Consider the following 57671-nt stretch of genomic DNA (forward strand, 5'->3'; position numbering starts at 1 on the left):
ACTTTACCCACGCAGCCGTTTTAAGATCCGTAATTACCCTAAGCGCATGATTTGATTCAGTTTCGCCTTTTTACGACAATTTTTATAATTTTTGAGCCCGCTCCCACGACGTTCGCTTTTTGCAACAAATACGCAACATCGGGTTTATATCGGCACATGCAATGCAGGCGTTTTTGTACGTTTTTTTCTACAAATAGGGCAAATTTGTCTTCGCTTGCCACACTATCTGACAATTATGCGGGCTGTCGATGTGTGATTTAGCCTAAAAACGACGATTTTTTCGGCTAACTCCACTTTTGAGTCCAGACGTTTTATGCAGACACGCCTGGAAAACACACCGTTCGGCTTTGAGTAAGCTCATTAGCAGACCATACACTGACCAATAAAGCACGTATCTCCGGATTTGACTGCCTTATGTAGGCGTCCGCTCACAGGACAATGTTCACCGGCGGCCAAAAGCTAACGGGGCACGACAATCCTGCGAGTGGGACTTGTCGTCGCTGGGTTCCTGCATATCTTATGTATATAGTCAGGTTCTTATCGGCGTCGTTATATTAACGTCCTTATATAGAGATCCTTAATATAGAGACATAACAGCCCCTATATATAGAAGCTATAGAACAACCGCCTGATTTTTTTAGTCCCTGAGTAGTCGTCCGAAATCAAGAGCGTATAAAAACAAGGGGTATATATAAGGGGCGTCACCAAACATTAGCCATAGCGCATCTTTCTACCGAGCAAACCGCACAAAAGCCTGTTCCAACGGCCGTCGCTCTGTATCGCTATATATAGGCATGCTCCTATCCAACGCTCTCTATATATAAGAGAAGCCAGCCAGATGTACTAGACAGGTCACACATAATGCATCTGCACGACACGCGGCCGTACCCTGCGACCGGGCGGCGAACCGGGCCCTGAATCTGCGTCTTGCTCCACAGCCCCGGTACCGACTTGTCACAAAACGCCTTCTGGCATCCGTCCCGTGTCACGTGCCTTGTCCCCCGCGGGCTATAATTACCCCCATGAATATTCGATTTCTGGAAACTTTCGTCTTGCTGGCTCAAATGCGCAATTTCCGTATGACAGCGGAACGTTTGCATACAACGCAGGCGGCCATCTCCAGTCGTATTGCTTCTTTGGAGCAGGAATTCGGCGTACGCCTGTTCGACCGTAACGCCCGCGATGTGTCGCTGACGCCCGACGGCAGCAAAGCCCTCGTTCATGCCGAACGCATGGTCAAGCTGTTGCGCGACATGAAGGACGACATGCTGGACAAGCATACCTATGCCGGCGTCATTCGCATCGGCGTGATTGAATCCATTGTGCACAGCTGGTTTCCCGAGTTTCTGGCCCGTCTGCATGAAAGCTATCCACGCCTGAGAATTGAAATTGCCAGTGACACCACCGTCCATTTGACCGAACAGCTCAATAAAGGGGGTCTGGATCTGGTATTGCAAGGCAACGCCATCCATGTTTCGCAGGTCGATGCCATTGCCCTGGGTCAATTACCCATGCGCTGGGTAGCCAGCCCAACACTGGAAATCGGCAATGACGTACTCAGCCTGGTAGATCTGGCCGCCTTTCCCATCGTCAGCTTTGCGCGTGAATCTGAACCCTACGCCGCCATCGAAAGAATGTTTGCTACGGCGGGAGACATATCCCTGCACCTTAACGGTATTTCTTCTGTGGCCACCATGATCAGACTGGTACGGGACGGTTTCGGCGTAGCGGCCCTGCCACCGGCAATTATCCAGCAGGAGTTGAATGCGCATACCTTACAGCTGCTGCGGGCAGATACGGTCTTGCCGCCGCTCGAATTGCAGGCCGCATTCCGTCACAACCAGGACAACCCGCTGGCCGAGACCATCGGCCTGATTGCCCAGGATGTTGCCGTCGCATTTGCCACGAATCGGGGCCAGAGCATCGCCTGTGCGCCGCTGTAAACCTGAAGGCCCATCACATCCTCACAGAACAGGCCCGAGGCATCCGCCTTGATCTGTCCAGCCTGCGTTCCAGGCCTAAGTATTTACCCTAGAGTCAGATTCTGCCCCCGAGCCAGATGATCATATTTTCGACGCTAAAAGCCTGGCCAAATACGATCATAACCATATGATATTTATCTATATTTTATGAATTCCGCGACGTCATGCCGGACAGCAATAAGATTTTGCAATCACTACTCCATATATTTTCTTGTTGGACAGTCAAAAACGCGCTACCTACACTGCCCACATATAAGACCTGACACAACTTAACGTTGCGCCACGTTGGCCGCAACAAGCAGTCTTATTCCCGGCCACGCCCCTGTACAGGGCATCATCCCCGGCCACATTCCACCCACCGCTGACCGGCTCTTGCGCCGGACAGCCCTATTCAACACGCAACTGTAGTTGGAAAACACGATGAATAACTCAAGCACTGCGACCAGCCCTAGCCTGGGCACCGACGCGAACGAACTGAAGGCAACCTATATCAAAATTGCCTGGCGATTGATCCCTTTTCTGGTCTTCCTATTCATTCTGGCCTGGCTGGACCGCGTTAACGTCGGTTTTGCCAAACTGCACATGCTGCAGGACCTGCAATTTAGCGAAGCCGTATACGGACTGGGCGCTGGGATCTTTTTTATCGGCTATTTTCTTTTCGAAGTGCCCAGCAATCTGCTGCTGGAAAAGATTGGCGCCCGCAAAACGCTGGCCCGCATCACCATTTTGTGGGGAGCCGCTTCCATCGCTATGGCGTATGTCACCACCCCCACGCAGTTCTATATCATGCGTTTTCTGCTTGGCGTATTTGAAGCCGGCTTCTTCCCGGGCGTGGTGCTTTATCTCACCTACTGGTTCCCGGCGGAATACCGGGCGCGCGTCAACGGACTGTTCATGACATCGTTCGCGCTCGCCGGTGTGATCGGCGGCCCGCTGGCCGGCCTGATTCTGAACGGCATGCAGGATGTGGGGCACCTGGCAAACTGGCAGTGGCTGTTTATTATTGAAGGTATTCCATCTGTCATTGCCGGGTTGTTCGTGCTGAAGTATCTGCCGGAAAAACCCGTGAACGCCAAATGGCTCACACCACAGGAACAACAGGCAGTAACGCGCGCCCTGGAGCTTGAAAACAGCCAGACAGGCAATAAGCATCTGTCTTTCAAAGACGCCTACCGCAATTCTGCAATCTGGCTCTGTGCCGCGGTTTATTTTTGCATTGTCAGCGGCAACGCCACCATTGCATTCTGGAGTCCATCCATCATCAAAGCGATCGGCATCAACAATGACCTGATGATTGGTGTGCTCTCAGCCCTGCCCTTCATTGCCGGAACAATCGCAATGGTCTGGAATGGCGCTCACTCGGACAAAACCGGCGAACGTCGCATGCATTGCGCCGTGGCAACATTGATCGCATGTCTGGGGCTGGTTGCCACCGGCATGCTATTGCACAATGCCCTGTTCGCGCTCATCGCCCTTACCATTGCCTCTGTCGGCATCCTGGCCGCCTTTCCTGTGTTCTGGTCCATTCCCGCAGCCTTTCTGGCCGGCACCGCCGCAGCAGGCGGTATTGCGCTGATCAACTCCATAGGCAACCTTGCCGGATTTGTAGCGCCATACATGATCGGCACCTTGAAAACCAGCACGGGCTCGCTGTCTTCCGGACTGTATTTTGTCGCAGCGCTGGAAATACTAGCCTCAATCCTGGTCATCCTTTTTGTCAAAAAGCGCTGATCCAGCGCCCCCATCATTTCACAGGCATGTGTGACACATCACGCATGCTTGTTCCCCCATCTGTTTATCAAGAGTATTGCCATGAAACTTGAATTCTCACTTGCCCAAGCCCCTTCAGCAACCGTTGTTGCAGATATTGATTCCCTGATCGTTGCTGGCTGGGCCGGACGCGACATCAAAGCCATCGAACACCATATAGAAGAGCTGGCCGCCCTTGGCGTGCCCCGCCCCAGCACAGTTCCGCTATATTACAGAGTAGCCAATAACCAGTTGACCCAGGCAAGCCACATTCAGGCGCTGGGAACCGAGTCGTCCGGCGAAGTTGAAGTCTTCGTGTTCACCGTGGATGGCACCATGTATGTCAGCCTGGCCTCAGACCATACTGATCGTAAACTGGAAGCCTATGGCGTGGCCGAATCCAAACAGGCTTGCGTCAAACCGGTAGCAACCTCCGCCTGGCGTTTTGACGAGGTGGTTGAACATTGGGACCAATTAGTCATCCGCTCCTGGATCGAGGAGGATGGCAACAAAGTACTGTATCAGGAAGGCACCCTGGACAGCCTGCGTCTGCCACAGGAATTGATCCAGGGCTATACAGGTAACCAGAACGTGCTACCGGAAGGACATGGCATGATCTGCGGCACGGTCGGCGCTATTGGCGGCATCCGTCCATCCAATACATTTGTGATGGAGCTGCACGATCCGGTCAAGAATCGCAGCCTGCAACACACCTACCGTGTTGAAACGCTACCTGTAGTGGCCTGACAATCCCGACTAGCCGCTTTCTATCCACTAATTTCGTTTGTCATTAATGGTTGTCCAATGAACTCTTCAGCTTTTCCCAGTCTGACCTGCCTGTCGCACGCGCTCGATGAAGGCTCAATCTCTTCGGTCCAACTGACGCAACAGGCCCTGGCGCGCGCAACCAGCGGCGAAGGCCCCAAGGTCTATACCCAGGTCTTTGATGAGCAAGCGCTGGCCGCAGCCGCGGCTGCCGATACACTGCGCCAGGCGGGCATGCGCCGCTCTGCAGTCGACGGTTTGCCCATATCGGTCAAGGATCTGTTTGATATCAAAGGCAAGCCTACACGGGCCGGCTCGGTCGTATTGAACGAGGCGTCCGCCGCCTCAGCCAATGCCACGGTGGTACAGCGGCTGATCAACGCCGGCGCTGTCATTATCGGCACAACCAATATGACGGAATTTGCCTACTCCGGCCTGGGTGTGAACCCTCATTACGGCACGCCCCGCAACCCGTGGGAACGCACAGTGGGCGAAGGACGCATTCCAGGCGGCTCGTCTTCCGGCGCCGCGGTATCGGTCACAGACGGGATGGCGGTAGCGGCCATCGGTTCAGATACCGGCGGCTCTGTGCGCATCCCTTCTGCCCTGTGCGGGCTGACCGGTTTCAAACCGACTGCACGTCGGGTGCCACAGCAAGGCGTATTGCCACTGTCCACGACCCTGGATTCCATCGGCCCACTGGCCGCCAGCGTAGCGTGTTGCGCCATATTGGATGCCCTTATGACAGGTGAAAATCACACACCGATTGCACCCAAACCCCTCAAGGGTCTGCGTCTGCTGTTTCCCAGCAACGCCGTGCTTGACGGCGCTGACGATCATGTCGCGACAAGCTTTGCACATGTGCTGTCACAACTGTCGGCTGCCGGCGCCATTATTGTAGAGCAAGCCGTACCGCCATTTGACCAGTTGCCCGGCATCAACGCTCAGGGCGGTTTCATTGCAGCCGAGGCCTGGGCATGGCATCGCCAGCTAATCGCGGACAAGGCCGACGCCTATGATCCACGCGTAGTCTCGCGCATGTTGCGTGGCAAGCAGATTAGCGCGGCCGATTATATCGACCTGCTGCACCGTCGCACGCAGTGGATACAGCAATTGCAAATGCAATTGGCGGACTACGATGCCATGATCATGCCTACCGTGCCGGTCATCGCACCCACGATTGCCGAGCTGCAGGATGAGGAGGTTTATCACAAAACCAATTTGCTGCTTCTGCGCAATCCTACCTTCATCAATTTCCTGGACGGTTGTGCGGTATCTTTACCCTGCCATGCACCAGGGACTGCGCCCGTGGGCGTTAGCATCGCAGCGGCCGGCGGGCAAGATCGCACGGTCCTGGCAATCGCCAAAGCGGTGGAAACTCTGTTGCAAAGCTAGGGTTGACAGGTCGGCAATAGCATCGCAAACTTTATGTATTGCCGACCGACAAAAATATGCAAGGTCATCCGGCACAGGAGCTGCGAACATGGACCACACTGCCCTTCCCGCTCGTACCGTTCGATGGAATAGCTGGGACAATACCGGCCTGGAGCATTTCTGTCTGCATATGAATGCCGACACGATCCAGGGTGAGGGCGTCGTGATCGGCGCAAGAGGCGGCGCACCCTACGGGCTGCACTACCGGGTCACGACTGACATGCAATGGCGCACCCGCGAAGTGTGGGTTCGGATGGCCAGCGGCGTTTATTTGCATGTTTTTTCCGACGGCCAGGGACACTGGACCGATGACAGGGGCAATGCGATGCCCAATCTGGACGGCTGCCAGGATGTCGATATTGCTGCCACGCCCTTTACCAATACCCTGCCGATACGGCGGCTCACCATGAACGAGGGACATACCGCCGAACTGACCATGGCCTATGTGCCCTTGCCGTCCCTGCTGATGTGCCCTGACGGGCAACGTTACACCCGTATTGCCGACCGACGTTATCTGTATGAAAGCCCTGGCCGCGATTTCTCTGCCGAGCTGGAGGTGGACGAGGATGGGCTTGTGATGAATTACCCGGGGTTGTTTCGCAGAATGTAGTCGAGCAATTGAGTGGCTCCGATTCCTTGGTCGCCGTAATTGGTCTGAACTAGCTTGCCCCGAGTCTTGCTGAATCAATGCGTGTCATGCTAGTTTCTTCTTTATCGCGGCAGTCGGAAATGGATGAAACACTGGCAACAGGGATTAAGTGAACATCTGCATGTTTATATTCCGGAACCTTGCTTAGGTCAAACGGCCTGACATAGTATTTGCCGTCAAGCTCAATGAACACTCGCAACCCTATACTCTCATCGGGCACCGAACTCTGCAGCACGCGGGGAAAAGATATCTTTTGTCCTCCCTCTGCACCCAATACCAAGCAAGGATTGCCGCTGGGGCTTTTGAGCTGAAAGGCAGCACGAGCTAGTTCCGCACCCACGGTCGGAATCATAGTCGTTAATCCGGTGACAAGGAAAGCCCCCACTACCAGCGACTTAAATGGCTGTCGGTAAAGTTTTGTATCGTAAAAGAAACATGCGAGGATTAGCTGAAGGAATAACACAAAAAGGACGACTGCAGCTAATGCGATCAATAAGCCAATTTGGTTGGCCCATAGCTGATCTGCCAGCGAAATGGCGAATGTATAAAGCACTGTCATAAGTATGACGTGCCCAAGCCCAACAACAGATATTTGACCATAGAATCCAGGCCTTATCTGTTTTGCTGAAATTCCAGCCGAGCAGCAGATAATTGTCAGCATACCGAACGAAACCAGAATTTGACTAAAAACCAACAGAGCTCCCCACCAGATACCGGTGTAATTGTTGTCTGCCACCCACCAAATGACTCCCCATAAAATCAGCGCATTCAGTACTCCGCACAGGATCCATAAACACGCAAGTGCCCTTCTACTACCTTTACGTGCCTCAGACTTGGCGACTTCAAATCTACCGATCAAAGGTACATTCTTCTCGTCTGGAGAAACGAAAAAAACAACCGTTGGCAAAAATACGATTATCGCCACAGCAAAAACACCCAATACGCAATAAGCCAAGATAACAGGGAAAACAGAAATCAATCCAGAAGATAACGAGTTGAGCGGAAGCTGGTATACCCGCGCATAGTTAGTAAACGCCATGACCGAACAAACCAACCCAAGCGCTGTCAATGGCCAGGCACAATCGTGCAATAATTTAAATTGCGCTATCAGTTGGCGAAAGAATACTTGGATTTGCTGCCCGAACAGCGCGTTACTCCGTTCCAAATCCGAAAGTTCGTTCATATCTTCGTTAGTCTGTTGACTCGTGCAATTTTCCATATTTAAAATCAACCTGAAGCCTTAATCTGATTGAATGCAGGCAGCGATCCGGCATTAGGGTTACTGATCCCTATAACTTACTATTGTCACATTACTCAGACGCGATCATGAGAACTTGCCACCCCAGGTTGGATCAATGGTGTAAGCCTTCATGAAATCGAATTCGTCCTCGTAATGAACAAGAGGTTTCACCGGCAACCATTCTTTGGGGACATAGGGGCTGTCGATATTGACTTCGTAGCCATTGCGCCAGGCCAATTTGGCAAGCACCACCGCCTCGGTGCTAATAATATCCGCAGTATATCCACTTTCGACATCCGCTCTGCTTCTCAAAAACCTCGGCTTTACAAATTCCGCAAGGGCATTTTCCATTCGCGCAACATCACCCGTCGCCAGTCCCAAGTAATACTGATAGGTATCCATAATCCACCTATTACGAGGTTTGGAGCGGGGATCTGCAATGTACCGTCGGCTACGTTCTTCCAATAAATCCCATTCACCCCGCATGGCAATGAAGAAATTTTTAATCTGATACTCATATGAGTGATGATCATTGATCCTGTCATTAATAAGTACGCTATCTAAATTTGAATACCAACTAATAATCCCATCATGATCCGACAATAATACAGGCAAACCGCCAAACACTCTGAAAAGAGTGTAAGAGCGATCTTCCCAATTGTTCCAATTTTCTAATGTATAGATGTAGTGGATTTTTGCTTGGTTAAAGAGCAAAGATCTCATTCCAGCAGGATCGTCTTCTACATAGAATTTATACATAGCATTGGCTAAAAAATATATTTCAAACTCCCACATGCGCCACCGCAGGACCCCGGTCCTTTTTTTAATTTCTTCTTCTTTAAGCATCACTCCTCAGTTGTAAAGCGGACTCTTTGCGTATTCCTTAATATGTTCCAAACGAGCAACGGCCTTCGCTGTGTTGGGTACGCCAGCGCCACATCCAGCGTGGCACGGCTCAGATATTCCCGATGGGTCAGCCCCAATTCCCAGCCTGCGGTGCGACGGCGCTGGATTTCGATTTCCGTACCATCAAGGTGGTTAGAGGAGCGCCGTTCCCACCCTTTGAAATAGGCCTGGGTTTTGCGACGGCTGTCTCGCCAAATCACTCGCGAAAGGGTCAAATCGGTGGTCCGACTGTCGCCGCTGTAGACGTAGGGCCTGATACTGCCGGCCACCAGTTGGCGATAACTGAACTGGTTTGTGTTGAAGGCGAGCTGCCAGTAACCCCAGGGAATAGAATAATGAAAGGCCGTACTGCCGGAGCGACGGCGGTGATTTTTCGTATTGCCCAGCGTACGACTATGGCTGACGTAAAAAATGTCGTTCAATGTGAAAATGTGGTCCGCTGCTACCGTCAAAGTCGTCTGGTACTTGCCGGTCGCTTTGTTGCCGGCATCATCAACCGAAGCGAACGCCCGCAATGGTCTGCTTTGGTTCCAGTTAATCAGCAATTCACTTTGTCCGGGCAACCGTCCCGGCCCAATACCGAAGTCCGCTTGCACCGTTGGCAGGCGTCGAAGGTTTTCCAAACCCTGCTCCAGATCTCGCAGATTCAGAATCGCGCCTTCTGTAACCGGTACCGCATTCCAGAAATGCGCTCTGATGTCCGACGTGTCTGAACGCCGGATCGCGCTGATGATGCCTGGCAGGACCGTCAGCGTCAGTTTGCCGCTGGATATATCCTGGGGCGTCACCAGCACACGCGTGGTGACATAGCCCTGCTCGATGAGCAGGTCCTGCAGGCGCATAGCCAAGGCCTGTACGCTTTGTGCCCCCAGGCAACGACCAATTGGCGATGCCAAACCGTGCTCACTGTCTTTTCCGCTAAGAATCCTGGCCAATGATGCAGCAAATTGATCGGACTGCCGGCCATCCAAATGTACTTTGCGAATCACAAAGCACGGCTTTTCATCGGAGACATAGTCGGGTTGGACGACGTGCCCAGGCACAGCAGCCCAATCGTTGAAAAGACCACTGGGCTGATCGGGTAGATTTTGCTCGCGCTCAATGCGCGCCTGATTGGCGCCTGCCTGTTGTTGCAGCACGGCATCCCGTTGCTCCAGGCTCAGGGCGTGTGCAGTTGAGACAAAAAAATTTGAAAGAATGCTCGTGCTGGCGACAACGCACAAAGCTTGTACAAGACGAATTCGTTTGACGACAAAGCACATGTTTCGGAACTAACGTTTGAGCGCTTGGACTTCCGAAACCTACCCGAAAACACGAATTTTGTAATTTACCTAGATCAAATGATCACCATTTAATAGTGAATGTGTCGTTAGTTTGCTGCCACCCCTCCAGCTCCTGGCGGATATTGCAGCTGGTTATGTCCGGTGAACATCGTCATCCGACCGGTATGCTTGAGCGTCACCTTGAAGGTCTCGCAGGATTTGGGCACGCTGATCGAGCGCATGCTGTCGCTCGATTCAAAGGTCAGTTTCTGACAGGCCGCGTCACCTCTGGCTATGGAAATTACACCAGGAGCGCGCCGCTTTCTTTGATTTTCCCCAGGGCAAAGCTGGATCTCATATCCACCACAGATGGGTGCTGCATAAGTACGTTCATGGCAAATGCAGAAAACGCGGCCAGGTCCTGCACTTGCACGCGCAGCAGGTAATCCATATCTCCCGACATAGAATGGCACTCGACCACTTCCGGCCAGAGCTGGACATCACGATTGAAATCCTGCATGGGGGCATGGCTGGAGCCACTGTGCTTGTTGAGCCGGATAGAGACAAATGCGATCAGGCCGCGCCCGATTCTGTCGGCGTCAACGCGCGCGGCGTATCCTTTGATATAGCCCTCTTCTTCCAGGCGCTTTACCCGGCGCAGACACGGGCTTGGAGAGAGCGCTATTTTATCGGCCAGGTCCTGGTTGCTTAACCGGCCATTTTTCTGCAGAAGGTTAAGAATTTGCCGGTCTGTTTTATCTAGTGTATTTAGTGACATAATCTTTCCTAAATAGAACGAAAAATGAAATAATAATGCAAGATATGTAAATATTGCAGCATTTTTTGCAATCGTCTGCCTCGCCTTTTTGCTTAGAATAGACGTTTTATCAGAACAAAAAACTTCAGGAGCAATGCTATGTCTACAACAACGTTTACGCCTTGGGAAAACCCGATGGGCACAAATGGCTTTGAATTTGTTGAATATACAGCACCCGACCCCGTTGCACTCGGAAAAGTATTTGAAACATTGGGTTTTAAAGCCATCGCCCGGCACCGCCATAAAGACGTGACGCTGTACCGTCAGGGTGAGATCAATTTTCTGATCAATGCCGAAAAAGACTCTTTTGCCCAGCGCTTTGCCCGCCTGCATGGCCCCTCCATCTGTGCCATTGCATTCCGGGTCGATGACGCGACCAAGGCATACCAGCGCGCGCTCGAGCTGGGCGCCTGGGGGTTTGACTCCGGCAGCGGTCCGATGGAACTGAATATCCCGGCCATCAAGGGTATTGGCGATTCACTGATCTATCTGGTAGACCGCTGGAAAGGCAAGAATGGTACGGGCGGTATCGGCGACATCAGTATTTATGATGTGGACTTTGTCGCCATCGACCCGTCTACTGCCGAAGAAGACTTGAACTACAAAGGTGCGGGGCTGGAAATCATTGACCACCTGACCCACAACGTACACAAGGGCCGCATGGACGAGTGGGCCGAGTTCTATGAGCGTCTGTTCAACTTTCGCGAAGTGCGCTACTTTGACATCGAAGGCAAGGTTACCGGGGTCAAGTCCAAGGCCATGACATCGCCTTGCGGCAAGATCCGCATCCCGATCAACGAGGAAGGAACGGAAGAAAAAGGGCAGATTCAGGAATATCTTGATATGTATCGCGGTGAAGGAATCCAGCATATCGCCCTGGGCACCAGCACCATTTATGACACGATCGAGAACCTGCACACCCGCGAGCTGCGTTTTCTGGATACCCCCGACACCTATTACGAACTGCTGAGCACCCGATTGCCTAATCACGGCGAAGATGTCGATCGCCTGAAGAAAAATCGCATTCTGCTCGATGGGGGACCAAACAACGACCTGCTGCTGCAAATCTTCACCGAAAACCAGATCGGCCCGATTTTCTTTGAGATCATTCAACGCAAGGGCAACGAAGGGTTTGGTGAAGGCAACTTCAAGGCGCTGTTCGAGTCCATAGAACTGGACCAGATGCGCCGCGGGGTTGTGCGCGCCGTTGATTAAGGTATCTTTGACTATAAATGGGTACCGTTGCCTAATGCACGGTACCCCTGTGTGGCTTATTGCTGCGCCGTTGCCGTCCGGCTGGCAAGCCTCAGCCCATTGCCTGAACCAGGAAAGTGCAAATACTTAGGCGTTTCTCGTGCTCGGGCACGTAGTCGGAAAGCAGTCTTAAAGCAAACGCGCGGCGTATCCGCGAAAACCAACGGACCGCTGCTTTCTGCCAACTTGCAGAATACCGCGGTTTTTATTTGCTCGAAGACCACGCTATGGCAGATTACTCCATGACAGATCGCATCCCGGCCCGATCACTTATCGCTCAAGACCTGCCATGATCAAATGTAATGCCCTAACTTTTGAGTTTGTCTGAATAACGTTTTTTGAATTTCTCCACTTTTGGTGAAATCACAAATGCGCAATAAGACTGGTTCGGATGCTGAATGAAATAATCGTCGTGGTAGCTTTCTGCCGGCCAGAATGGCGCAGCCGGCAGCGATTTGGTCACGATGGGGTCGGCAAAATCAGCCTGCCGGGCAGCCATAACCTGTGCTGCTGTTTGTTTCTGTTCGTCAGACTGCCAGAAAATGGCAGAAGCATACTGCGGGCCCACATCGTTACCCTGGCGATCGGGCGTGGTTGGGTCGTGTGTGTCAAAGAAAATGTCGAGCAGGTCCTGGTAACCGATGACGGCAGGATCAAATTCAATCCGCACCACCTCTATGTGGCCGGTGTTCTTGCCGCAGACCTGTTCGTAACTCGGGTTCTGCACATGCCCGCCGCAATAGCCCGATTGCACCGAAAGCACACCCTGCAATTGCTGGAACACTGCCTCTGAACACCAGAAGCAGCCGCTGCCCAATACCGCGATTTCAGTTTGATTTGTCAAAATATTCACCTTCAAAAGAACCCGTCCGCCAGGCCTGTGCCCTGCCGATACGGTGGCGGCCAATGCAGGACACATTTGTCCGACATTCACCCCGAGAAACGGTTAAACAGCCCGCAAGGACCTTTTCAACTGTCATAGCCCGTCTTGCATATCCGCTCCTGGAAGAATCTGTACATACCGCGTTCGCGCCCAGGCGGGGATCAATCACTATTTTGCCGGGCTGGCCAGCGACAGAATCCAGGTGGCCAGTGCGGTAGCCTCTTCTTCGGTTACCTGCGGCTGCGCCGGCATGGGCACAGCACCCCAGCGACCGCGCCCACCCTTGCGAATGCTGTTGGCCAGATAGTCGATCATGGGTTGCCCACCGGCCACATAGCGCTTTGCCACGGCCGCAAACGGCGGCCCGACACGGGTTTTGTCGACCTGGTGACAACCCATGCAGATATTGTCCTTTGCCAATTGCGGTCCGTCGGTCAACGTTTGCGCCCTGGCATAGTTTATGTTGAATGCAATAATTGCCAAGCAGGCGACAATCTGTTTTCCTGACACTACGGTAACCTTTTAAATTTTAACAATTAACTTGCGTTTATTTTACCCGACCACGCACAAAGCGTTGGCCGCGCCTTTATACTTTCCATTTCATTGTCGCATTTTGGTTCTTATGATCGCATATCCACAATTTAATCCGATTGCACTTGAAATCGGTCCGCTCAAAATCCATTGGTATGGCCTGATGTATGTGGCCGCGTTTGCCCTGCTCTGGATTCTCGGCAAGTATCGAATAAAAAAAGGAATGATACGACTGACGGTCTCCGAATTCGAAGATCTGATCTTCTACGGAGTCATGGGTGTGGTGGTGGGCGGACGCCTGGGTTATGTTCTGTTTTACCAGCCGGCCTATTATTTTTCCAATCCGCTGCATATCTTTTCTGTCTGGGATGGAGGCATGGCGTTTCATGGTGGACTGATTGGCGTGCTGGTCGTGCTGTACCTATATGCACGCAAAAAAGGCATGACATTTTTCGAGGTTGCAGATTTCATCGCCCCACTGGTACCGCTGGGTCTGGCCATGGGCCGCATCGGCAATTTCATTAACGGCGAACTGTGGGGGCGACCTTCGGATCTGCCCTGGGCAATGATATTTCCCCAAGGAGGGCCCATTGCCCGCCACCCTTCCCAGCTTTACGAAATGCTGGCCGAAGGGGTAGTCCTGTTTGCAGTCGTATGGATATTTTCTTCCAGGAAACGCTGGGTGGGGCAAACCAGCGGCGTATTCATGATCGGTTATGGCCTGGCCCGGTTCCTGGTGGAATACACGCGTGAACCGGACAGCTTCCTGGGTACGCTAAGCCTGGGGCTGTCCATGGGTCAGTGGCTGTCACTGCCCATGATCATAGTTGGTATCGCGATCTTTATTTGGGCAACAAAAAGATCGCTCCCTCCATCGACAGTGTGACTGTTTCCTTGCCGGCCTCGATTGCGGGACCGGCCTTGGCGGCACGCATTGCCATCATGCGCGGCTGGTAGCTTTCGGGCTGTCCGACATCACCCAGGCGCAATGACTTGATGCGATAGCCGCCAAATTCCAGTGCGGTCACTGCATCCTGGGCACGGGTTTTGAAGGCCTTCGTGGTCGCGGCAAGCAGGCGCTTTTCAATGGTCTCGCGTGCTTCACGCGACAGGGAAAACCGAATGCCGTCCAATGCCATATCCTCGTCAACATCGGCCGCAAACTGGCTGGCCTTTTCCATGTTTTTGGAAGTAATGAGCAATTCGCCGCGCGCAACCCAGATACCGCCGGCATCGTCTGCTTTGCTGTCATCCTTGGCATCGACTGTCCGGGTGCCGGCCGCGGCAGGCTCGACCGGTCGGTTATTGTCACGTTCAAACCACACCTGATAGGAACCGGTGCGAACTTCAAGGTCCTTGTCCGACTTGGCTTTATCACGAACCTTATTCATGGCTTCATTGACACTGCGCGACAGGTCGACCTGGTTTTCGCCACGCAACTCACGGGTCAGCGTCAGGGTGACGGTGTCCTGAGCCACCGTCTCGGATGCAGAGGCGCTCAGCGCCAGCGTCGGCTCTGTTGACTGTGCGGTGGCCGGGCTCGTGGCTGGCTGGGCACGTACCGCAGTAGCGGGTACAGCCACGGCGCCCAGTGTGAACATGGCGATCAAAGTGGCTTTGGACAAAAACGCGTGGGAAAACGTGCGCTGCATAGATGACTCCGAAAAAAAAACGAGCCATGACAGCTCGTTTTATAGGAATAATGGCCCCGCTTGTATCGTCTAGGCTGGCACCTCGAACCTTTCAGTTCAAAGTTGGTTACCTTCAACAGAGCGTCGGGTTCATCTGACTAGAGACGATCACACCAACTCTGTAATCCGGCGACCGTTGCCATAAGCATAGGTAAGAGATGTATAGCCAAGTCACGAATACAGCAGGGACAAACTGGTAGGTTTAACTGTACAGAAAAATCACTATAAGTTAAACCCTAAATACTTTAAAGTTTTTTCAGATCGTTAAGGCCGGAATCCAGCAATGTATTGAGTTCTTCTATTTTACTCTTGAATTGCCCATATTGCATGCCGCCGAAGCCTTCGTCGGCAGATTTAACGGAAAGCAGATCCGAAGCCATCTGAATGCAGGCCATCACGGCGACACGCTCGTTGCTGGCAGAGGTCATGCCGCCCGAGCCCTTGATTTTCAACATGAGCTGATCGGCCAGCCTGACTGCAGATAGCAGTTTTTGCTTTTCTTCAGGATTACATGCCAGGGAAAAATCGCGCCCCATAATAGAGACATCTATGCGTTCCATTAGTTTACTCCTTCTGACGCATTGCCGGGCAGATTGGCCAGTACGCGTTCCACTTTCTCACGGGCGGTTCTGGCACTTTCCTTCAGCGCATTGGCCTCGTTCTTGGCAGCAGCCAGTTGCTGCTTGACGCTTTGCAGTTCGGCTGTGGTGCCTTCAAGTGTCTGACGCAACTGAACGTTCTCGGCCTGGGCTTGTTCCCGGATACCATTGACTTCGGTCTCGTGATTGGCCAGACGTTCGCTGATAGACTTGAATTGGCCTTCCCGCTCTTGCAGCAGACTTTGCAGTTCTGCCCGTCCGCCTTCAGCCTGTTTAAGGCTGCTCGCCAGGGATTCCCGTTCGGAAGCAAGCTGTTTCGTAAGCTGAACCAGCTGCCCGATGCGGACAGCAACTTGATCTAAATCCTGAAGCATAGTGGTATCACGTTCTCAAAATATGCGGGCACGCTTACGATGCAGTGCACACGGATTTAATTAAATGAGATTGAATTTTACCTGTTCTGAGCCATATTTCCAAAAAATAGACACAAACAGGTACTATTTACGTTCTATTACCATTCACTTCCAATTCGTTCAGGTGCACTCATGGCTTCAATTACAGACAAACAGTATGACCCGATCCCGGCAAAAAAAGTCGCATTTATTGGTTTGGGGGTGATGGGCTTTCCGATGGCCGGGCATCTGGCCCGTGCAGGCCACGACGTCACCGTGTACAACCGTACCGCCAGCAAGAGCGCAGACTGGGTCAGCGAATTCGGCGGCAATAGCGCCCCTACCCCGGCCAAGGCCGCTGAAGGCGCTGAGATTGTCTTTTGCTGCGTAGGCAATGATAATGACCTGCGCAGTGTCACCACCGCTGCCGATGGCGCATTCCATGGCATGCAGCAAAACGCCGTTTTTGTCGACCACACCACGGCGTCGGCCGATGTCGCTCGCGAACTGGCGGCTGCCGCTCGTGAAGGTCAATTCAGCTTTATTGATGCACCGGTATCTGGCGGTCAGGCCGGCGCAGTCGGCGGCGTACTCACCGTGATGTGCGGTGGCGAGCCCGAGGTTTTTGAAAAAATCCAACCCGTAGCGGGTCATTTTGCGCGCGCGGTCACCCTATTGGGCGAACATGGCGCGGGCCAGCTGGCCAAGATGGTCAACCAGATTTGCATTGCCGGACTGGTGCAGGGGCTGTCCGAAGCCATTGCCTTCGGGCAGCGCGCCAATTTGGATATGAATGCGGTGCTGGATGTCATCGGCAAGGGCGCCGCCCAGAGTTGGCAAATGGAAAACCGTGGCAAAACCATGGTGCAGGGAAAATTCGACTTTGGTTTCGCCGTCGACTGGATGCGCAAGGATCTTGGGCTGGTGCTGGATGAGGCCAAACGCAACGGCGCGCTGCTGCCAGTCACTGCCGTGGTGGACCAATTCTATGCCGAAGTACAGCAAAATGGCGGCCAGCGCTGGGATACTTCCAGCCTGATCACCCGGCTGACACCGCGCAAATAGCACCACATAAATAATGGCGCGCCCGCCTGCCCTGATCGGCAGCATGGTCCTGATAAAGGGCCAGCGCAGCCTGCCTGTGTTGTTGTTATTTATACATTGGCGCGGCTTGCGCCCGATGACTGGCAAAACAGCAGCGCGCGCTGTGCCTGGTGTCGGGCCACCGCTAAACGTGCGGTCTTCAACTGAGTTGCACTGTCTTGCGTAACCTTGAATTTAGCCGGCAAAACTAACGGGTAGCGGTAGCTAACGAGTTACCGGTAGCGCCTTGACGCGATGCGCCTGCGTGTTGCCATCGGATGTATGCACACGGCCCTTGCGTGCGTGCCGCCCAGCCTGCTTTTGCGTCGGCCCCTGCGCTACGCGCTGGCCATGACCGGCTTCAAAATTGCGTTTGGCGCCAGGTTTGGCATTCGGGCGACCCGCCATTACAGGCTTACCCCCTTTGGGCAACTCGCCTTTGGCTGCGATGTCCACAGACATGTTGGCTCCCGCCCCATTGACGGCGTGACCGTTCTTGCTGCTGGCGGCGTCCTTTACGTGCGCGTTTTTGCGCGGCACTGAGCCTGTGCCGTTACGCTGACGCAAAAACCGCGATTCTCCGTGTCGACGAAACAGGATATCCGACAACTCCTTGAGTGCACGGTGATACACATCGCGTTTGAATTCAATGACCACATCCAGCGGTACCCAGTAGGTATGCCAGCGCCAGGCGTCAAATTCCGGATGATGCGTCGCCCGCAGGCTGACGTCGGCGTCCTTGCCCACCAGGCGCAACAGGAACCAGATCTGTTTCTGTCCCTTATAATGCCCGCGTGAGTCCCGTCTGACAAAGTTATCAGGTACGTTGTAGCGTAACCAGTCTCGTGTTCGACCTAATATTCGTACATGCTCGGGTTTAAGACCCACTTCCTCCTGAAGCTCTCGATACATGGCCTGAACAGGCGTTTCGCCATATTTGATACCACCTTGCGGAAACTGCCAGGAATGTTCTCGAATTCTTTTACCCCAAAAGACCTCATTCTTCTGGTTTACGAGGATAATACCAACATTAGGACGGTAGCCTTCGCGATCAAGCATGCGGCCACTCCCATTTTTAAATACAATTGTCTTTGATTATACGTATCAATTGAACCGGTAGCCATGTTAGCCTCAAAATTTCATCTAAATACTTTAAAAGAAGCCCCTGCAGAAGCAGAAATCATCAGTCATCAGCTTATGACACGTGCCGGCATGATCCGCAAGCACGCCGGTGGTATCTACACTTATATGCCGTTGGCCCTCAAAACCCTGCGCAAGGTTGAGAACATCGTGCGCGAAGAAATGAACCGTGCGGGCGCGATCGAGCTGCTCATGCCGGTGGTTCAGCCCGCCGAGCTCTGGATGGAATCCGGCCGCTGGGTGCAATATGGCGCCGAACTGCTACGCATCAAGGACCGTCACCAGCGCGATTTCGTGCTTCAGCCCACCTCCGAGGAAGTGGTCACCGACATCGCCCGCAATGAAATTCACAGCTGGCGCCAGCTGCCCGTCAATTTCTATCACATTCAGACCAAATTCCGCGACGAACGCCGTCCTCGCTTCGGTCTGATGCGCGGGCGCGAATTCACCATGAAAGACGCCTATTCGTTTGACCGCGACCCAGTGTCAGCCCAGGCCAGCTACGACGCCATGTACGATGCCTACGTGAAAATCTTTTCACGCCTGGGCCTCACATTCCGCGCCGTGGCTGCCGACACCGGTTCCATTGGCGGAGATCGCAGTCATGAATTCCAGGTAATCGCCGACACCGGCGAAGACCTGATCGTCTACAACCCTGACTCCCAATACGCCGCGAATATCGAACTGGCCGACGCCCCCTGCCTGCTCCCTTCGCGTGCGGCCCCTGCCGAAGCGTTGCGGGAAGTGCCCACGCCGAACGCCAGCAAATGCGAAATCGTGGCCGAACAGTTGAATGTCAGCCTGGAAAAAACGGTCAAGGCCGTGGTATTTATGACTACGCCCAAGGAAGGCGCTGGCCAGTTGTGGTTGCTGATGGTCCGCGGCGATCATGAAGTCAATGAAGTCAAAATCGGCAAGCTGCCTGCATTCAAGGAAGGCTACCGCATGGCGACCGAAGAGGAAATCATGGAGTACTTCGGTTCCAAGCCCGGATTTCTCGGCCCCGTCAAGCCCATCGGGCAAGTCCATCTGCTGGCCGACCGCACCGTTGCGAATATGGCCGATTTCATCTGCGGCGCCAATCGCGAAGACTATCATTACGCCGGCGTCAACTGGGGACGCGATCTGCCCGAGCCCGAAGTGGCCGACCTGCGTAATGTGGTCGAAGGCGATCCAGCCGCCGACGGCCCCGGCAAATTGGCCATCCAGCGCGGCATCGAAGTTGGCCATGTATTTTTCCTGGGCGACAAGTACTCGGAAAAACTCAAGGCCACATTCCTGAACGAACAGGGCAAGCCCGAGCCGCTGCAAATGGGCTGCTACGGTATCGGCATCAGCCGCATCATGGCCGCCGCCATTGAACAGAACCACGACGCCAAGGGCATTATATGGCCCCTGGCCATGGCGCCGTTCGAAGTAGTTATCTGCCCGATTGGCTGGAACAAAAGCGAGGCCGTCCAGCAACAGGCTCAGCAACTCTACGATACCCTGCGCCAGGACGGAATAGACGTTATTCTGGATGATCGCGACGTGCGACCTGGCGTCATGTTTTCTGAATGGGAACTGATAGGTGTTCCAATTCGTATCACAATTGGCGATCGTGGGCTGAAAGATGGTATTGTGGAATTACAATCGCGCAGTTGGCCAGAGGGGCAGAAGGTTCCTGTTGCAGAAATGTTAACAAGCATCAAATCCCTTTATAACGAGCTGAAAAACACGTTATGATTTCGTGATTTTCTTGGATTTTTACACTTTCCGGTTGTGTTGCAAGGTCTGATTTGTTGGAAAATTCTTTTCATTTTCCCGTTCGCGTTTATTACGAAGATACCGACGCGGGTGGTGTGGTGTTTTATGCCAATTACCTTAAGTTCTTCGAACGCGCCCGCACCGAGTGGCTTCGCCATCTTGGGGTCAGCCAGACCGCGCTAGCAGGCAACGACAGGTTGATATTCATCGTTGTCAATACGCAGTTGCGCTATCGGTCGCCGGCGCGTCTGGATGACCTGCTGGCCATCGACAGCCGGATTACCAAAATGGGCGCCGCGTCCGTCCATTTTGAACAAGTAGCAGAACGCGATGGCATCCGACTGGTGGAAAGCCAGATTCAGGTATGCTGTGTAAATGCGGACACATTTCGTCCTGCTCCCATTCCAATGCCTATCCGACAACTATTTCCTTTCGTGCAGGACTAGATTTTATGCAACCTACCACCCCCGAAGAGATGTCGATTATCTCGCTGATCATCAACGCGAGCTTACCCGTACAGATCATCATGCTGATTCTGGTGATCATCTCGGTTCTATCATGGACCTATATCATCAGCAAGCGAATTGCGCTCAAACGCGCGCGCAATCAGACACGGGATTTTGAAGATTCGTTCTGGAAAGGCGGCGACCTGACCACCCTGCACCAATCCATCTCCCAGAACAGTGAGCAAGAAGGTCCGCTGGCCCGTATTTTTGAAGCCGGCATGGATGAATTCCTCAAGGCGCGCCGCAACGGCGTCAAGGAAGCCAATGCCCTGCTCGAGGGACCTAACCGGGCGATGCGCGCGACATATCAGCGCGAGCTCGATGCCATGGACTCCAATCTGAACTTTCTGGCCTCGGCCGGCTCGGTCAGCCCGTACATTGGTCTGCTGGGTACAGTCTGGGGGATCATGCATTCATTCATCGGTCTGGCCGGCACTGCCCAGGCGACGCTGGCAGCGGTTGCGCCCGGTATTGCCGAAGCCCTGATTGCCACGGCCATCGGCCTGTTTGCCGCAATTCCAGCGGTCCTCGCCTACAACCATTTTTCGAATGACATCGACAAAATGGCGAGCCGTTTCGACAGTTTTATTGACGAATTTCTGAATATTTTGCAACGCCAGGTTCGCTAATGGCCAGAATACAAAACCGCCGCAGTCGCGGTCGCCGCATGAAAAACGAGATGAACGTCGTGCCTTATATCGACGTGATGCTTGTGCTGCTGGTCATTTTCATGGTGACCGCTCCCATGATCACGCCCGGCCTCATCAACCTGCCCTCGGTCGGCCAGGCATCCGCCGTGCCGGCCACCCCGGTGGAAATTGAAATGTCCGAAAACGGCGAATTGAAAGTGCGTCAGCGCACCGCCGGCAAGAACTTTCAAACAATCGACAAAGCTAATATTGTGGAAGAAGTCAAGGCACTGGTTGAGCCCGACAGCCCGGTCGTGATTGCTGCCGACGGCAAAGTGCCTTACGAAGAAGTCATGAAGGTTATGGACACGCTGCGCAGCAGCGGACTGACGCGCCTGGGCCTGCTGGTCAACCAGAAATCCACAGACGGTACAAAGTAAGCCGTTCCGCCCACTCTCATTGTCATCACATCTCAATTTAATGAAGCACTTCGATAATCCTAACGAATTTTATGATGACGGAGATAATCGCAAAGGCCTGATCGGCGCGATTATCCTTCATGCTTTGTTAGTGATCGCGCTGATCGCCGGACTGTTCCAGTCTACAGAAGCACCAACCGGCCCAGTACAGCTAGAGTTGTGGACAGAGGGCGAAAACCAGGTACTGCAACCACCGGCACAGACACGCACGCCGGACCCTGCCGAAGAAGACACACAGAACGAAGAAGAGGAAGCGGCCTCGCCACCACCACCACCCTCACGGGCCGCCGCGGCAGCCGCTGCGGCTGCCGCGGCGCAACAGGCGCGCGCCCAGCAATCACAACCGACAGCCAGCGATCAGGAAGATCCGGATATCGCGCTGGAAAAGAAACGCAAGGAAGAGGCCCAGAAAAAGGCCAAAGAATTAACCGAGGCCAAAGCCCGCGCCCAGGAAGAAGCCCGGGAAGCGGCCAAAGCCCAGGCAGAGGCCAAACGTAAGGCCGAACTGCAAGCCAAGGCCGATGCTCAAGCCAAGGCTGCCGCCCAGGCAAAAGCCCGTGAGCAAGCAAAGGCGAAGGCCGATGCCAAAGCCCGCGCCGAAGCCCAGGCACGCGAAGAAGCTCAAGCCAAAGAAAAAGCACAAGAAGAAGCATCTGCCAAGGCAAAAGAAGCGGCAGAGGCAAAAGCCAAAGCTGCCGAAAAGGCCAAGGCCAAAGCGGCTGCCGAAGCCAAGGCAAAGGCTGCTGCAAAAGCGAAGGCCGATGCCCGCAAAGCAGCACAGGCCAAGGCAAAAGCCGAATCCAAGGGCGATGCCCTGCGCGCGGCCATGCGTGGCGACGTCAGCAGCACCGCCGGTATTCGCGACGGCCAGAGTGACCGCAATCAGGTCGGCGGCGGGGGCGGCAATTCCGGCTACGCGCGACGCGTGCAACAGTGCGTGGAGCCACGTCTGCGATTTTCCGGCAATCAGCGCCTGAAGGTGACCTATCGCGTCGACTTCAATAGCAGTTTTACGCCAACCGGCGCCAAGATCCTGGTGCGCTCAGGCAATCCGGCATTCGACCGCGCGGTGCAGGCAGCACTCATGGCCTGCAAACCGTTTCCCAAACCCCCTAGCGGAGATTCCTACGTGACCGGCCCATATCGCTACACCCCGAATTGATACCAATTGGCTCAGCGGGAGCCGGTCGAAAAAGCGTGAAACAACATTTGCCCGCTCTGCCTCGGCAGAGCGGGCTTTATTGATACACTGTCGTTATTACATTCTGTAAGGAGACCGCAGTCATGACTGCCTCAATCAAAAAGGGAACGGCTGCCATTCCCGCCCGTGCTGTGCAGCGTTATTTCGGCATCTTGATGACCTGGGCACTCTTTGTTGCCGTCGTGTTTTATTCCGTTGCCCAGGCCCAGGTAAACGTAGAGCTGCGCGGCTCAGGCTCTGCCAATAAATTCCCTATCGTCGTCGCCAATTTCGAAGGCCCCAATGGTGCGCAAATTGCCAATATCATTCGAGCCGACCTGACCCGCTCGGGCCAGTTCGAAGTCAAAAGCACCGGTGACCTGACACTGGGCGCCAACAGCACACCTGATTGGGCGGCCATTTCCCAGGCTGGCGGCACGACCGTTGCCTACGGCACAGTTAACGGCAACAGCGTCGATTATCGCCTGGCCGATGCTGCCCAACAGGCTCAACTGGACGCCAAGAACATTTCAGAAGCACAAATGCGCCGTCTTGCCCACAGGGTAGCCGATGCCATTTACGAAAAAACAACAGGTGTACGTGGTATTTTTGCAACGCGCGTCGCCTACACCACCGGCCGTCAGCTGGTTGTCGCTGACGCCGACGGAGAGGGTCGCAAGGTCGTAGCAAGTTCGTCTTCGTCACTCATTTCTCCGGCATGGTCTCCCGATGGCACGCGTCTGGCCTATGTGAGTTTTGAAGGAGGCAAACCGATTGTGTACGTGCAGAACCTGAGCACAGGCGGACGCACAGTAGCAGCCAACTTCAAGGGCAACAACAGCGCCCCTGCGTGGTCTCCGAACGGTAGTCAGCTTGCCGTGGCACTTAGCCAAGGGGGCATTTCACAGATATATCTGGTCAGCGCAGGCGGCGGTTCAAGCCAGCAACGCCTGACCAAGTCGGCAGAAATTGACACCGAACCGTTCTTTTTCCCTAATGGTAGTGGCATCGTTTTCACCAGTGACCGCGGAGGTAGCGCACAGATCTATCGCACCGGTTTAAGAGGTGGCGCAGCCAGCCGTCTGACCTTCAGTGGATCACAAAATGTTTCGCCAAAAATTTCACCAGATGGTTCAAAACTGGTATATTCTAGCTTACGAGGTGGGTCATATGTTATTGCTATAAGTAGTCTTGGCTCTGGATCTGATCAGGTACTGACTTCTGGCGGCAATGATCTCTCTCCAAGTTTCGCACCTAACGGAATGCAAGTGCTCTACGCAGCAGGTGGCGGTCTAGGTATCGTCAATGCTGACGGTTCGTTCCAGGCCTCAATACCCTCGTCTGGCAATGTGACTGGTGCGGCTTGGGGGCCGTTTACAAAATAAGTTTATTTTTGACTTTGATAAAGGAAATTACCATGGGTTCTCGCATTGCAAAAACACTTGCCATTGCTAGTTTGGCTGCCACACTGGCAGCGTGTAGCTCTACTCCTGTAGACGGCACTGCTGGAGCTGGAACAGGCACTTCCAACGCCGTTATGGATCCATTCAACCCTAACAGCCCACTGGCACAGCAACGCTCTGTTTATTTTGCTTACGACAGCTACGTTGTTGAGCAACAATACCAGCCCGTTGTTCAAATGCACGCACAATACCTGGCAGCTAACGCTAACCAGCGTGTTCGCATCGAAGGTAACACCGATGCACGCGGCAGCGCCGAATACAACTTGGCACTGGGTCAGCGTCGCTCTGTAGCGGTTGCCAACCAGTTGACACAACAAGGTGTAAGCCCTAACCAGATCGAAGCGGTCAGCTTCGGTAAAGAGCGTCCAAAAGCAGAAGGTTCTACAGAAGAAGCCTATGCTGAAAACCGTCGCGCAGACATTAACTATCAGCGTTAATCCTGCTTTGTAGGTTAAGCTCACTGCGCCGCAAACGGTTATGCCGTTGCGGCGTTGCTGTTTTAACGGAGTCTATATGAAATTGAAGAAATCACATTCCCTGCTCATTGCCTCATCTGCCCTTGTACTCAGTCTGAGTGCCAATCAAGCATATGCGTTTGAAGACGAAGATGCTCGGCGTGCCATTCTTGACCTGCGCTCCCAGTTAAGACAAACCCAGCAAAACAACGTCGATCTGAGCAATAAAATCAACAATCTGCAACAACAGATCACACAACTGCGCGGCAGCATTGAAACTGCCAATCATCAGTCTCGCATGGCCCAGCAATCCAACCAGCAAGCAGACAATCCAGATGTACCGCCGTCACCACAAGTGGGTGACCCGAACGAGCAGCAAAGCTATGACAGCGCCCTTGATTTGTTCCGCCAGGGCAATTACGCGGAAGCCAGCACAGCGCTGAACCGCTTCGCCCAGCAATATCCGAACAGCCCACTGACGCCAAGCGCGCGCTTCTACGAAGGCAGCAGCCGCTACGCCAACAAGGACTTCAACGGTTCCATACAGGGACTGCAAGCCATGGTGGCGGCCTATCCCCGTGACCAGAAAGCCGGGGATGCATTGCTCGTGATTGCCGGCAGTCAGGTAGAATTGAATAACATTGCAGGCGCGAAAGCCACTCTGCAGCGCGTAGTAAACGAATACCCAAATACCCCTGCTGCCGATACAGCCCGGAACCGCCTGGAGTTGTTCCGTTAAGCTGGGGCCCTGATTCCGTTTTTTACCGAAAGGCATCCGGAAGTCGCAGGATGCTTTTTTTATTTGATGACGATGCAAAACGAATACCCGCAACATACGCTCACACTGGCCAATACCGCCATTGCCTACCAGGACGTTGGGCACGCCCCCACCTGTCTGTTGCTGGTCCATGGCTCGCTATGTGATTTTCGTTTCTGGCGCTGGCAACTGCCTGATCTGTCTGTTGCCCTGCGTGTCATTGCACCCAGCCTGCCGGGTTATCCGCCGGCATCTCCCATGCTTTCGGACGCTGGCGCACATTTTTCCATCGACCAGCATACGACGGATCTGTTTGCTCTAATGGACCATTTGGGCATTAATCACTTTGCCGTCCTGGGCCACTCCCGCGGCGCACGCGTTGCAGTTGAAATGGCTTGCCGACGCCCTGACCGCGTGACACACCTGCTGCTGGCTGATCCCGGGTTGGGTTCCGTACTGCCCGAAGATAGCATGCCCGCGCTGCCCTACCGCGACCTGGCGCTTGCTGCACATGAACGGGGTGACACGGATGCGGCGCTGGAAATCTTTATCGATGGCGTCAGCGGCGCCGGCACCTGGAAACGCATGGTGTCCTGGTTTAAGGCGATGACCCGGGAACAGGCCACCACCCTGCCGCTGATCATCCGCGAGCCGCTATACGAGCTGAACCCATCACGGATCAACGAATACGGCATTCCTGTGACACTGATAGGCGGCTCCGACAGCCCGGCCCCCTTCCCCGCCATTCTGGACGCGTTACAACAACAGTTCCGCCACGTGACGCGCCATACGTTGACGCCGGCATCGCACGGCCTGAACCTGGCCCTGCCTCATGCCTTCAACCAGATCATTCTTCAGGAACTCATTCCAGCAACGCCTGCCCCATAATCGCATGCAATCTCCTGCGCCCAAAATACGCCGCTCCCTCCAGCGAAAAACCAGACAGGCTTTGCGCCTGTCCAAAAAATCTTTACAGCTGATTCTGATGCTTTGCGGAGCAGCGCTCGTCGCGCTGATTTCCATTGGCTTTGCAATGATGGCTGATTACGCACTGGAGCAGAATCGCGAATGGACGCGCGCCTACCCCTATCTGATCTGGCTGGTCATGCCGCTGGCCTTCGTCTTTTTGCGCTGGTGTGTCATGCGCTTCGCCCCTTACTCGGCCGGCAGCGGCATTCCACAAGTCATCGCCAGCCTGTCGCTGCACCGCGACTCGCCAGGCAAACTGCGTCTGGTTTCGCTGGCGCAAGCGATCTGGAAAGTACCTCTCACCTTCCTGGGCTTGTTGGCAGGTGCATCCATTGGCCGCGAAGGTCCTTCCGTACAGATCGGCGCAGCAGCGATGCTGGCCTGGGGGCAATGCTGCCAGAAAATCGGCCTGCCTCTTAAGGGATTCAATACACGAGAGTGGATCGCCGCCGGCGCCGCCGGTGGACTGGCCGCCGCATTCAACGCACCGCTTTCCGGTGTCATTTTTGCCATCGAAGAGATCGGCAAAGGGCTGGACCTGCGCTGGCAACGGCTGATATTGCTGGGGGTACTGGCAGCGGGTTTTATCGTCGTTGCACTGACCGGCGACAACCCCTATTTTGGCACCTTTCATTCGTCGCCGCTGCACGAAAAAATGTTCCTCTGGGCATTGCTGTGCGCCGCTGTTTGCGGTGTCGCCGGCGGCATTTTTGCACGCCTGCTAAGCAAGGGGCTGGCCGGATGCGTGCCGTCAGCCTTGCGTCACCACGTACACAATCATCCGTTATGGGTGGCCGCGCTGATGGGCCTGGTCGTGGCGTTTCTGGGCTATCTGACTGCAGGCAGCGTGTTCGGCACCAGCTACGATGTAGCTAAAAATGCCCTGATGATGTTGCCGCAGGATTCAGAGCATTTCAGCATTGCCAAACTGCTGGCCACCGTGGCCTCATACTGGGCCGGCATTCCCGGCGGCATTTTTACACCGGCCCTGACGACCGGCGCTGGCATCGGCGTGGAGCTGGCCCATTCTGTCAACATGCAGGAGGCTCAAAGCGTATTTGTCCTGATTTGCATGGCGGCCTTTCTTGCTGCGTCTACGCAGTCGCCCGTCACCGCCTCGGTTATCGTAATGGAGATGTCGGGCAGCCAAGCCATGCTTTTCTGGATGCTGCTTGCCAGCCTGGTTGCCACCGTCATATCAAAGCAGATCTGTCCGCAGGCGTTTTATCATTATTCTGCCGGGCGCTTCCGGCAATTGGCGCTCAGCGAAGACGCGCGGCAACCCGCCGCGCCTGCCAGAACAGGTTACTGATCGCTGAAACTGCGTGCAGACGGCGACTTCAGCGTACACTGAACCGGTATTTTCTTGCCGGTACCCAGCTCGAAATTGACCGTGATCTGTTGTCCTGCCTTCAGGTCTGCCCTGGGCTTTTCCAGCATCGCATGATAGGAGCCAGGTTTGAAAGACAAGGATTGGCCTGGCTCGATGGTGACGTCCGGCACCATCGTCATGGCTGACATGCCGTTTTTCTCGGTCGTCTCGTGCAGCATGCTCATACCGAAAGCATCGGTTTGAATACCTTTGAGCACAACCGGTTCAGACTTGCCCTGGTTGTGCAATACAAAGAACCCGCCGGACGGTGCAACCTTGGGCAGCAGGCGGATCCAGCAATCTTCAACACGCAAATGATCAGAACCCTTTTCGGTGCTCGGTGCGCGCCCTGAGTTAACGTGCATCGCGTGGTTGCCATGGTGACTGCCATGGCTACCATGGCTACCACCTTCGTGATCGGCCAGGGCGGGTGTGCCAAACAAAGATGCGGTGGTTGCGCCCAGTACGACGCCAGCCAGAACTAATTTTTTCATCATTCTTCCAAACAATCAAATAAACGACCATATTACGACAGACAGAAACGCCGTGACTCGGGTCCGGCCACGCTAATTGCAACCTGCATGATTTAAATCAAATCGTCTGAATCAAGCCATATTGCCTGTCGCAATCACTTCTGCCGCTCGTCACCGATGATATCACTGTAGCGCGCAACATCCTGCTCATGCGCCTCATCGATGTCACGTTCCTGCAACGCCTGCGCATACCATTGCTGCATACCCGGCAAGGCCAGCATGTGCGCTACATAATCGACGGCAGCACCCTGCATTGGCAAATCATAGGTCTGGATTCGGAACATGACCGGCGCATACATGGCATCGACGGCAGTAAACGCCGCCCCGGCCAGAAACGGTCCGCCAAAGCGAGCCAAGCCTTGGTTAAACAGCGTATTGATTCGCTCAATGTCTGCCTGTAACTGGGCCGTCACGGTTTTCGGCCTGGCGCGCACCGCGCAGTTCATGGTGCAGCGTTCGCGTAAATGGGCAAATCCGGAATGCATTTCGCAGGAGGCAGCGCGCGCCCAGGCTCGCGCCGCACGATCGCCGGGCCAGACACCGGCATGTTCCTCGGCCAGGTACTCGGCAATAGCCAGGCTATCCCAGACAACCGTTTGGCCGTCCTGCAGCACCGGCACTTTTGCGCTGGGAGAAAACGCCAGAAATTTTTCTCGCTGCGCCTGAATATCGGCCTGGAACGGATGCATCTCTTCACGAAAGGCAATATCAAGCTGGCGCAGCAGAATCCACGGCCGCAGGGACCATGAAGAATAGTTTTTGTTGGCAATATGAAGGGTATACATGAAAATCAGACTCCCAGACTGAACAATGCGGGTGCACAGCCCACTGCGCCCCGCGCGATACGCACGGCGCCGGCACATCTATCTCGCTGGCGCCGTATACAAGCGGCTTGCACGCGCCCAATCAGAGCGTAATGGTCGCGCCCAGCGCCTTGATGAACTGGGCCATCCACGCCGGATGCGCAGGCCATGCGGGCGCGGTAATCAAATGCCCGTCTGTCACGGCGCTGTCTACGGCGATATCCTGATAGTGCCCGCCGGCCAGCGTCACTTCTGCGGCACATGCCGGATATGCAGAACACTTTTTACCTTTGATCACATCGGCGGCAGCCAGGATCTGGGCGCCGTGACAAACGGCTGCTATCGGTTTTTGCGCAGCATCGAACTCGCGTACGATTTCCAGCACGCGCGGCGTGTTACGCAGATATTCCGGGGCCCTGCCGCCAGGGATTACCAGGCCGACATAATCGCTGGTATCCACCTGGGAAAAATCATGGTTGATGGCAAAATTATGGCCTCGCTTTTCCGAGTATGTCTGGTCCCCTTCGAAATCGTGGATGGCCGTAGCTATTGTATCGCCGGCCTTTTTATCGGGGCAGACAGCATGCACTTCGTAGCCGACGCCCAACAGAAACTGAAACGGCACCATGGTTTCGTAGTCTTCGGCATAATCACCCACTAGCATCAGAATCTTCCTGGACATTGCAATACTCCTGGTTGTGTGAACGAGCATTCATCATAGCGTGTTCGATGTAAAAAATTATGATAATTTCATGAACAAACGGTATAAATTTCTATTCCATATTACTATTAGCTGACTCTTTTCATTGGCTTGCCAGCACTGCGCGGCGGCCTCATTTGCTTAGCACACTATTTATGAATTTTTCCTCGCTGTTTGGCTGGCTCCACGACAATCAGGCCCTGATGGCCATGCTGCACGATCACTGGAGCTGGGGCATCTGCCTGGTTGCCCTCATTCTGTTTCTGGAAACCGGTTTGGTCGTCATGCCGTTTCTGCCCGGTGATTCCCTGCTCTTTGCGGTCGGCGCCTTCATGGGCATCAGTGGCATCCCCCCATTCTGGTATATGGTCATGCTGTTTGCCGCCGCCGTGCTCGGCGACTATGTCAACTACACCATCGGTCGTTCACCCCTGGGACAAACCTTGATCCGCAAGGGCTGGGTCAAGCAAAGTCATATTGATAAAACCCATGCCTATTTTGAAAAATATGGCGGATCTACCATTACCCTGGCACGCTTTATCCCTATCGTGCGCACCATTGCGCCCTTTCTGGCCGGGCTCTCGGGCATGGACCGACGCCATTTTGCGTTCTATAACGTGCTAGGCGGGTTCCTGTGGATATTCCTGCTGGTGCTGGCTGGTTATTTCCTGGGCCGCATTACCTGGGTACAACAAAACCTGTCACTGTTTACCCTTGGCATCGTGATTATTTCCGTGCTGCCCATGGCCTGGCACATCTTCAAGCTGTGGAAGGAAAGCCGTCAGGACAAACAGGCCGGCAAATAGCCATGGAGCGCCGACGCCGCAGTTGCGTGGCGGCAGGCACCGTGCTGCAACCCGGATGATCACCGGTTGCGGGCCGGTGCCTTTTCTTTCATTACATTCCGTAATAAGATTCGAAGAAATGGTTGTTTTCCGATGTTTGAAAACCGGTCTATCTTCTTGCTTTGTGCTGTAACCCTAAACTGGAGTCTGCTATGTCTGCCCTTTTGAAAGCCTCACTTGCTACGCTCGCGATCGCTGCAACCATCCCTGGCCTCACCCATGCGGCAACGCTGGATAACGTCAAACAGCGCGGTGCTGTCGTGTGTGGCGCCACCACTGGCTTTGCCGGTTTTTCCGCTCCCGATGCCAAAGGCCAATGGCAGGGCCTGGACGTTGATCTGTGCAAAAGTATTGCCGCCGCCGTTTTTGGCGATGCCAGCAAGTTCAAGATCGTGCCGCTAAACTCCCAGCAGCGCTTTACCGCCTTGCAATCGGGCGAAGTCGATGTTCTTACCCGCAACACCACCGTCACGCAACAGCGCGATACGGCGCTGGGCCTGATTGCGGCGGGGGTCAATTTTTATGACGGACAGGGCTTTCTGGTGTCCAAGAAGCTTGGCGTAAAAAGCGCCAAGGAACTCAATGGCGCAACGATCTGCCTGCAAACCGGCACCTCAAATGAAAATACGCTGGCAGACTGGGCCCGCGCCAACAAAGTGGAATACAAACCGGTCGTGTTCGATCAGTTCAACGAGGTGGTCAATGCCTTTGCAACCAACCGTTGCGACGTATTCTCTACCGATGCCTCGGGCCTGGCGTCCATTCGCATTTCCAAACTGTCCTCGCCCGACGATTACGAAGTGCTGCCGGAAATCATTTCCAAAGAGCCGCTGGGACCCTTTGTGCGCCAGGGCGACGATGCCTGGCTCAATATCGTCAAATGGGTCTTTCAGGCCACCGTCAATGCCGAGGAACTGGGCGTGACCACGGCTAATGTCGATGAACAGCTCAAAAGCACCAACCCCAACATCCAGCGCCTGCTGGGCGCCACGCCAGGTGCAGGCAAAAACCTGGGACTGGATGAGAAATGGGCCTACAACATCATTAAACAGGTGGGCAACTACGGCGAGAGCTTTGAACGCAATGTCGGCCAGGGCAGCCCGCTAAAAATCAAGCGCGGCCTGAATGCCTTATGGACCGATGGCGGCCTGCAATACGGATTGCCTATTCGCTGATTGCGCCATTGGCAATCGCCAGTTTATCCAAAAGGGCCCGCCATAGACGCGGGCCTTGTCACAACCTGGGCCGCCGCACAACCCATGGCACCCACACCAGGCCGGCATCAACGCCTTATCCGCAGGACGATGGCTTGGACAGCCGCACCGACCGACCCGGGGTAATAACGCCAAATATCAGAAAAACACCCGATTGGATATTGAGAATCATTTACAATCACAGCTCTGATCTACTCTTGCCGGATACGCGATGATCCAGATTGAAAACGCTGGTTTTCAAACCTCTTCCAAAACCCTGCTGCATCCGCTCACGACCCAATTTGAACGGGGCAAGTTTTACGGCCTGATCGGCCACAATGGCTCAGGCAAGTCCACACTGCTCAAGCTGCTGGCGCGTGAACACCCCCCCTCACAGGGCGCTATCCAGCTGGACAATGCCCGTGTGGATACGCTGTCCAATCGCCAGTACGCGCGCAAGCTGGCCTATTTGCCGCAATATACGCCGGTCATCCCCGATATGAGCGCCCGCGAACTGGTCGAACTGGGACGCTATTCGTGGAATAGTATCTGGCGCAACAGCAACCCCGAGAACGAATCGGCAGTTGCGCGGGCCATCGCGCTGACCGATACCGAGTCCTTCATGCCGGCGCTGCTCGATTCCCTGTCGGGCGGCGAGCGCCAGCGTGTATGGATTGCCATGCTGCTTGCCCAGAATACGCCCTATATCCTGCTGGACGAACCGCTGGCGGCACTGGATCTTAAGCACCAGCTTGAAGTGATGCAATTGCTGCAACGGCTGGCCAATCAGGAAAACCAGTGCGTGATCGCGGTCATCCACGATATCAACCTGGCCACCCGTTATTGCGACCGCCTGCTGGCCCTGCGTGAGGGCAGGCTTATCTACGCCGAGCCGCCCGCTGCCCTGCTCGATCAGCAAAAGCTGCGGCATATCTACGATGTCGACCTGCAACTGATTGGCCATCCCGTGCATCCTGGCGTGCAACTGGCCTTCAATTGAGCCCGAGCATGATCATGCCCATTGTGTTTCACCGCTGCATGCTCATCTGCGCCTGCCTGATGGCAAATGCCGCAGCGGCTGCCCCGGCAGAAAGCCAGACGAACCCACCCAAGACGGCAACGCAACTTGCGTCTGCGCAGCCCGAGAGCCCAAAAGCGGCGCCACAACGCATTGCCGTACTGGACTGGACCATTGCAGAAACAATGGCCGCCATGGGTATTTTTCCCGCGGCAATCGCTGAAAAAAACAGCTATGAGGTCTGGAGTCGTTCGCCGGCCATGCCGGCGAGCACACTGGATCTGGGCATGCGGGCGCAGCCCAATCCTGACAGAATGATCCGGCTAGCGCCCGAGCTGATTCTGGCCTCGCAAGACTATGCCTTCGTCAAAGGTCTGCTGGAGCGAATCGGCCCCACGACACTGCTGGACGTCTACACGCCGGGTCAGGACATTTATGAAAACCTGAGCGAGCTGGCAACCCAGATCGGAGACATCACAGGTCATCCCGACAAGGCTGCCCACTACATAACCCAGGTAGATGACGAGCTTGATGGGATCAGCCACCAGCTTTTGCAACACCGTGGCCAGCCGGTGGCGGTCATTCAGTTCATAGATGCACGCAATGTCCGGGTGTATGGCAAGCCCAGCCTTTTTTCCACCGCACTGGAAAAAATCGGCATCAGCAATGCCTGGACAGCAGCAGTGAACCAGTGGGGCTTTCAAAGCGCAGACCTGACCGACCTGGCCGCTTTGCCCGAGGACACCACGATCTTTATCATCAAGCCCTACCCGGCCGACTTGCCCGGGAAGCTGCAGGAAAATATGATCTGGCAGGCATTGCCGGCAGTGCGCAAAAACCGCGTCATTCTTGCCGAGCCCATCTGGACACTGGGCGGCTTAAGTACCGTGCTGCGCTTTGCGCAGACAGTCCGGGACGGTCTGCTTGCGCAGGACGCCAATGCCGGCTCGAACGCGGCTTTCCGTTTCCCCGGATATAACAAATGAGATACACACTTTCTGCAAGAACACTCGCACTTGTCAGCAGCGCAATCGCCATTGCCCTGATGGCTGCAGTTATCATGCTCGCCGCGCCGGGTAGCAACGCGTGGTCAGAGGCGCCGATACAGCAACTGGTATTCTGGCATGGCATCCTGCCCAGAATTGCCATGGCGCTGCTTTGCGGCATCTGCCTGGGCCTGGGAGGCTTTATCCTGCAGCAGGTCACGCAGAACACCCTGGCCGCCCCCGATACACTGGCCATCAGCAGCGGCGCCCAGTTCGCGCTGTTGTTGGGCATGATGTACTTTCCGCAGGCGCAATTGTTCGACTCCACGCTGCTGGCCATGGCAGGCAGCGTGGTCAGCAGCGTGATCATCGTGCTCATTATCCGGCGAACCGGCACTGCCGGCAATACCCTGATTCTGATCGGGTTGATGCTCACGCTGCTGCTGACCACGCTAAGCAATATGTATCTGATCCTTAACCCGGACAGGCTCTATGGGCTCATCATCTGGGGTGCCGGTTCACTCAGTCAAGACTCCTGGCTGCCGACGCTGCGCACCGGTTGGCAAACCCTGTTGTGCCTGCCACTGTCCTGGTTTCTGCTGCCCTCGCTGCGCGCCTTTTCGCTGCAAGGTACGCTTGCCAAAAGCGTTGGCGTCAATGTCCGTCTGGTGCGCGTCACCGGCTTTGCGCTTGTCTCGTTTCTGATTGCAATCGTGGTAAGCAGCGTCGGCGTCATTGCTTTCGTCGGCCTGGCCGCGCCGGTAATCGCCCGCTCTCTGGGTGTGACCGATATACGCAAGCAATGGGGATATGCAATGCTGTTTGGCGCCTTATTGCTGTCCATTACCGATTCGGCCCTGCAACTGGCGACATACCGCTGGCCCAACAGCGTCATGACGGGAACCGTGACCGCACTGCTGGGCGTACCGGTGCTGCTGTTTCTGCTCATGAAACAGCGCAGCCATACGCGCCAGGAGGTGGCTCCGCTGCATGCGGGCTTGCGCCATCCCACATCGCTGCTGCGCAAGCGCATGCTCCTGTTGATTGCACTTGCCATTGGATGTTTTGTGTTCCTGCCGCATATCACGCACGATGTCGCTGGCAACTGGACGCTGGTCGCCCAGATTGATCCGACTATTGCGCTGTTCACCGAAAGTCGCACGCAAACTGCGATTCTGTTTGGTGTCGCCATCGCCTGCGCCGGCACACTGATTCAGAACATGACCAACAATAGCATGGCTTCGCCCGAATTTCTGGGAGTCACGTCCGGGACCGGACTGGGCCTGATCGGGCTGATGATGCTGGTGCCCGCGCCCTCGCCGGTTCTGTATCTGGTCTGCGGCATTGGCGGCGCTTTTGCCAGCCTGCTCTTTGTCATGCTAATCAATGCGCGCAACCAGTTTCAGCCCGAAAAAATCCTGCTCACCGGCATGGCGCTCACGCAGCTATTTAGTTCGCTGCTGACTCTGACCCTTGCCAGCGGCATGCAACAAGTCCAACAGCTGTTGATATGGATATCCGGTGATACGTACATGAGCCTGCTGCAAAATGATCTACCGATGCGCTTTGCCATTGTTGCATTGCTGGTCATACTGGCCTGCATGACACGACGCCCCTTGAGCCTGCTGCGTCTGGGCGACCCCATTGCCCGCGCCACCGGCCAGCGTCCCATGCTCACCCGCACCTTGCTGTTTCTGCTGATAGCAGCGCTGACCACGCTGGCATCCATTACCATCGGCCCGACCAGCTTTGTGGGGCTGATTGCACCGCATCTGGCCCGCTCCATGGGCTTTCATGGATTGCGCACGCAAATGCTGGCCTCCTCGACAATTGCCATTGTTATCATGCTGTGCGCCGACCTGCTCGGCAGGCACATTATGTTCCCCTATGAAGTTCCCACCGGCTTGATCGCCACTTTCATCGGCGCCGTCTATTTTCTATGGCAATTTACCCGAAGGCAGAAGGCGTAATTCCGGTATCATTGCCTGCCATGGACACATTGCCTCCTTTCGTTCTATTTGATGACGCCGTCACCCAGCAGGCCACGCTGCTGGAGGCGTTTGTACGCGCGGACACCATCGCTGCCGCACAACTGGCAGACCTGGATGCCGCGCTGGCGCGCGGCTGGGCACAGGCACTGCATCCGGCAATCTTCATTCCCTATGAATTCGGCATGGCCGAGGCAGCACAACGCGCAGGCGCAGGCGCAGCCATGCACATCCACTGGTTTTCACAAGCCACAACGCTATCGGGTGAGCAGATTGAGAACTGGCTGACCCAGCAGGCGCACGCGCATGATCCGAGTCGGCAGCCTGCGGGGCTATGCAATCTGCAATTGCAGCCGGCGTTTGACAGTTACCGGCAGCAGTTTGACCGATTGCACCGGGCCATTGCGCGCGGTGATTTCTATCAAATCAATTACACCGCGCGACAATATTTCGAGACCTATGGTTCGCCGCTGGCGCTGTACCGCGCACTGCGTGCAAAGCAACCCGTGCCATACGGCGTGCTGGCCTGGCTGCCGCATCAACCCATGACCCCCTGGACAGTATGCCTGTCTCCCGAGCTGTTCATCCGCATTGATGAGCAGGGCGTGATCGGCGCCGAGCCCATGAAGGGAACCCTGGCCTGTCAGCCGACAGATGATCCCAAGGCGCTGGCCAGCCTGCTGCGCAATGACAGCAAGAACCGGGCCGAGAACCTGATGATCGTGGACTTGTTGCGCAATGATTTATCTATTCTTGCGCAACCCAAAGGTGTACAGGTGCAAGAGCTGTTCAAAGTGACACGCTTTGGCCAGGTGCTGCAAATGACCACGCCCATTGACTGTCAGGTCCGGCCCGGCATCACCATGGCGCAGGTGATCGGCGCCTTGTTTCCCTGCGGCTCTATTACCGGCGCTCCGAAAAAAATGAGTATGCACTATATCTCAGGCAGTGAAATTGCGCCGCGTGACCTGTACACCGGGAGCATCGGCTATCTGCAACCGTCTGGCAATACAATGGGCGCCACAGGCTGTTTCAATGTTGCCATCCGCACCCTGACCCTGCAGCCGGCACACAGCCAGGGCCTTGCCTGTACTGGCGTGATGGGTGTCGGCGGCGGCATTGTCTACGACAGCACGGCGCAATCGGAGTATGAAGAAATCCACTGGAAGTCTCGTTTTCTGCATGCCATCCCTGCCGAATTCGCACTATTTGAAACCATGTTGGTCGAGCAAAGCCATTGTGCATTGCTGGGCAGGCACATTGAACGCCTGCTTGCCTCTGCCAAAAGCCTGGGCTTTGCCGCCGATCATGCTGCCTTGACACGGCAGTTGCAGCAATTCATAGTCGCGCAGCCGTCGAACGCCACACTGCGTGTGCGCGCCGTGCTGGCCCAGGACGGAACCTGCCAGATGACTGCGTTTCCCCTGGACACCCCTGTCCCTGCGTGCGAATCCAGCCTGCCCTCGGTGAGCATCGCGCCACGCCAGTTACCAAGATATGACCCCTTGCGTCGCTTTAAAACGACATGGCGCAAACATTATGACGATGATTTGAAACAGGCAACGGTTTCAGGCGATTTCGACGTTCTGTATTTCAATCATGATAATGATCTGCTCGAAGGCGCACGCACTTCGGTATTTATTCACTATCGTGGTGCATGGCTGACACCGGTCCTGACCCTGGATATTTTGCCCGGTGTCATGCGTGCGCAGGTGCTGGCCAGCCCTGCGCAGTATCTGCAGACCGATCATGTCACCGAGGGACGCATCAGCCTGGCCATGCTGCAAGCGGCCGATGCCATTGTGCTGACCAATGCCCTGCGCGGGTGCATTCCCGTCCGGCTCAAATCAGCCTGAAATCGCTGTAAGAGACCCCTTCTGTTCGATCTGTACATGGTTGAGCAGCCACGCTGCAGACATGTACTGCAATAGCTGCCGGGGCAGGAAAGTACAACAATTGCCAATTTACGTGATATCTTCATACAGACATCTTAGTATTCATGCAAGAACCGCCACCTGTGCGATCCTCGCCAGGTGAATACCGGTTTATGCTACTTTACCGTGGGGATACCACATTATGGCTCGCAGCATGAGCTCCATTTTTCTGAAAACCGCCCGCAAAATTGCACGCCAACAGAGTAACGCGCTGATCAGGGCCACGCGCTCGAACATGAAGCTGGCCGCTTCCGCCTTCAACCACAACCCGCTGTTTCCCCCGTCGCCTGCCGCCGTGTTGCGCCCGGCAAAGAAACCCGTCCCGCCGCCGTTTCGTCATGGTTCCTGGACAGAGCGACTATTCAAGGTGCCTGCGACAGTCTCTTTGTTTTTTCAGCGGCTAAGTTATTTCCTGTACGTGCCGCCATCACATCAAATGAAAGGCAGCGCCATGCTGGTCATGCTCCATGGCTGTAAACAGACCGCCACTGAGTTCGCGCAGGGAACGCGGATGAACCAGCATGCAGCCAAATCGGGCATGGTCGTTGTGTATCCACAGCAATCACGCCAGCGCCAGACCCTGCGCTGCTGGCGTTGGTATCTGCCCGACCAGCAACATGGCTATGCCGAGGCCGATGCGATTGCCGCGCTGGTGCGCAACCTGATACAGCGTCACAAACTGGACAAGACACGGATTTATCTGGCGGGCATGTCGGCCGGCGCCGGCATGGGCAGCCTGCTGGCCTTGCGCCATCCTCAGCTGTTTGCTGCAGTGGCCTTGCATTCCGGGCCTGTCATGGGCAATGCAAGCAGCTTGTCCAGCGGATTGCAGACCATGCGGCGCGGTACCTTGAATGATCCGCTGACGGCGCTTAAGGCTGCCGGTGAAACCCTGGCTGCCAGCGAGGACTACCTGCCTGCATTGATTCTGCAAGGCCAACTCGATCGAGTCGTATCGGCCAACAATGGCGAACAGCTGGCGCGTCAGTTTGCCTGGCTCAATGGTTTTGATGACGAGGCGCAGCCTATCGAAAAGCCAGTTGGTGAACAAACCTCGCGCGAATACACCCAGTTTGATTTCAAACGTGCCCGCAAGAGCATTGTTCGTTTATGCCAGTTCAGAAAAGTGGGTCATGCATGGAGTGGCGGCGACAGTCGGCTCGATTTCAACACTTCGGATGGTCCGAATGCCTCAAGCCTGATCATGCAATTTTTCCGGATGCATCAACGCAGCGACAAAGCATCCTAGCAGCAGATCTGCTGGCTGGCCCCGATCACCGCGGCCTGGCTGCACGACGGGCCGGCAGACAATCAGGAAGCCTGCGCCAGGAATACCGGAAAACGAGCCTGCATGCTGTTGTTGGCAAGTGTGACCAGTTCCTCGTCGCTCAACCCGAGCGCTTCGGCAACTGCAACATAGTTATCCAGCAGATAGCCACCAAAATAGGCGGGATCATCCGAGTTGATCGTCACACAAAGACCCTGATCCAACAAGCGCTTCAGATTATGCTCGCGCATATCGCTGACCACTTTGAGTTTCAGGTTCGACAACGGACAGACGGTGAGCGGCACTTTCCTGGCGGCCAGCGTTTGCAACAAGACCGGATCTTCTTCGCTGCGCACACCGTGGTCAATGCGAATCACATTCAACCTGTCCAGCGCATTGCTCACATAAGCGGCCGGCCCTTCTTCGCCCGCATGCGCCACCAGATAAAAGCCCAATTGACGGCAACGCGCGTACACGCGTTCAAATTTTTCCGGTGGATTGCCCTGTTCGCCTGAATCCAGGCCAATTCCCAGCCATAGATCGCTGTATTGTTCGCGCAAAGGCAAAGCCTGCTCCAGCGTATCGAATGCCGCTTGCTCGGGCAGATGCCGTAGAAAACTCATGATGAGGCAAGAGGTAATGCCCCAGGTATCCTGGCCCTCGCGCAATGCACGCGCAATACCGGCAAACACCGTTGCAATTGGCACACCACGCACGGTATGTGTCTGCGGATCGAACATGATTTCTGTATGAACCACGCCCTCCTGCGCGATCCGCTCAAGATATGCCATGGTCATCTCATAAAAATCGGCCTCGGTAATCAGCACGGCAGCACCGGCGTAGTAAAGGTCCAGAAAAGATTGCAGATCGGTGAAATGGTACGCATCGCGCAGTGCCTGAATGGATGGGTACGGCAAGGTCACGCCGTTGCGCTGCGCAAGCCGGAAAATCAATTCGGGCTCCAGTGTTCCTTCAATATGCAAATGCAATTCAGCCTTGGGCAGCTTGCGGATAAACTCTAAACGTTCGGCGTTCATGGGGATGTCTGATTGGGTTCGGATGGCAACAGCGCGCCACATTGCGCTTGTGTTAATGCGCTATTGTAGCGCGAGCGAGCCGCGCCCACTCTTTCAGGAGGTCATGCCCACGGCAGACATAATGCCGCGCAGCAGGTAGGCTGCCAACAGCAATGCCGCGGTTCCGGCCAGCCACAAACCGGCGAACCATAACCAGCGGCTACGTTTGCCTGGGGTAGTGGTGCAAGTGCGTTTGGTTTCCTGCTGTGTCATATCGCCCGATTCCAACTGTAATATGCGCCTGTCGCTGCGAGTATCGCGACAGGCGCAAGCAGGCCGGTACGCGTCTGCCCGCTGGTCACGCCTCTAGTGATATCCGGCATCTGCCGTCACTTTGCCACGGAACACATAATAGGCCCAGGAGGTGTACATGAGAATGAACGGAATAATGAAGAGCGCGCCGACCAGCGCAAAACCCTGGCTTTCCGGAGGACCGGCCGCATCCCAGATGGATATGTCGGGTGGAATGATATTGGGCCAGACACTGATACCCAGACCGCTGTAACCCAGAAACACCATGCACAGCGTATAAATAAACGGTTCGGCATGCGGGTTGTGATTCAGGCTGCGTATCAAGCCCCAGCCTACCAGGACCACCAAAATGGGGACCGGTGCAAACCAGAACAAATTGGGCAAGGTAAACCAGCGCTCGTAAATAAGCGAATTGCTCATCGGCGTCCAGATACTCAGAATACCAATGATAACCAGCAACACCAGGGTGAGCGGCCTGGCCAGTTCAATCATCCGTTGCTGCAACGGCCCGTCGGTCTTAAGGACAAGCCAGGTGCAGCCCAGCAACGCATAGGCAATAATCAAGCCAATGCCGGTAAACACGGAAAACGGTGTGAGCCAGTCCAACGCCCCGCCGACATAGGCGCGATTAACGACCGTGATGCCATCTATATAAGCCCCCAGGGTCACGCCCTGGAAAAAAGTGGCCAGCACAGAGCCACCAATAAAAGCGGCATCCCACCAGCGGCGACGCGCGTCGCTGGCCCGAAAGCGAAACTCAAACGCCACCCCTCGGAAAATCAGCGCGAGCAGCATCAGGATCAGCGGCATGGCAAACGCACTCAGAATCACGGCATAAGCCAGCGGGAAGGCGGCCATCAAGCCGGCGCCACCCAACACCAGCCAGGTCTCGTTGCCATCCCACACCGGGGCGACTGTATTCATCATCACATCACGGTCTTCACGGCGGGGCATGAGCGGAAACAAAATCCCGATGCCCAGATCGAAGCCGTCCATAATCACATACATCATGATTCCGAAAAGGATGATCACAGCCCACAAGAGCGAAATATCAATTCCCATGACGGTCTCCCGGTGTTGGTGTGCGCGACTCTTCATCGGTATCGGTCGCCGCCGACAGCGGCCTTGCCGGTGTACGACCCTCTCCCGGTCCTCCACCATCGATTTCCAGATGAGGAGTGGGTTGCGGTCCCTGAGCCATAATGTGAAGCATATAGACAATCCCCGCACCGAACAGCACGAAGTACACCACGATAAACAGAATCAGCGTAATGCCCAGTTCCAGCGGACTGTGCGGCGTAACGGCATCGGCCGTACGCATGACGTTATAGACAACCCACGGCTGGCGTCCTATTTCAGTGGTGTACCAGCCAGCCAGAATGGCGACCAGACCGCTCAATCCCATATAAACCGAGAAACGATGCAGTATCGGGCTGTCGTATAGCCTGTCCTTCCAGCGTGCATACAATGCCCATACGCCCAGCAGCAGCATTAGCATACCAAGCCCCACCATAATCCTGAATGTCCAGAACACGATGGTTGAGTTGGGTCTGTCTTCGGGCGCAAATTCCTTGAGAGCCGGAATTGTGCCGTCCAGGCTGTGCGTCAGGATCAGGCTACCCAGACGCGGCACTTCCACTTTGAAGCGCGTCTCTTCCCGCTCCATATCGGGCCAGCCAAACAGCACCAATGGCACACCCTCGCCATCCGGCCCGTTTTCCCAATGCCCTTCCATTGCGGCCAGTTTGGCCGGCTGGTGTTCGAGTGTATTCAGACCGTGCAAATCGCCAACCAGGATTTGAATCGGGGCAACAACAAGCAACATCCACATCGCCATGGAATACATCTTCTTGACTGCGGGCTGCGCATTCCGACGCAACATGTGCCAGGCAGCAACCGCTCCCACGATCAATGCAGTCGCAAGAAACGCCGCAATGACCATGTGAATCAGGCGATAGGGGAAAGAGGGGTTGAATATGACGGCAAACCAGTCGACAGGCACCACGCGGCTGTCGATGATTTCGTACCCCTGCGGGGTCTGCATCCAGCTGTTGGAGGCCAGAATCCAAGTGGCGGAAATGAGGGTTCCGATCGCGACAAGAATGGTGGAACACCAATGCAGCCTTGGTCCCACCCTATGCCAGCCAAACATCATCACACCCAGAAAACCCGCTTCAAGAAAGAATGCGGTCAATACTTCGTAGGTAAGCAACGGTCCGGTCACGCCGCCGGCAAAGTCGGAAAAGTAACTCCAGTTGGTACCGAACTGGTAAGCCATCACCAGGCCGGACACCACGCCCATGCCGAAGTTGATCGCAAACACGCGCAACCAGAAGTGGTACAGGTCCCGATAGACGGTATTGGCTGTCTTGAGCCATAAGCCTTCGAGCACGGCCATATAACTGGCCAGCCCGATCGTAATGGCAGGGAAAATAATATGAAATGAGATCGTGAACCCGAACTGTATTCGGGCCAGAGTCAGAGTGTCCAGCTCCATTTGCTGCTCCTGGAGGATTGAAACATACGCGCACGGTATGGACATCTGCTGTCATGGAAAGTTCCGCCAGTAACCAGCGAGCCCACATTTGTACTGCATCATATTACAGATGCATTATTGTACTTTGCTTTGCGCACGAACAGGACAGGCCCGGCGATAAATATGACAAATGCCTGAAGCGGCGGCGCAGCCGAACTATACACATGTGCCTCATTGGCAAGAACTAATCTGCCCCGCAATCGCCTGAGCCAGCACCGCATTGCCCGCCGGCCCCGGATGCAGATGGTCGCCCGAGTCGTAGCGCGCATCCAGTTTTGTGGCGTCGTGCCGGTCCTGCAGCAGCCTGTCGGCATCGACCACCGCATCAAAAACCCCGGCATCACGTATCCATGCGTTGACCGCCAGGCGCAGATGGTTCTTGCGGTCATCGTAGTAATTGTCCAGCGGCGTTCCAGCCAGCGCACCACGAAACGGAGCCAGCGTGACGCCAATGACGCGCAGACCTCTGCTTTTGGCGAACGCCGCCAGCTTGCGATATCCCGCCTGCAGTGAACTTAATGCGGGCATCGACTGGGTCGGTGCAAAAGCGGTCCCGGGCCAGCTGATATCATTGATTCCGATAAAAAGCACCAGCGTCGTCACACCCGGCGCATCAAAAACGTCGTGTGAAATACGCGCCATTGCATGCTCACCCATTTTATCGCCGAGCAGGCGCGCGCCCGAAATGCCGGCATTGATCACACCAATCCCTGCAGAACGCAGCGTGTCGGCCATATAGTCTGTCACGCGTGTGTTGGAGTCTATCGGCACACCGTTGCCATCAGTGATGGAGTCGCCCAGCACAGCCACGGCACAGGCCGGCGATTCACTTTCAGTGTCGATGCGGGTCAGAAAAACCCGGGCCTGCGTGCGGTGCAGAACTTGATCTGCAACCGACATCGGGCTTTGCGTCTGGTTTCCCTTGCGAAACATTGCCTGCTGGCGACCATCCCAATGAAAAGTCTCCAATGCCGTTTTCGCTTTCACATAATGGGCGATTTGCAGTTGCTGCAGATCCGCGACCGGCATATCCAGCGGATCAGATATAACCTGCTGGCCGGGAGCAATGGTCACAACGGCCCTGCCGCTGAAAGTGGCCGTTTTCGGAGCATCGGTCAATCCGGCGTTCCCCGTCTTGCGACTGACCGTCGTCTGCTCCACTACCAGCGGCGCCGTGCCGTAGCGATTGGAGATCACCAGACGCAGGCGCTTGCCACCACGGCTGATCATCACATTCTGGGTGAATGTGGCATCCTGTATCGCTTGCGGGATGCCGGTAGGAAAAGCAAAGTCCTGTGCCCACACCGCCTGCGGGCTCGCCTGCCAGCTTGCCACCCATTGCCGGGCCTGCGCGGTAAAGGCAATCAGGCTCAAAAAGCCCGTCAGCAGTATATAGCGTGTTGATTTCAATGAAGTCTCCTGTGTATAAACGGTGAATGCAATGGGTAGAGCGCAATAGGCAGTGCATGGCAACGGCAAAGGCCCGTTGCACAATTTCGGCATACATGCGGTGCGCCAGACCGCAACTCGAGCAACGGCATTGAGGCATCCCGAAAGCCGTGCTATCTGCCGGCTATCGCTGTGACAACCGTGATTTCTTGCTTGCATGCAGTATGCGGCGTGCATGCTTTACAATCCAGACACCAGCAATCACAACATTTGTGAACAATATTCATATGTCATCTGCACCCAAGGGCAACAAGCTTGTCGAAATGGAACTGTTTGTGGCCACCATCGAGGCGGGCAACTTCTCCCTGGCCGCCCGCCACTTCTGCATGAGCCCTTCGGCAGTATCCAAGGCTGTTGCCAGGCTGGAAGCGCGCCTGCGGGTGACGCTGCTGAACCGTTCCACGCGCAAGCTGTCGCTTACGCCTGCAGGCGAATCTTTTTTTCACCGCAGCAAATGCCTGCTCTCGGAGCTGGATGACATCGAAGCGGGCATGACGCTGGATACCCTGCCCTCGGGCCCGCTGCGCATCAACACCAACGTGCCTTTTGGCGAACTGATCCTGTTGCCGCTGGTTCCTTTATTTCAAACGCAATTTCCAGACATCACGCTGAATATTGACCTGACGGACGACGTAGTAGATATGTACGACGCGCGCGTAGATGTCGCCATTCGCGCCGGCCAGTTGAGCAATTCCGATCTTTACGCACGCAAACTGGGGCAATCGCCCCGCGTCATCGTTGCTGCTCCGGCCTATCTGCAAAAGCATGGCATGCCGCAGCAACCTGAAGACCTGACGCGATATCACAAGCTCGATTTGAACCTGTCGCGTTCGTTTCGCGGATGGCGTATGGAAAAAGACGGCCAGGCGCTGCAGGTCAGCATCGATGCGCAGATCAAGGTCAACAACGGAATGTCGCTCAAGCATCTGGCAATGCAAGGGGCGGGGCTGGCACGCCTGACCCGGTTCATCGTGGACAAGGAGTTGCAAAGTGGCGAGCTGGTCCAGGTGCTGGATAAGTACAACAGCCAGGAGTCGGAGTCGTTCTACGCGGTCTTCATGGGTAAACGCGACCTGATGCCACGCCGGGTCGCGGTTTTTCTGGACTTTCTGACCGAGCACACGGTTCTGCGCTAGGCGCAGCAACATCGCTGCCGTGCGCGCTGCCACAGCCAAACCGGCAATTCGTGAATTTTGCGCACAAATCATTTGCCGTAGACAGGCTGTTTCCCCAGGTTCGGGCAGGCAATAATAAGCCTGCTTTCATCTACCTATCGGGATTTATCATGCCTATTGCTGTTTATGCATTAATGGCCGGCGCTTTTGGAATCGGCGTAACCGAATTCGTGATCATGGGCTTGTTGCTTGAAGTAGGCAACGACCTGATGATCCCTGTCCAGACAGCCGGCACGTTGATATCAGGCTACGCGCTTGGTGTTGTGGTGGGCGCGCCCATCTTTACCATTGCCACGGGACGACTGCCCCACAAAACCACATTGTTGGTTCTGATGGTGATTTTTATTCTGGGTAACGCTGCCTGTGCCCTCGCACCCAATTACTGGTTCCTGTTGTTCGCCCGCGTGCTCACTTCCTTTGCTCATGGGACGTTTTTTGGTGTCGGCTCGGTCGTCGCAACCCGACTGGTAGCCAGGGATAAACAGGCCTCGGCGATCGCAGTGATGTTCACCGGGCTGACTGCCGCCAACATTCTGGGCGTGCCGTTTGGCACGTTCCTGGGCCAGATGTACGGATGGCGCGCCACGTTCTGGGCCGTAACGCTCATTGGCATTCTATCGTTCTTTGTCATTCGTCATTATGTTCCGGCGAGCACCCGGGCGCAGGGTTCCGATCACAACTGGCGCGCCAGCGTACGCAGCCTGGCCAATGGCAGCGTGATCGCGGGCTTGATGACAACCGTGTTCGGGTTTGCCGGTGTGTTTGCCGTGTTCACCTATATCGCCCCGTTGCTCACGCAAATCAGTGGCTTTGATAAAACCGCGCTCTCGCCTATTCTGATTGTGTTTGGAATCGGGCTGGTCATCGGCAATCTGCTGGGAGGCAGACTTGCTGACAAGTACCTCAAAACGACCGTGATCGTAAGCCTGCTTGCCCTGTCTGCGGTACTCCTGCTCATGCCATGGGCCTTCCAGTATCAGATTCCTGCCGTAATTGCAGTTGGACTGTTTGGGGTGGCTGCTTTCAGCACCGTTGCGCCATTGCAAATGTGGGTACTTGGTAAAATTACCAATGCCGACCAGAGCCTGGTTTCCAGCCTGAACATTGCCGCCTTCAACCTGGGCAATGCGCTGGGCGCCTGGGCCGGCGGCATGGTTATTGCTCAGAATGGCGGCCTGCCATGGATTCCCTATGTGGCGGCATTGATGCCAATCGCCAGTCTGCTGATTGCAGTGATCGCCATACGCAGGGAAAGAGCGCCGGTCATGCCGATTGCCTGCGCCAGCTGAACAGTCTCGGCCGGTGCGCGGCGGCCAACCGGCGGCGACCGATAAGCCTTGCGGCCGCAGACAAGCTGCATCCTCTTGCTTTTTTAAGTGTCGGGCAGCCCTGCAATGATGTGATCCGTTGTTTCGCGCAGCCACCGGCTCAATTGCGAATACTCGTTCTTCTCGCTCCATACCATCACCATATTCGCCTGCCTGAGCACCTCTGGCAGGCGAATTTGCGTCAGATCGTAATATTGCTGGTACTTGCGGGCGATGCGCTTTGGCATGGTAGTCGCATAGTCTGTTTCCAGAAGAAAATGCGGGGCCAGCCCGAAGTTTGACACATATGCGGTAAAGGGCATATCACAGTCAATATCATTGAGCGCCCGGGTAAAGTTTGTCTGTCTGCCGTACATATGAGAGAACGCCAGCCATTTGACTTGTGCAAGATCCGCCAAAGTCAGTTGGTCACGCCGGGCCAGTGGGTGGGCTGACGAAACCACGCAAACCCGTTCATCCTCAAACAGCGTTTTGTGTCGAAACCGGGCGCCCGGCGTCTGAAACAGTCCGATAGCCAGATCCATGCTGTCTGAATCCAGATCCTCCGGCACAAAATCGCCGTGTACGGGCTGAAAACGAACAGTGAGACCCGGCGCTGCCTTCTGCAGGGCAATGGTCAATGGCGCAGCCAGCAGCAACTCAATATGGGCGGCAGCGCCAATACTGATCACGCCGCTAAGCGCCGCCGGACTAAACGGCTGCCCGCTGCCTGCCGCGATTTCCAGTACGGTCAGGGCCTGATGTGACGCACGATACAGATCGATTGCGCGCTCCGTGGGCACCAGCCTTTTTTTTACCACCACGAACAGCGGATCATCCAGCAGCACGCGCAAGCGGGCCAATTCGCGACTGATTGCGGGCTGGCTTTTGTGAAGCCGCATCGCCGACTCGGTCACGCTCAGTGTCTGCATCAGCGAGTCGAATGTGAGTAAAAGACTCAAATTGAGGCGACGCAAAGCCGGGAACGGGTTTTTCAGATGTGATGGGTAATTATCCATAGCATTTTTGATATGCAAATCATGATAATAAATCATTATATAAATAATACCCGGGTTGTTAGAATGAGTTCCGACAATAAGCCTCGAACACTGCCTGACACATCAGCCTGACAAGGCCGTCCCGGCCCCGTTCGTGCCCCGAGCCCCGCAACAGGGGCATCTGCTGTTCAATTTGAACGATCACAAAGGAACCAGACATGAGACACATCACAGGGAAAAATGCCCTCACAATTGCAGCTATGCTTGTTGCCTCGGCGCTTGCCGTCAACCAGGCCCAGGCTGAATCATTTCCGGCGCGCACCATTACCATCGTCGTGCCCTTCCCTGCGGGAGGTACGCCGGATATTCTTGCCCGCATCATGGGCGAGAAAGCGTCGGCACAGCTTGAACAGCCCATTGTCATAGAAAACAAAGCGGGAGCCGGCGGGTCCATAGGTATACAGGCAGCGGCCCGGTCAAAAAACGACGGATACACACTTGTGATGTGCGCCTATGGCTGTGCGGTTGCACCTTCCCTGTACAAACCGGCGCCTTATAATATTGAAACGCAATTTGCGCCCGTCGTTATGGTTGGCACTGTTCCCAGCGTGCTGGTGACCAATCCGAAAAACATACCTGCAAAAACCGTGCAGGATTTCGTAAGCTATGCCAAGGCGCACCCCGGCAAAATCAATGCGGCATCATCAGGCATTGGCGGCTCTGCCCATATTGGTATTGAAATGCTCAAGCGCGAAGCCGGTATCCAGATCGCTCACATCCCCTATAAGGGAGCGGGCCAGGTAGCCGGCGATCTGTTGGGCGGCCAGGTCGACATGTACTTCGACAACCTGCCCGCCTCGCTGGCAAGCATCAAGGCCGGCCGCCTGAATGCGCTTGCCGTGGCCAGCGAGGAACGCTCTGCTGCTATCCCCGACGTGCCTACGTTTGCCCAGGCGGGGTACCCAAATATGCTGATTACGCCCTGGTTTGGCCTGCTGGCGCCTGCCGGCACGCCACCGGAGAACATAAGCAAGCTGAATGCCGCCTTCAATGCCGCATTCAAAGATCCCGAAATCCAGAAGAAATTCACGGACCTTGGTGTCGATATTGCCGGCGGAACCTCGCAGGCGCTTGCCGACTTCATCACATCTGAAACCAGCAAGATTGCCACGCTGATCAAAGAAAACAATATCACGGCCAAGTAGGCCTGCCGCCACTCCAACGCACGGTGCCGGAGAGCATGACAAAGAGAGCTACATGAGCGAAGAAACGCACAAACCCGCAATCGGCCTCAGAGATATGGGTTCGTTTCATATTGGCGGGCGCACCGTGCAACTGCACGATCAACCAGAATATGAACGTGTGATGAGCGCCGGTGGGGAACCGGTCAGAATCAATCTGAACGGCACGTATTCGATTGAACAAATGTACGTGCAGTACTTTCTTGCTGAAAAGCCCAACGGCAAGGGTCCGCTTGTATTCTGGCATGGCGGCGGCATGACCGGCGCGGCGTGGGAAGCCACGCCGGATGGGCGCGAAGGCTGGGTCAATTATTTCATTCGCCATGGTTGGGATGTTTATGTATGTGATGCGGTGGAACGAGGCCGGTCGGGATTTGCCCCCTGGCCGCAAATCTGGCCTGAAAAGCCAGTCTGCCAGACCGTCAATGATATCTACAGCAGGTTCCGTATCGGAGATCGGGCTGACAGTTATGATCGCGACCCGACAAGACGAACGGCTTACCCGAATACACGCTTCCCGCTACACGCCTTTGACCAGTTTGCAAAACAGATGGTCCCGCGCTGGACCCATACCGACCAAGCCATCCTGTCTGCCTTTGAAGCACTAATGCGCCAACTAGGGGCCGCCAGCATTGTGTGCCATTCCCAGGCCGGGCCGCTTGCCTTGCAACTTGCCGCAAGGCATCCGGAACGGGTCCGGACACTGGTGGCCATCGAGCCGGCCGGCATACCCGATATCAGCCGCGCAGACTACCGAACGCCCACGCTGATGGTGCTTGGCGACAACATGGATACCGACAGCAGATGGCAACTGCTCAGGGAAAAAATCCTGACGTTTTGCGGTGCCGTCCCCGGCACGACGGTGCTATCGTTGCCTGAGATCGGCATCAGGGGCAATTCACATGTCATGATGATGGATAACAACAATCAGGACATCGCACAACTTATCAACGGGTGGCTGGGCAGGCGGATAAGCAAATAAAACCGCCCGATGGCGGGCGGCGTCTGCGCTTGCTGCGCCGTGTTCAGGTCGGACAAATATTTCTGGCATCTGTTTGCCGGCCTGCTGACCGGTGCCGTCGGCCCTAAGCGCTTACAGCAAGCGGCGCAGCGACTCAAAGAACAACATAGACTGCAGCCGTTCCTGCTGTATCTGGCTGGCCGCCAGTGCTGCCTTGTCTTCCTCCACCGACTTTAACGGCAAGCCCGATGAATGCGCCAGTACTTCCACGCGCGCAGCGCGCTCCAGATAGTACAAATCATCGTACGCATAAGCGACGCTTTCACCACAGACTATCGGACCATGATTCGTCAAAAACGCAACATCGGCGCCATTCATGGCATGTGCAATGCGCTCGCCCTCGGCGTGATCCAGCGCCAGACCGTTATAGGTACGATCGACAGCGATTCGGTTGTAGAACCGCATCGCATTTTGCGATAGCAGCGGGTCCAGCCCGCCGTTCTCCGTCAGCGTCAGTGCAGTCGCATAAGGCATATGCGTATGCAGCACACATTTTTTGCGTGCAATCCGATGTACGGCAGCGTGAATAAACAATGCAGTGGGTTCAATTTCATGTTTGCCCCACAATTTATTGCCATCGGCATCAACCATGACAATATCCTCGGCCTGTATTTCAGACCACTGGAAGCCGCGCGGATTCAGCAGGAACCAGTCGGCACAGGCGGGCACCTCGGCGCTAAAGTGATTGCAGACGCCCTCCGAAAGATCATGAAAGGCAGCCGCCCGCAAGGCCAGCGCCAGATCCTGGCGCAACCGGGTTGTCTCGTCCGAGTGATAAACGGCTTCATATTGATTCTGGATGGTGTCCATCCCGCTCTCCCTGATAATATTATTTTTCCAAACGTCAAATACCCCGCCTGCGAATGAAATACAATCGTTCACGCAGTATCGCCCACATTAGCAAGGCACGAGGACCGTATGACTAGTCTAGTGCCAATTGGCTCATTTGTGTAAATTTCGATCTGCTCAGCGATTTGCCACCTATTTACAGGGTCTCGCCATGAAAATCACACTGCACTATATTTATGATCCCCTTTGCGGCTGGTGTTATGCCGCCGAGCCCCTGCTTGAACGCGTTCTTGCCTCTCCCGTGCGCGAGAAAATTGCATTTGAAATGCATGCGGGCGGGCTGTTCCAGCGCATGACGCTGCCACAAAGCAAACGGGTCCAGATTGGCCAGGCCGACGCGCGTATCGCAAGCATGACCGGCCAGATTTTTGGCCAGCCCTATCTAGACGGATTGCTCGCCCGCGACGATACCATTTATGACTCCTTGCCACCCATTGCGGCCATTCTTGCGGTAGGCGCGATATCTACGGGCAGTGAATCAGCCATGTTGCAGGCCATCCAATATGCACACTACCGCGAAGGCCGCGCCGTCGTCCAGGAAGATGTGCTGGCAGATCTGGCGCAGTCGCTGCAGATTGACCGCGCGTTATTCATCAGGACTTATCACGACATACTGAATGACAATATCCAGGCGCATCTGGACAGCACGCTCACGCTGATGCATTATGCCGGCGCACAAGGCTTCCCGGCCTTTGTGATTCAAAAGGACGATGTGCTCGAAAAACTGCAGCACGAGCGCTACTATGGTGATGCGGCTGGCTTTACTGCCCTGGTCGAAGAAAAAGTGGGCCCTGACCAAGGTGGGCGCTCATCACGATGATTTTCACCTATTTATATCTGGCTGGCGCGATCGTCATGGAAGTGCTTGCCACTTCCTTTCTTAAATCGTCCGAGAGCTTCACACGGCTTGTTCCTTCAATCATCACTATTGTGGGATACGCCGCTGCGTTTTACCTTTTGTCGCTCAGCTTGCGCACGATGCCTACTGGTATTGCGTATGCAATATGGTCGGGAGCCGGCATCGTGCTCATCTCGCTGATCAGCTGGATCTGGTTCGGGCAATCTCTTGATGGAGCCGCACTGCTGGGCATCGGCCTGATTATTGCCGGTGTCATCGTCATCAACGTATTTTCCGGCAGCGTTTCGCATTAGGGCAGTCAAGAAGGTTTCGCCTACAAATACTGGACCTGTCCACAACGGATGATTCGCTCAGGCATCATTTGTGGCACCTGGTCAACCGTCTGTCATTTTTGGGGGATATGCTGGTGCTTTTTACCCGAAAACAGGAACTTTCATGCCACTTACTCCCGAAGACATTCAATCGCTGTACGAGCAATATGGCGCCTCATTGTACGACGGCGAGGCAGTCACGCAACTGGAACATGCCCTGCAAGCGGCCTGTCTTGCCGAGACCGAGCGCGCTGCCGATTCGCTGATTGCCGCAGCCCTGTTGCATGACCTGGGCCACATCCTGGAAGCGCGCAATCAGGAGCGTGATAATGCATTCCCGGGCGTCGACCATCGCCATCAATTGGCCGCCGTGCCTTTTTTGCAGCCGGGGTTTCCGGAATCGGTCATTGAACCGGTCAAAATGCACGTCGATGCCAAGCGCTGCCTGTGCGCCATTGACCCAGATTATTTCGGGACGCTGTCGCCTGCTTCGGTGCACAGCCTGGGTCTGCAGGGTGGCCCGTTCAGCCAGGCAGAGGTTGAACAATTCCAGCAACGCCCTTACGCCCAGGACGCACTGCGTCTGCGCCGATGGGATGATCTGGCCAAGGTGCCGCAACGCACAACGCCTGATCTGGCACATTTCATGCGCTATGTGAAAAAGGTGTACCTGCCTGCTGCTATCACCCTCACGACGTAACGCCCACTGCGCTCGCCGTCCTGACCAGGGACAGCGCGAGTGCTTCAGCTGCCGAGCGCTGCTCTTCGCTTTGCAAAAGACCCGCTTCATCAAATGCGTTGGCGGCAAAGGGAATCGCCATGACCGATGGCAATACCAACATGCCCAATCCTGACAATACCGTGCGCAAATGCAACAGGCCCAGTCTGGTTCCAGACGGGCCTGTGGTTGCGCCACCAATGGCTGCGACCTTGCCAATATAGGGTACTTTGCCGGGCTCGTCGCCGTCTGCACGCGACACCCAGTCCAGCGTATTTTTCAGCAAAGCCGAGATGGAGGAATTTTCCTCCGGAGAGGCAAAGAACACGCCATGATGCGACTTGAACAGCGTTCGCAGTTGCCGCGCAGCGTCGGGCAAGCCAAACTGCGCTTCATCATCGCCATGATAGATCGCCATCGAATAATCGGCCAGGCTAATCAATGTCGCAACGCCCCCGGCCTGCTCAACCGCCAGCGCCATATGACGAGCCAGACGGGTATTGTAGGACTGTCGTCGAGTGCTGCCCGAGAGCAGCAGAATATGGGGCTTGCCCGTGATCGGTTTGTCGTTCTCAATTGGCGTCATTGCATGTTTCCTGAATATCATTATGACATTCATCATAACAAAACCAACTGTCGGTCTGATTGATCGACAATTACACCTGGCCTTGTCCCAGACAAAAAAGCGCCACCGGTTTATGTGCGGCGGGCAAAGTCAGTTGCCTGGCAAGCGCCTCGTCATCTATCCCCATGACCAGCACGCCGCCCAGATTCTCGACTTGCGCTGCCAGATAAAGGTTCTGTGCCACGGCGCCGGTCTCTACATCTACATAGCGGGCACCGCGCAAGCCATCGGGCTGCTGGTCAGCAAAATGGCGCAATGCCAGGGCATAGTCGGCAGTAATGACGATCACAACAGGGGCTGTCTCCAGCCACAGATCATCGGCAAGAGAGGCCGAAAGCAAACTGCCGGAAACAGGGGCATGGGCCAGCCGCTCAAGACCGTTGCGTTCGGGCTCAAACAGATAGTTGCCCACCTCTACGCCCTGCACGCGTCGTACAAGAACCGTCAAACCTAGCGGGTACAACGCATGCGCCGATGGCGCACCCCGCTTGCCGTCGCTGCTGTTGACCCCTTGCGCGCAGGTGAGGATGCGTATGAGTGCCTGTTCATCAATCGGCGCGTCGGTAAACTGCCGGACAGAGCGGCGACGCGAAATCAATGTATACAGAACATCACGTTCCTGCTGTGAAGCCGTAACGGCCATGACAAGCTCCATAGTAAATACGAAAATTCATTATATACGGCGATTCATCAGACAGCAGTTGCTCGACGGGCATCATCACGCAGTGCGCTACACTGGCCACCACTAGAACAGATCAGGTAGTGACTGCCTGATCCTGGTCAATTCCTGCCAGGGATCGCTCGCAAGCCGGGCCAGGCGTTGCGGCAGATTGCGGATATGGAAGGCATCTGACGATTTTATGCGTCCCAGCTCTTCCCAACGCAACGGTGTAGCCACTGCGGCACCAGGCCGGGCACGCAGCGAATACGAACAGACACTGGTGGCGCCACGCCCATTGCGCAAATAGTCCACGAAAATCAGTCCCTTGCGCTGTTTTTTGGAGGCCGTTGCGATATAGGTGTCCGGCTGCGCCCCGGCCAGCGATTCGGCAAAAGCACGTGCAAATTGTCGTGCATCCTCCCAGGGCACGGGCGGGTTCAGCGGCGCCACTACATGCAGCCCTTTACCTCCGGTGGTGCGTACAAACGATTGCAACTGCAATTGCTCCAGCAGATCGCGCACCTGACGCGCCGCCTTTTTCACCGTGGCCCACGGCACTTCGGCAGAAGGGTCAAGATCAAACACCAGACGGTCGCAGTCGTCCGGGCTGTCGGCCAGCGCACCCCATGGATGAAACTCCAGCGCGCTAAACTGCACCAGCTGCATGACATCCTTCTTGTCGCGCACCATCAGATAGTCCTGCCTGCCACCCTGCTCTTCCTGCAGAATGACCGTACTGACATCCATGCCGGCCGTATGGTGTTTCTGGAAAAAACAGGCTTTTTGCGTGCCATCCGGGCAGCGCAGCACCGATAGCGGCCGTCCGGCTACCCCCGGCAACAACCAGTCCATCACGCGTTCGTAATAGTCGGCCACATCCTGCTTGCTCACATGCATCTCGGGGTACACCATGCGATCCGGGCTACTGATATGAACGATATCTTTTTTCATAGGCTCCTCTTTTGCCTGGCTGCCTCGCAGATCGGCAGCAGACTTGTCTTCTCTCAATGTTTTGAAGGCCGTGTGACGCAACAGTCCCTGGCTGCTGTGTCCACGATAAAACACCTCGACCACCTGTTGGGGCCTGACCCATTTTGCACGCCGCAGATCGGAATCGATGCCTGCAACCGTCACGGTCGGTTCGGCCCCTGCAACCGGTCGCAACATGGCCGATAGCTGACGCAACATCGCGTCGTTCATGCCGGTGCCGACACGCCCGGCAAGCCGCCAGCCAGTCTTGCCCTGGGGCGATGCCAGCAGTAACGAGCCAATCCCCGTGCGGCTGCCTTTGGGTTCAATGAAGCCGGCAATGGCAAATTCATCACTGAGTTCCATTTTTATTTTCTGCCAGCTTCTGCTGCGGCCATCGTGATACGGGGCATTCACCCGTTTTGAAATAATGCCTTCGAGTTTTTCCGCTGTTACTCGCTCAAACACCTGCGGACCGAAACCCACCAGATGCGAGCTGTATCGCAATCGTGATGGCGCGTCTTGTAATACTGTCTGCAGCAACGCCTTGCGATCCTGCAACGGCACATCGCACAGATCAAACCCTTCCAGATGAATCAGGTCGAACAGCAAATAACTCAATGGCGCCTGCCTTTCACCAGACAGCGTGGCCTGCAATGCTGAAAAATTGCTGCGCACGCCATCGAGCACGACCAGCTCCCCATCAAAGGCGGCCTGCTGCAACCCGAGCGACGCCATATCACGCGCGACATCAGGCAAGCGCGCCGTCCAGTCCAGACCATTGCGCGACCACAAGGCTGGAGTGCCGTCGACAATCGTGCACAGCAGGCGATAGCCGTCCCATTTGACTTCATGCAGCCAGTCCTCGCCAACAGGCGCCTTGTCTGCCGTATGACATAATTGTGGCGCAAACGGTTTGTGCTGCAACGATTGTCGCTTTGCGCCCTTGAAGGCATCAAGCTGCGCGTGCCAGGCCACCGTTGCCGGATCTCGCTGGCGTTGCGTGCCGGCTGCGGCTTTTTTTGTTGCGCCTTTTGATGTTGCACCTTTTGATGTTGCACCAGTAGTAATTTTGCCTTTTGCCGTTTTTCCTGTGGCGGTCTTTTTAACCGCACCCGTTTTTTTTTCGATAGCTCTTTTGCCATCCGTGGCAGACGGTGCCGGCTCATCGACAAAGTCATCGGCCTCCCTGTCCTGGGCAAAGGCATCGTCCTGTTTGATCAGCAACCACTGTTGCTGGCGACTGCGACGATGGCTTCGGATCAAATGCCATCCGCCCTGCAAAATATCGCCAAACAGTTCAAACTTCAAATGCCCTTTAGCCAGTTGCGTTTCGGCCTCTTCATTAGTGCTCCAGATGCCGCTATCGAATATTCTGACATTGCCTGCGCCGTATTCGCCTTTGGGAATATCACCCTCGAAATTGGCATAGCTGACTGGATGGTCCTCAACTTCCACCGCCAGGCGCTTGACCGTCGGATCCAGACTGGGGCCTTTGGGCACGGCCCAGCTCTTGAGCGCACCGGCAACCTGCAGACGAAAATCATAATGGCGATGGCTGGCATGATGCAGCTGGACGACAAAGATGGGTCGGCCACCGCCCATGGCGTCCACCTGCGGTTCCGGAGTACGGTCAAACCTGCGTTTGCGCTGATAGTCGGCAAGGCTCATAGGCGCTCCCGGTCTGTCGTTTTGGATAAGTGTGCGTTAGGCCGCCTTTTTAGTGCTGGCAGCACGCTTGCGTGAACCGGCCCCGGACGAACCGGCGCTTTTCTTTGTCGTTGCCTTGGCGGCTTTTCTGGCGGTCGTCGTAGATTTGGACGTCTTGCCTGCCGCTTTACCGCTGGCCGTTTTACCATTGGCCATAGTGCCCTTGCGCTGCGCAGCTTTGCTCGCCGATTTTGCCGGAGCCTTTTTGCTCGCCTTGCTTGCCGTGCTGTCGCTGCCTTTGGCAGCAGATTTGGACTTGGCCGCCTTGGGCGGTGTCCGCTTGTTGGTTGCCAGGCTTTGCTTGAGCAGCGACATGAAGTCGACCACATTGGTAGCGGCATTCTCCGGTACCGCGGCATCTTCCAGTTCGTCCTCCGGACGGTGGCTGACCTTGTTGGCTTTCATCCGTTTTTTAATTACATCTGAAAGCCGCTGTCGGAATTCGTCCTTGTATTGGTCAGGTTTCCAGTCGGCTTGCATGGATGCGATCAATTGACTGGCCATGTCCATTTCCTGACGGGAAATCCGGTAGTCGCTCAACTTGCCTTCCGGAATCCGGTAGTCTTGCACATCGATCAGCTCCTGTGGATATCGCAACAGAATCAGCATGAGCGCATCGCCTTGCGGCATGACGGCACACAGATATTCGCGCGTGCGTATGACCACACGTGCGATCCCGATCTTGCCGGCATCGCGCAGCGTTTCGCGCAACAG

General features: G+C 55.3%; 55 protein-coding genes, 1 other RNA gene and 1 pseudogene (1 of these 57 running past the window's edge). 32 read left to right on the plus strand and 25 right to left on the minus strand.

Translation table 11 applies throughout. The annotated features are described in order from the left end of the window. The first annotated feature begins 1022 nt into the window (after positions 1-1022). From INT32_RS15750 to INT32_RS15770, 5 genes are all read left to right on the plus strand, one after another. Positions 1023-1943, plus strand: a complete 921-nt coding sequence (locus INT32_RS15750) for a LysR family transcriptional regulator (protein ID WP_193089674.1) — start codon at positions 1023-1025, stop codon at positions 1941-1943. Positions 1944-2402: 459 nt separating this feature from the next. After that, positions 2403-3713 carry an MFS transporter gene (locus INT32_RS15755; protein ID WP_193089675.1) on the plus strand — a complete coding sequence of 437 codons (1311 nt, stop codon included), beginning with the start codon at positions 2403-2405 and terminating at the stop codon, positions 3711-3713. An 81-nt stretch (positions 3714-3794) separates the two neighbouring features. After that, positions 3795-4478 carry a DUF2848 domain-containing protein gene (locus tag INT32_RS15760; protein ID WP_193089676.1) on the plus strand — a complete coding sequence of 228 codons (684 nt, stop codon included), beginning with the start codon at positions 3795-3797 and terminating at the stop codon, positions 4476-4478. 57 nt (positions 4479-4535) lie between these two features. Continuing rightward, positions 4536-5891, plus strand: a complete 1356-nt coding sequence (locus INT32_RS15765) for an amidase (protein ID WP_193089677.1) — start codon at positions 4536-4538, stop codon at positions 5889-5891. An 88-nt stretch (positions 5892-5979) separates the two neighbouring features. Continuing rightward, positions 5980-6540 (plus strand): putative glycolipid-binding domain-containing protein, encoded by a 561-nt coding sequence (locus tag INT32_RS15770; RefSeq protein WP_193089678.1) that lies wholly within the window; start codon positions 5980-5982, stop codon positions 6538-6540. Between the two features lie 49 nt (positions 6541-6589). Here the strand turns inward: INT32_RS15770 and INT32_RS15775 are convergent, their stop codons facing one another. The 4 genes from INT32_RS15775 to INT32_RS15790 all read right to left on the minus strand — a co-directional run bounded on the left by INT32_RS15775 (position 6590) and on the right by INT32_RS15790 (position 10765). Further along, positions 6590-7762: a hypothetical protein gene (locus tag INT32_RS15775; protein ID WP_193089679.1), complete on the minus strand. Its 1173-nt coding sequence runs from the start codon at positions 7760-7762 to the stop codon at positions 6590-6592. 141 nt (positions 7763-7903) lie between these two features. After that, positions 7904-8665: an Imm49 family immunity protein gene (locus tag INT32_RS15780; protein WP_193089680.1), complete on the minus strand. Its 762-nt coding sequence runs from the start codon at positions 8663-8665 to the stop codon at positions 7904-7906. Beyond that, the gene (locus INT32_RS15785) at positions 8665-9864 is read right to left on the minus strand and encodes a ShlB/FhaC/HecB family hemolysin secretion/activation protein (protein WP_193089681.1); all 1200 of its coding nucleotides are present in this window, start codon (positions 9862-9864) and stop codon (positions 8665-8667) included. The genes INT32_RS15780 and INT32_RS15785 overlap by 1 nt, the downstream gene beginning before the upstream one ends. Positions 9865-10288: 424 nt before the next feature. Continuing rightward, positions 10289-10765, minus strand: coding sequence for an Lrp/AsnC family transcriptional regulator (locus INT32_RS15790; RefSeq protein WP_128396377.1), 477 nt, complete (start codon positions 10763-10765; stop codon positions 10289-10291). A gap of 138 nt (positions 10766-10903) precedes the next feature. On the opposite strand from INT32_RS15790, the gene hppD reads away from it, so the two are divergent. Beyond that, positions 10904-12019 (plus strand): 4-hydroxyphenylpyruvate dioxygenase, encoded by a 1116-nt coding sequence (gene hppD, locus INT32_RS15795; protein ID WP_193089682.1) that lies wholly within the window; start codon positions 10904-10906, stop codon positions 12017-12019. A gap of 346 nt (positions 12020-12365) precedes the next feature. Here hppD and msrA read toward each other — a convergent pair whose 3' ends face one another. Then, the gene (msrA, locus tag INT32_RS15800) at positions 12366-12902 is read right to left on the minus strand and encodes a peptide-methionine (S)-S-oxide reductase MsrA (protein ID WP_226817139.1); all 537 of its coding nucleotides are present in this window, start codon (positions 12900-12902) and stop codon (positions 12366-12368) included. Positions 12903-13109: 207 nt separating this feature from the next. Further along, positions 13110-13424 carry a c-type cytochrome gene (locus tag INT32_RS15805; protein ID WP_370540250.1) on the minus strand — a complete coding sequence of 105 codons (315 nt, stop codon included), beginning with the start codon at positions 13422-13424 and terminating at the stop codon, positions 13110-13112. Between the two features lie 139 nt (positions 13425-13563). Here INT32_RS15805 and lgt point away from each other — a divergent pair, with 139 nt between their 5' ends. Beyond that, entirely contained in the window at positions 13564-14358 is a 795-nt protein-coding gene (lgt, locus tag INT32_RS15810) for a prolipoprotein diacylglyceryl transferase (protein ID WP_193089684.1), read from the plus strand. Here lgt and INT32_RS15815 read toward each other — a convergent pair. The 4 genes from INT32_RS15815 to INT32_RS15830 form a co-directional block, all read right to left on the minus strand. Continuing rightward, entirely contained in the window at positions 14315-15124 is an 810-nt protein-coding gene (locus tag INT32_RS15815; RefSeq protein ID WP_193089685.1) for an SIMPL domain-containing protein, read from the minus strand. The two genes, lgt and INT32_RS15815, sit on opposite strands and share 44 nt — an antisense overlap. Positions 15125-15173: 49 nt before the next feature. Then, a non-coding RNA gene (gene ssrS / locus INT32_RS15820) (6S RNA) lies at positions 15174-15355 on the minus strand. A 53-nt stretch (positions 15356-15408) separates the two neighbouring features. Continuing rightward, positions 15409-15723, minus strand: coding sequence for a cell division protein ZapA (locus INT32_RS15825; protein ID WP_193089686.1), 315 nt, complete (start codon positions 15721-15723; stop codon positions 15409-15411). Further along, complete coding sequence (locus INT32_RS15830; RefSeq protein WP_193089687.1) at positions 15723-16136, minus strand: hypothetical protein; 414 nt, start codon at positions 16134-16136, stop codon at positions 15723-15725. The genes INT32_RS15825 and INT32_RS15830 overlap by 1 nt, the downstream gene beginning before the upstream one ends. A 171-nt stretch (positions 16137-16307) precedes the next feature. On the opposite strand from INT32_RS15830, the gene INT32_RS15835 reads away from it, so the two are divergent. Beyond that, a complete protein-coding gene (locus tag INT32_RS15835) occupies positions 16308-17219 on the plus strand; it encodes an NAD(P)-dependent oxidoreductase (protein ID WP_193089688.1) in 912 nt (303 codons plus the stop codon). A 573-nt stretch (positions 17220-17792) separates the two neighbouring features. Here the strand turns inward: INT32_RS15835 and INT32_RS15840 are convergent. After that, positions 17793-18296, minus strand: a pseudogene (locus INT32_RS15840) (RNA pyrophosphohydrolase); the annotation flags it as partial. Positions 18297-18359: 63 nt separating this feature from the next. Here INT32_RS15840 and INT32_RS15845 point away from each other — a divergent pair. The 10 genes from INT32_RS15845 to INT32_RS15890 all read left to right on the plus strand — a co-directional run bounded on the left by INT32_RS15845 (position 18360) and on the right by INT32_RS15890 (position 27873). Then, a complete protein-coding gene (locus INT32_RS15845) occupies positions 18360-20102 on the plus strand; it encodes a proline--tRNA ligase (RefSeq protein ID WP_193089689.1) in 1743 nt (580 codons plus the stop codon). A 56-nt stretch (positions 20103-20158) separates the two neighbouring features. Then, positions 20159-20569 carry a tol-pal system-associated acyl-CoA thioesterase gene (gene ybgC, locus INT32_RS15850; RefSeq protein ID WP_193089690.1) on the plus strand — a complete coding sequence of 137 codons (411 nt, stop codon included), beginning with the start codon at positions 20159-20161 and terminating at the stop codon, positions 20567-20569. A gap of 5 nt (positions 20570-20574) precedes the next feature. Beyond that, positions 20575-21258 carry a protein TolQ gene (gene tolQ / locus INT32_RS15855; protein ID WP_193089691.1) on the plus strand — a complete coding sequence of 228 codons (684 nt, stop codon included), beginning with the start codon at positions 20575-20577 and terminating at the stop codon, positions 21256-21258. Continuing rightward, positions 21258-21698, plus strand: coding sequence for an ExbD/TolR family protein (locus INT32_RS15860; RefSeq protein WP_193089692.1), 441 nt, complete (start codon positions 21258-21260; stop codon positions 21696-21698). Before tolQ ends, INT32_RS15860 begins: the two co-directional genes overlap by 1 nt. Positions 21699-21738: 40 nt before the next feature. Next, complete coding sequence (gene tolA / locus INT32_RS15865; RefSeq protein ID WP_193089693.1) at positions 21739-22899, plus strand: cell envelope integrity protein TolA; 1161 nt, start codon at positions 21739-21741, stop codon at positions 22897-22899. Between the two features lie 122 nt (positions 22900-23021). Beyond that, on the plus strand, positions 23022-24302 hold the full coding sequence (gene tolB / locus INT32_RS15870; protein WP_226817141.1) for a Tol-Pal system beta propeller repeat protein TolB: 1281 nt from the start codon (positions 23022-23024) through the stop codon (positions 24300-24302). Positions 24303-24334: 32 nt separating this feature from the next. Beyond that, complete coding sequence (gene pal, locus INT32_RS15875; RefSeq protein WP_014751723.1) at positions 24335-24817, plus strand: peptidoglycan-associated lipoprotein Pal; 483 nt, start codon at positions 24335-24337, stop codon at positions 24815-24817. Between the two features lie 76 nt (positions 24818-24893). Next, the gene (ybgF, locus tag INT32_RS15880; protein ID WP_193089694.1) at positions 24894-25574 is read left to right on the plus strand and encodes a tol-pal system protein YbgF; all 681 of its coding nucleotides are present in this window, start codon (positions 24894-24896) and stop codon (positions 25572-25574) included. A gap of 66 nt (positions 25575-25640) precedes the next feature. Next, complete coding sequence (locus tag INT32_RS15885) at positions 25641-26480, plus strand: alpha/beta fold hydrolase (protein WP_193089695.1); 840 nt, start codon at positions 25641-25643, stop codon at positions 26478-26480. Between the two features lie 4 nt (positions 26481-26484). After that, positions 26485-27873 carry a chloride channel protein gene (locus INT32_RS15890; protein WP_193089775.1) on the plus strand — a complete coding sequence of 463 codons (1389 nt, stop codon included), beginning with the start codon at positions 26485-26487 and terminating at the stop codon, positions 27871-27873. Here INT32_RS15890 and INT32_RS15895 read toward each other — a convergent pair. From INT32_RS15895 to INT32_RS15905, 3 genes are all read right to left on the minus strand, one after another. After that, on the minus strand, positions 27867-28427 hold the full coding sequence (locus tag INT32_RS15895) for a copper chaperone PCu(A)C (RefSeq protein WP_193089696.1): 561 nt from the start codon (positions 28425-28427) through the stop codon (positions 27867-27869). The two genes, INT32_RS15890 and INT32_RS15895, sit on opposite strands and share 7 nt — an antisense overlap. Before the next feature lie 134 nt (positions 28428-28561). Continuing rightward, positions 28562-29251, minus strand: a complete 690-nt coding sequence (locus INT32_RS15900; protein ID WP_193089697.1) for a glutathione S-transferase family protein — start codon at positions 29249-29251, stop codon at positions 28562-28564. 121 nt (positions 29252-29372) lie between these two features. Next, positions 29373-29951, minus strand: coding sequence for a DJ-1/PfpI family protein (locus INT32_RS15905; protein ID WP_193089698.1), 579 nt, complete (start codon positions 29949-29951; stop codon positions 29373-29375). Positions 29952-30124: 173 nt separating this feature from the next. Between INT32_RS15905 and INT32_RS15910 the strand changes: the two genes are divergently transcribed. From INT32_RS15910 to INT32_RS15940, 7 genes are all read left to right on the plus strand, one after another. Next, positions 30125-30775, plus strand: coding sequence for a VTT domain-containing protein (locus INT32_RS15910; protein WP_193089699.1), 651 nt, complete (start codon positions 30125-30127; stop codon positions 30773-30775). A gap of 191 nt (positions 30776-30966) precedes the next feature. Further along, a complete protein-coding gene (locus INT32_RS15915) occupies positions 30967-31989 on the plus strand; it encodes an amino acid ABC transporter substrate-binding protein (RefSeq protein ID WP_193089700.1) in 1023 nt (340 codons plus the stop codon). 250 nt (positions 31990-32239) lie between these two features. Next, entirely contained in the window at positions 32240-33007 is a 768-nt protein-coding gene (locus tag INT32_RS15920; protein ID WP_193089701.1) for an ABC transporter ATP-binding protein, read from the plus strand. Between the two features lie 8 nt (positions 33008-33015). Next, entirely contained in the window at positions 33016-34011 is a 996-nt protein-coding gene (locus tag INT32_RS15925; protein WP_193089702.1) for an iron-siderophore ABC transporter substrate-binding protein, read from the plus strand. After that, a complete protein-coding gene (locus tag INT32_RS15930) occupies positions 34008-35981 on the plus strand; it encodes an iron ABC transporter permease (RefSeq protein ID WP_193089703.1) in 1974 nt (657 codons plus the stop codon). The genes INT32_RS15925 and INT32_RS15930 overlap by 4 nt, the downstream gene beginning before the upstream one ends. Then, entirely contained in the window at positions 35951-37855 is a 1905-nt protein-coding gene (locus tag INT32_RS15935) for a chorismate-binding protein (protein WP_226817143.1), read from the plus strand. Before INT32_RS15930 ends, INT32_RS15935 begins: the two co-directional genes overlap by 31 nt. A 220-nt stretch (positions 37856-38075) precedes the next feature. Further along, positions 38076-39182, plus strand: coding sequence for a PHB depolymerase family esterase (locus INT32_RS15940; RefSeq protein WP_193089705.1), 1107 nt, complete (start codon positions 38076-38078; stop codon positions 39180-39182). A 62-nt stretch (positions 39183-39244) separates the two neighbouring features. On the opposite strand, the gene INT32_RS15945 is transcribed toward INT32_RS15940, so the two are convergent. From INT32_RS15945 to INT32_RS15965, 5 genes are all read right to left on the minus strand, one after another. Continuing rightward, a complete protein-coding gene (locus tag INT32_RS15945) occupies positions 39245-40237 on the minus strand; it encodes an adenosine deaminase (RefSeq protein WP_193089706.1) in 993 nt (330 codons plus the stop codon). 93 nt (positions 40238-40330) lie between these two features. After that, complete coding sequence (locus INT32_RS15950) at positions 40331-40489, minus strand: DUF2474 family protein (RefSeq protein WP_193089707.1); 159 nt, start codon at positions 40487-40489, stop codon at positions 40331-40333. A 93-nt stretch (positions 40490-40582) separates the two neighbouring features. Beyond that, positions 40583-41590: a cytochrome d ubiquinol oxidase subunit II gene (gene cydB, locus INT32_RS15955; protein WP_193089708.1), complete on the minus strand. Its 1008-nt coding sequence runs from the start codon at positions 41588-41590 to the stop codon at positions 40583-40585. Then, complete coding sequence (locus INT32_RS15960; RefSeq protein WP_193089709.1) at positions 41580-43025, minus strand: cytochrome ubiquinol oxidase subunit I; 1446 nt, start codon at positions 43023-43025, stop codon at positions 41580-41582. Before INT32_RS15960 ends, cydB begins: the two co-directional genes overlap by 11 nt. A gap of 210 nt (positions 43026-43235) precedes the next feature. Next, positions 43236-44474 carry a GDSL-type esterase/lipase family protein gene (locus INT32_RS15965; protein ID WP_193089710.1) on the minus strand — a complete coding sequence of 413 codons (1239 nt, stop codon included), beginning with the start codon at positions 44472-44474 and terminating at the stop codon, positions 43236-43238. 266 nt (positions 44475-44740) lie between these two features. Here INT32_RS15965 and INT32_RS15970 point away from each other — a divergent pair, with 266 nt between their 5' ends. Both INT32_RS15970 and INT32_RS15975 read left to right on the plus strand, forming a co-directional pair. Continuing rightward, positions 44741-45649, plus strand: coding sequence for a LysR family transcriptional regulator (locus tag INT32_RS15970; protein ID WP_193089711.1), 909 nt, complete (start codon positions 44741-44743; stop codon positions 45647-45649). Between the two features lie 149 nt (positions 45650-45798). Further along, entirely contained in the window at positions 45799-46977 is a 1179-nt protein-coding gene (locus tag INT32_RS15975; RefSeq protein WP_193089712.1) for an MFS transporter, read from the plus strand. An 83-nt stretch (positions 46978-47060) separates the two neighbouring features. Here INT32_RS15975 and INT32_RS15980 read toward each other — a convergent pair whose 3' ends face one another. Beyond that, a complete protein-coding gene (locus INT32_RS15980) occupies positions 47061-48014 on the minus strand; it encodes a LysR family transcriptional regulator (RefSeq protein ID WP_193089713.1) in 954 nt (317 codons plus the stop codon). 197 nt (positions 48015-48211) lie between these two features. Between INT32_RS15980 and INT32_RS15985 the strand changes: the two genes are divergently transcribed. Continuing rightward, on the plus strand, positions 48212-49198 hold the full coding sequence (locus INT32_RS15985; protein WP_193089714.1) for a tripartite tricarboxylate transporter substrate binding protein: 987 nt from the start codon (positions 48212-48214) through the stop codon (positions 49196-49198). A gap of 52 nt (positions 49199-49250) precedes the next feature. Next, entirely contained in the window at positions 49251-50216 is a 966-nt protein-coding gene (locus tag INT32_RS15990) for an alpha/beta fold hydrolase (RefSeq protein WP_193089715.1), read from the plus strand. Positions 50217-50327: 111 nt separating this feature from the next. Here the strand turns inward: INT32_RS15990 and INT32_RS15995 are convergent, their stop codons facing one another. After that, positions 50328-51065 carry an aldolase gene (locus INT32_RS15995; protein ID WP_193089716.1) on the minus strand — a complete coding sequence of 246 codons (738 nt, stop codon included), beginning with the start codon at positions 51063-51065 and terminating at the stop codon, positions 50328-50330. Between the two features lie 190 nt (positions 51066-51255). On the opposite strand from INT32_RS15995, the gene INT32_RS16000 reads away from it, so the two are divergent. The 3 genes from INT32_RS16000 (at position 51256) to INT32_RS16010 (ending at position 52974) form a co-directional block, all read left to right on the plus strand. Further along, a complete protein-coding gene (locus INT32_RS16000; protein ID WP_193089717.1) occupies positions 51256-51924 on the plus strand; it encodes a DsbA family protein in 669 nt (222 codons plus the stop codon). Further along, the gene (locus tag INT32_RS16005; RefSeq protein WP_226817144.1) at positions 51921-52256 is read left to right on the plus strand and encodes an SMR family transporter; all 336 of its coding nucleotides are present in this window, start codon (positions 51921-51923) and stop codon (positions 52254-52256) included. The genes INT32_RS16000 and INT32_RS16005 overlap by 4 nt, the downstream gene beginning before the upstream one ends. Before the next feature lie 142 nt (positions 52257-52398). After that, the gene (locus INT32_RS16010) at positions 52399-52974 is read left to right on the plus strand and encodes a phosphonate degradation HD-domain oxygenase (protein WP_193089718.1); all 576 of its coding nucleotides are present in this window, start codon (positions 52399-52401) and stop codon (positions 52972-52974) included. Here INT32_RS16010 and INT32_RS16015 read toward each other — a convergent pair. The 4 genes from INT32_RS16015 to INT32_RS16030 form a co-directional block, all read right to left on the minus strand. Further along, a complete protein-coding gene (locus INT32_RS16015; protein WP_193089719.1) occupies positions 52964-53578 on the minus strand; it encodes an NADPH-dependent FMN reductase in 615 nt (204 codons plus the stop codon). The genes INT32_RS16010 and INT32_RS16015 overlap by 11 nt on opposite strands. Before the next feature lie 70 nt (positions 53579-53648). Beyond that, positions 53649-54260 carry a SagB/ThcOx family dehydrogenase gene (locus tag INT32_RS16020; protein WP_193089720.1) on the minus strand — a complete coding sequence of 204 codons (612 nt, stop codon included), beginning with the start codon at positions 54258-54260 and terminating at the stop codon, positions 53649-53651. Positions 54261-54362: 102 nt separating this feature from the next. Continuing rightward, complete coding sequence (gene ligD / locus INT32_RS16025) at positions 54363-56918, minus strand: DNA ligase D (RefSeq protein ID WP_193089721.1); 2556 nt, start codon at positions 56916-56918, stop codon at positions 54363-54365. A gap of 36 nt (positions 56919-56954) precedes the next feature. Next, positions 56955-57671, minus strand: the 3' portion of a protein-coding gene (locus INT32_RS16030) for a Ku protein (protein ID WP_193089722.1). 372 nt of this gene lie beyond the right edge of the window; 717 of the gene's 1089 nt are visible here — the last part of the coding sequence; its start codon lies beyond the right edge, outside the window; it ends in the stop codon at positions 56955-56957.

Source organism: Advenella sp. FME57, assembly GCF_014897675.1.
In the GTDB taxonomy this organism is placed as follows: Bacteria; Pseudomonadota; Gammaproteobacteria; order Burkholderiales; family Burkholderiaceae_B; genus Advenella.

What these genes read in the sequence shown, in the direction of transcription:
- tolA (WP_193089693.1), top strand. Translation starts at nt 21,739, where the DNA reads ATGAAGCACTTCGATAATCCTAACGAATTTTATGATGACGGAGATAAT.
- tolQ (WP_193089691.1), top strand. Translation starts at nt 20,575, where the DNA reads ATGCAACCTACCACCCCCGAAGAGATGTCGATTATCTCGCTGATCATC.
- INT32_RS15970 (WP_193089711.1), top strand. Translation starts at nt 44,741, where the DNA reads ATGTCATCTGCACCCAAGGGCAACAAGCTTGTCGAAATGGAACTGTTT.
- cydB (WP_193089708.1), bottom strand. Translation starts at nt 41,590, where the DNA reads ATGGGAATTGATATTTCGCTCTTGTGGGCTGTGATCATCCTTTTCGGA.
- INT32_RS15885 (WP_193089695.1), top strand. Translation starts at nt 25,641, where the DNA reads ATGACGATGCAAAACGAATACCCGCAACATACGCTCACACTGGCCAAT.
- INT32_RS15790 (WP_128396377.1), bottom strand. Translation starts at nt 10,765, where the DNA reads ATGTCACTAAATACACTAGATAAAACAGACCGGCAAATTCTTAACCTT.
- INT32_RS15960 (WP_193089709.1), bottom strand. Translation starts at nt 43,025, where the DNA reads ATGGAGCTGGACACTCTGACTCTGGCCCGAATACAGTTCGGGTTCACG.
- INT32_RS15815 (WP_193089685.1), bottom strand. Translation starts at nt 15,124, where the DNA reads ATGCAGCGCACGTTTTCCCACGCGTTTTTGTCCAAAGCCACTTTGATC.
- INT32_RS16015 (WP_193089719.1), bottom strand. Translation starts at nt 53,578, where the DNA reads ATGACGCCAATTGAGAACGACAAACCGATCACGGGCAAGCCCCATATT.
- INT32_RS15910 (WP_193089699.1), top strand. Translation starts at nt 30,125, where the DNA reads ATGAATTTTTCCTCGCTGTTTGGCTGGCTCCACGACAATCAGGCCCTG.
- INT32_RS15990 (WP_193089715.1), top strand. Translation starts at nt 49,251, where the DNA reads ATGAGCGAAGAAACGCACAAACCCGCAATCGGCCTCAGAGATATGGGT.
- INT32_RS15755 (WP_193089675.1), top strand. Translation starts at nt 2,403, where the DNA reads ATGAATAACTCAAGCACTGCGACCAGCCCTAGCCTGGGCACCGACGCG.
- INT32_RS15935 (WP_226817143.1), top strand. Translation starts at nt 35,951, where the DNA reads ATGGCAATTTACCCGAAGGCAGAAGGCGTAATTCCGGTATCATTGCCT.
- INT32_RS15995 (WP_193089716.1), bottom strand. Translation starts at nt 51,065, where the DNA reads ATGGACACCATCCAGAATCAATATGAAGCCGTTTATCACTCGGACGAG.
- INT32_RS15905 (WP_193089698.1), bottom strand. Translation starts at nt 29,951, where the DNA reads ATGTCCAGGAAGATTCTGATGCTAGTGGGTGATTATGCCGAAGACTAC.
- INT32_RS15925 (WP_193089702.1), top strand. Translation starts at nt 33,016, where the DNA reads ATGATCATGCCCATTGTGTTTCACCGCTGCATGCTCATCTGCGCCTGC.
- INT32_RS15980 (WP_193089713.1), bottom strand. Translation starts at nt 48,014, where the DNA reads ATGGATAATTACCCATCACATCTGAAAAACCCGTTCCCGGCTTTGCGT.
- INT32_RS15760 (WP_193089676.1), top strand. Translation starts at nt 3,795, where the DNA reads ATGAAACTTGAATTCTCACTTGCCCAAGCCCCTTCAGCAACCGTTGTT.
- ligD (WP_193089721.1), bottom strand. Translation starts at nt 56,918, where the DNA reads ATGAGCCTTGCCGACTATCAGCGCAAACGCAGGTTTGACCGTACTCCG.
- INT32_RS15890 (WP_193089775.1), top strand. Translation starts at nt 26,485, where the DNA reads ATGCAATCTCCTGCGCCCAAAATACGCCGCTCCCTCCAGCGAAAAACC.
- pal (WP_014751723.1), top strand. Translation starts at nt 24,335, where the DNA reads ATGGGTTCTCGCATTGCAAAAACACTTGCCATTGCTAGTTTGGCTGCC.
- INT32_RS15775 (WP_193089679.1), bottom strand. Translation starts at nt 7,762, where the DNA reads ATGAACGAACTTTCGGATTTGGAACGGAGTAACGCGCTGTTCGGGCAG.
- INT32_RS16005 (WP_226817144.1), top strand. Translation starts at nt 51,921, where the DNA reads ATGATTTTCACCTATTTATATCTGGCTGGCGCGATCGTCATGGAAGTG.
- INT32_RS15930 (WP_193089703.1), top strand. Translation starts at nt 34,008, where the DNA reads ATGAGATACACACTTTCTGCAAGAACACTCGCACTTGTCAGCAGCGCA.
- ybgF (WP_193089694.1), top strand. Translation starts at nt 24,894, where the DNA reads ATGAAATTGAAGAAATCACATTCCCTGCTCATTGCCTCATCTGCCCTT.
- lgt (WP_193089684.1), top strand. Translation starts at nt 13,564, where the DNA reads ATGATCGCATATCCACAATTTAATCCGATTGCACTTGAAATCGGTCCG.
- INT32_RS15940 (WP_193089705.1), top strand. Translation starts at nt 38,076, where the DNA reads ATGGCTCGCAGCATGAGCTCCATTTTTCTGAAAACCGCCCGCAAAATT.
- INT32_RS15825 (WP_193089686.1), bottom strand. Translation starts at nt 15,723, where the DNA reads ATGGAACGCATAGATGTCTCTATTATGGGGCGCGATTTTTCCCTGGCA.
- INT32_RS15860 (WP_193089692.1), top strand. Translation starts at nt 21,258, where the DNA reads ATGGCCAGAATACAAAACCGCCGCAGTCGCGGTCGCCGCATGAAAAAC.
- INT32_RS15895 (WP_193089696.1), bottom strand. Translation starts at nt 28,427, where the DNA reads ATGAAAAAATTAGTTCTGGCTGGCGTCGTACTGGGCGCAACCACCGCA.
- INT32_RS16000 (WP_193089717.1), top strand. Translation starts at nt 51,256, where the DNA reads ATGAAAATCACACTGCACTATATTTATGATCCCCTTTGCGGCTGGTGT.
- hppD (WP_193089682.1), top strand. Translation starts at nt 10,904, where the DNA reads ATGTCTACAACAACGTTTACGCCTTGGGAAAACCCGATGGGCACAAAT.
- INT32_RS15780 (WP_193089680.1), bottom strand. Translation starts at nt 8,665, where the DNA reads ATGCTTAAAGAAGAAGAAATTAAAAAAAGGACCGGGGTCCTGCGGTGG.
- INT32_RS15915 (WP_193089700.1), top strand. Translation starts at nt 30,967, where the DNA reads ATGTCTGCCCTTTTGAAAGCCTCACTTGCTACGCTCGCGATCGCTGCA.
- INT32_RS16020 (WP_193089720.1), bottom strand. Translation starts at nt 54,260, where the DNA reads ATGGCCGTTACGGCTTCACAGCAGGAACGTGATGTTCTGTATACATTG.
- INT32_RS15830 (WP_193089687.1), bottom strand. Translation starts at nt 16,136, where the DNA reads ATGCTTCAGGATTTAGATCAAGTTGCTGTCCGCATCGGGCAGCTGGTT.
- INT32_RS15750 (WP_193089674.1), top strand. Translation starts at nt 1,023, where the DNA reads ATGAATATTCGATTTCTGGAAACTTTCGTCTTGCTGGCTCAAATGCGC.
- INT32_RS15900 (WP_193089697.1), bottom strand. Translation starts at nt 29,251, where the DNA reads ATGTATACCCTTCATATTGCCAACAAAAACTATTCTTCATGGTCCCTG.
- INT32_RS15765 (WP_193089677.1), top strand. Translation starts at nt 4,536, where the DNA reads ATGAACTCTTCAGCTTTTCCCAGTCTGACCTGCCTGTCGCACGCGCTC.
- INT32_RS15835 (WP_193089688.1), top strand. Translation starts at nt 16,308, where the DNA reads ATGGCTTCAATTACAGACAAACAGTATGACCCGATCCCGGCAAAAAAA.
- INT32_RS15770 (WP_193089678.1), top strand. Translation starts at nt 5,980, where the DNA reads ATGGACCACACTGCCCTTCCCGCTCGTACCGTTCGATGGAATAGCTGG.
- tolB (WP_226817141.1), top strand. Translation starts at nt 23,022, where the DNA reads ATGACTGCCTCAATCAAAAAGGGAACGGCTGCCATTCCCGCCCGTGCT.
- INT32_RS15950 (WP_193089707.1), bottom strand. Translation starts at nt 40,489, where the DNA reads ATGACACAGCAGGAAACCAAACGCACTTGCACCACTACCCCAGGCAAA.
- INT32_RS15985 (WP_193089714.1), top strand. Translation starts at nt 48,212, where the DNA reads ATGAGACACATCACAGGGAAAAATGCCCTCACAATTGCAGCTATGCTT.
- INT32_RS15845 (WP_193089689.1), top strand. Translation starts at nt 18,360, where the DNA reads ATGTTAGCCTCAAAATTTCATCTAAATACTTTAAAAGAAGCCCCTGCA.
- INT32_RS15975 (WP_193089712.1), top strand. Translation starts at nt 45,799, where the DNA reads ATGCCTATTGCTGTTTATGCATTAATGGCCGGCGCTTTTGGAATCGGC.
- INT32_RS15920 (WP_193089701.1), top strand. Translation starts at nt 32,240, where the DNA reads ATGATCCAGATTGAAAACGCTGGTTTTCAAACCTCTTCCAAAACCCTG.
- INT32_RS15945 (WP_193089706.1), bottom strand. Translation starts at nt 40,237, where the DNA reads ATGAACGCCGAACGTTTAGAGTTTATCCGCAAGCTGCCCAAGGCTGAA.
- INT32_RS16010 (WP_193089718.1), top strand. Translation starts at nt 52,399, where the DNA reads ATGCCACTTACTCCCGAAGACATTCAATCGCTGTACGAGCAATATGGC.